We start from the raw sequence: 57671 nt of genomic DNA on the forward strand, positions 1-57671 counted from the left end.
TGGGATATCCTGCAAAAGAAGGTCAAACCCGAGATCATTGAAGCTTCTGACAGTGTGTTCGGAAAGTTTACCATAAAAAAATGATAAGAAATCAATAAGGCTCCTTTCGGAATGTACCGTCAGGAGCTGTTTTTTTATGCCTGACGGAAGAATTTCAAGGGACTGAATATCGCTATTTTACTATGAAAAGCAGAGCAGACTATGTACCTTATGTGAAAAATATGAGTATTATATGAACATTTCGCAATTATTGGGTTGACATTTTATGAAATTTATGTTAAAAATTGAGCATAATATTGTTTGAAGGAGGATTGGAAATGAAAAAAACAATTTCTACAATCTCAGCTGCGGTCTTATCCCTCTCAGCAGCCGCAGCAATGCCGACCTGTGCTGCTGAATCAGACTATCTTCTCCACAGCACATTTGAGGACGGAAAAGACCAGTGGAACGGACGAGGCTCTGCTTCCGTAAAGGTCGTTACAGGTACGTCCCGTTCGGGAGAATCATCACTCTATACCAGCGGCAGAGAAGCAGCATGGAACGGTGCAACTGTTGGTCTCGGTTCGAGCTTTAAGGCAGGGCAGGACTACGCTTTCAGTGCATACGTTATGACAGATGATACTTCATCACCTGTAACATTCTACCTCACTCTCCAGTATAGTGACGGCGGAACTGCAAAATATCCAAAGATAGCAGAGGTGACTGCTGAAAAAGGCAAGTGGGCACACCTTGAGAATGCAAGCTTTACTATCCCTGAAGGGGCAGAGGATATACAGCTTTATGTAGAGACCGACGAAACTACGTGCAACTTCTATGTCGACGAGGTTGTTGGCGCAAAGAGCGGCACTGCTATCGACGAGCCGTCTGCTCCCGTGCAGATGCACAAGGGCGATATAAATTACGACGGCGTTATTAATTCGCTGGATATCGTTCTCGCAAGAAAGGGTCTCATAACCGAGATCACCGACAAGAAGATGCTGAAGGCTGCCGACGCTGACAGCAACGGTGTGTATGAGCTCAATGATGCTCTCCTTATCATGCAGTTCGTTGCAGGAAAGATACAGGAATTCCCAGTGGTTGAGCCTGTTATTGTTCCGGGACAGCTGAAATACACTATGGAGGAACTCACCAAGATAGTTCAGGATTCTCTTGTCAATAACGAGCCTTCAAGCTCGCATCAGGAGAAGGCAGGAGTCAAGTACGGAACTATCAAGAAGGAGAATTATTACTCAAAGAAGGCTAATAAGAACAAGCCTTATAATATACTTCTTCCTGCTGATTATGATCCGAGCAAGAAGTATCCTGTACTCTATGTTCTCCACGGCTTCTTCGAGAACGAGGATCGTATGATAACAAAGGGCAACGGTGTAATGTATACTCGACAGATCGTCGGAAACGCTATTGCCGAAGGCGCAGCTAAGGATATGATAGTTGTTTGTCCGCTGATATTCACAAGTGCAACGATGAACAGTGCTACAGGCTTCGGCGATGCGGGTTCTGTACAGGGCTATAACAACTTCGTTGATGATATCGTAGACAGCCTTATGCCGCATATCGAGGAGAAGTACAGCGTTGCTACAGGCAGAGACAATACCGCTGTAACAGGTTTCTCTATGGGCGGTATGGAATCGCTCCAGATCGGTATGAAGTACGGCGATAAGTTCGGCTACGTAGGCGCTATCTGTCCTGCCCCAGGTGCTTCGGGCGCATGGAAGTGGAACAGCGAGGAGGAGACACCTCACCTCGTAATGATAACAGGCGGTACTCAGGACGATGTTGTCGGACTGAATACTCCTGAGGGCTATCACAACAACTTCAACAAGAACGGCGTACCTCATGTATGGCACGTAGTTCAGGGCGGTCACCACGGTGACGATTCTATCCATTCGGCTCTCTATTCATTTGTAAGAGCCGTATTCCAGGCTACCGAATAATATAATATAATATCAACAGCCGACAAACCATGGGGAAAGGGTGAGTCGGCTGTTTTTTTATAAAAGCGAACGTCCATGACGGTAAGGTGAGCGAGTTAACGAGCGACAGCGTGGCAAGGGTGCAGCGCCACGATGCCTGCTGATTTGACATTTTCGGGCTGGTATATTATAATGTATTCGGAAATAACTGAAAGGAGCTTTTGCGTGGAACGCATAAAGAGAAAAAAGGGAAAGAGCAGGATCGCTTTTCCCGAGGATTACTGCGTTGTGGATATAGAGACTACGGGACTTTCGCCAGAGGAGTGCGAGATAATCGAAATAGCTGCGGTGCGCTACAGGAACGGCGAGAAAACTGCCTTCTTCAATACCCTTATAAGACCCCACAGCGCCATAGCGCCTTTTATTACCGAGCTTACAGGCATCACCAACGATATGGTGAAAGATGCTCCCGAAATAGATACTGCTATTAAGGATTTTTACGATTTTGCAGGGAATGATATGCTCATGGGGTACAATGTCAACTTTGACATCAATTTCCTGTATGACAACCTTCTGCGCTGTCACGGGATCTGCCTGAGCAATGATTTCGTGGACGTTCTGCGCTTTGCACGGAAAGTTCTGACCATGCTGCCCGACCGCCGACAAACTACTGTAGCGGCTTACTACGGCATAGAGATCACAGGAGCTCATCGTGCTGCAAAGGACTGCGAGATATGCAACGCCTGTTATTTGCGTCTGCGCGACGAGATGCGCAGGCAGTCGGAGAACTGAGCTATGGCTGAAAAGAAAATGAGAGAAGCTGTTTTGGAGTTCGCTGAGGAACGCTTCGGCACAAAGCCCGAATATCTCTGGAGCAGGACACCTGACTGCGGAGTCCTGCGCTGCGGAAACAATAAGTGGTATGCCATAATCATGAACGTTGACGGCAGAAAGATCGGACTTCCCGATACGGGAAAGTTGGATATCATCAATGTGAAATGCAGCCACCTGATGACAGGTTCGCTGCTTGCCATGAAGGGGATAGTGCCTGCTTATCACATGAACAAGAACAATTGGGTGTCGGTGCTTCTGGACGGCAGTGTTGATATCGGACAGGTAACAGCTCTCCTTGAAATGAGCCATGAGCTTGTTGACAGGACGAAAAAGAAAGCGAAAAATGCCGCCTCTGAATGAGGCGGCAGTGCTGCCGAAAAGATATTCGGCTCTCAGATGAAAAGGAACAGTTGCATTTTCGGACATTCTGTGTTATAATATTATTCGTACATTAATTTTATTTTTTCCGCTTTTCGACAGGAGGAACTTTATGCTTAATGCTGATCTGAAGGAATTTGAATTTACTTCTGATTTTGATGGACTTGTGATCTCAGCTGTTCTCGCAGTGCCTTCGGGTGATATAAATGGCATCGTGCAGATAGTTCACGGCATGAATGAGCACAAGGAACGCTATTATCCGTTTATGGATTACCTTGCCGAGCAGGGCTTCATTACAGTTATACACGATAACCGCGGTCACGGAAAAAGTATCGTTGAGCCTGATGATCTGGGATTTATGTTCAGAAAGGGCGGCGAGGGCTTTATAAGTGACATAGCACAGCTCAACCAAAGAATCAGGGCAGCATATCCTGAAGTGCCTGTATTTATGCTGGCAAGCGGCTTGGGTGCGGCAGGGGCGAAGTGCTTCCTGAAGGAGAACGATGACAAGCTCAACGGGCTCGTTCTTCTGGGAACGATATGCTACAGTTCGTTTTCGCCTGTGACAAGAGCCATAAACTCTGTTGCGTCCAAGCGCCCGGGAAGCCGTTTCAGGAGCGAGAAGATTTTCAATACCATTGATGATACCTTCGGCAAATTCTTTGAAGATCCCATTAATTCATGGAGATGCAGCGATGCAGACGTTGTCCTTGCGTACAACGAGGACGCTCTCTGTAATTTCAGACCTACCCTTAACGGCTATCAGGAGTTCCTGTGGCTTGTAAAGAGCTCTCAGTCTTCAGGGGGCTGGCAGGTGAAGAATCCTTCACTGCCCATACGCTTTATATCGGGTAAGGACGACCCTGCAATGATCTCGGAGAAGAAGTTCATGAGTATGATGGGCAAGCTCGAAAAGAGCGGCTATGAGAGCATTTCTCACCGACTTTTTGAAGGTATGCGTCATGATGTTCTTGTGGAAAAGAACAGCGTTAATGTATACAAGGATATTGCGAAGACCTTATTTTCGTGGCTTGACCGCTGGAATGAGGAACGCGCCGAGTCAATGACTGTTACGCCAACTGTTGCTGCGGCAGCGGCAGGCGCTCAGCAGGAACAATAATATGACTTACAGGACCGCCGCAGCGACGACGGTCCTTATATCGTAAACATGAAAGGATAAATTATGGATATCAACAAGACACTGGCAAAGGAATTCGGACTTAAACAGGAGCAGGTGGACAATACTGTCGCACTTATTGACGACGATAAGACTATACCTTTTATCGCTCGTTACCGTAAGGAGCTGACAGGTTCTCTCGATGACCAGATACTCCGTGAGCTCTATGACAGGCTCATGTACCTCCGTAACCTGGAAAAGCGCAAGGAGGAGGTAACGAACGCTATCACAGAGCAGGAGAAGATGACTCCCGAGATCGAAGCTGCTATCAGCGCAGCTGTAACTCTCGTGGAGGTCGAGGATATATACCGTCCGTTCAAGCCAAAGCGCCGTACCCGCGCAAGCATTGCCCGTGAGAACGGCCTTGAACCTCTTGCAGTGATGCTCATGGCTCAGGAGAATTCTACAGAGCCTGAGAAGGAAGCAGAAGCCTTCATCGACGAGGAGAAGAAGATCAATAACGCTCAGACAGCTCTTCAGGGAGCTATGGACATAATTGCTGAGGATATCTCCGACGATGCCGATATCAGAAAGAAGCTCCGTGCTCTTGCAGGCGATAAGGGCGAGCTGGTATCCAAGGCAGCAGACCCCGAGGCTGAGAGCGTATATATGAACTACTATGAGTACGCAGAGGCTATCCCGAAGGTGGCAAATCACCGTGTGCTCGCCCTTGACAGAGGTGAGAAGGAGGGCTTCCTCAAGGTGTCCGTTACCCTTGACGAGACTATGGCGACCGATGTCATCTTCGGCAAATATATCAAGGCTAACAATGCCTGCGGTGAGCTCGTAAGAGCAGCTGCCGCAGACAGCTATAAGAGACTTATATTCCCGTCTATCGAGCGCGAGATACGTTCGGAGATGAGCGCAAAGGCTGCTGAGGAGTCAATAAAGGTATTCGCAGCAAATCTCCGTCAGATGCTTCTCCAGCCTCCGCTTAAAAGCAGCGTTATCCTCGGCCTTGACCCTGGTTACGCACACGGCTGTAAGACAGCTGTTATCGACGGCACAGGCAAGGTGCTGGATACAGCTATAATCTATCCTGTAGGCTCTGCGGGAGCAGTTGAGGCTGCAAAGAAGAAGGTCAAGGAGTTTATACAGAAATACAACGTAAACGTTATCTCTATCGGAAACGGTACGGCTTCCCGCGAAACAGAGAGCTTTGCCGCAGAGATAGTCAAGGAAGTGCCGCAGGACGTAAGCTACATGGTAGTAAGCGAGGCAGGAGCTTCCGTATACTCTGCATCTAAGGTGGCTGCTGAGGAATTCCCCGAGTATGACGTTTCCATAAGAGGAGCTATCTCCATTGCCCGCCGTTTGCAGGATCCTCTTGCTGAGCTTGTAAAGATAGATCCGAAGGCTATCGGTGTAGGACAGTATCAGCACGATATGCCGCAGGCACGTATGAGCGAAGCCCTCGGCGGCGTTGTTGAGGACTGCGTTAACTCCGTCGGAGTTGACCTGAATACTGCTTCACATTCGCTCCTTTCGTATATCGCAGGCATCAACGCAACAGTTGCAAAGAATATCGTTACCTACCGTGAGGAAAACGGCAGATTCACAGACCGCAAGGAGCTCCTTAAAGTTCCGAAGCTGGGCAAGAAGGCTTTCGAGCAGTGTGCAGGCTTCCTGAGAGTCCGCGACGGCAAGAACCCTCTCGACAATACCGCTGTTCACCCAGAGAGCTATGAAGCAGCAGCATCACTGCTCAGTGAGTGCGGATTTACTCTTGCGGATATCGCAGGCAGCGGAGCTGATGGCATCACAGAGAAGGCAGGAAGCATCGGTCTGGATAATATAAGCAAGAATCTCGGCATTGGTGTCCCAACACTTACCGACATCATCGGCGAACTCAAAAAGCCTGGACGTGACCTTCGTGACGAGCTCCCCGCACCACTCCTCAGAAGCGGCGACGTTATGGAGATAAAAGACCTGAAGCCCGGTATGGAGCTTGTGGGAACAGTCCGCAATATCATTGATTTCGGATGCTTTGTTGATATCGGTGTCCATGAGGACGGTCTTGTTCATATCTCTCAGATATGCAGCCGCTACATCAAGCACCCTCTTGAAGCAGTAAAGGTGGGCGAGGTAGTAAAGGTAAGAGTTCTTGACGTTGACCTCAAGAGAAACCGTATATCGCTCACAATGCGCCTTAACGATGAAGAAGAGAAGAAGCAGCAGAAGTCCGAGCGCAGACCTAACAACAGAAAGCGTGAGGACCGCAAGCCAAAGGGCTTTGATGCTTCACAGATACGCAACAGCAGTTTCCGTATCAAGCAGAAGTAAGGAGATGGTGGTATGCCATTAAGAACAGAGGAAAGAGAAATAGTGTGCGCAGTCTGCGGAAAAAGCTCCGTGCAGACTGTTATTGCAGAGTTTGATCCGGATACGAGTACTCCCGATCTTGACATGAGACCGAATGGTGAGCACCGTTCATATCTGAAATACTGGGTCAGCGAGTGTCCGCACTGCGGATACTGCAATGCATCTATAGATATACCTGTCCGCTTCACAAGGGGATACCTTGAAAGCGAGAGATATAATACAGCAGGCGGAAGCGGACTTGCTGAAAAGTTCATGAAAATGTCGCTGGTATGCGAGAAGAACAAGGTCTACGAAGAGGCTGTGAAAGCCTGTTTGTACGCCGCGTGGTACTATGACGACGAGAATGACAAGAAAAAGGCAGCTGAGTGCCGCAGAGCTGCTCTCAGGATATATGATCTTCACAGGGCAGAGTTCGCAGCCAATCCCGATATGATACTTCTTGCGGCTGAACTTATGCGAAGAAGCGGCGATTTCGAGCGCGTGATCCGTGAATACAAGGGAAGGCTCCTTCCTTCCATGCTGCTCATCGCACTTGAAAACTTCGAGGTGGCACTTGCCGAAAAGAAGGACAGCGCCTGCCATAGAGCAGATGAAGCACCGAGAGTTGCGAAAAAATAAATACATCTAAAACATATACTTCGGAGGAAAAAATGATGAAGAGAATAGCAGCTTTTATAGTTGCAGCAGCGGCAGCAGGCTGTGTTTTTACAGGCTGTCAGCCAAAAAAGAAGGAGATCAAGAGCGAAAAGATCACTCAGCAGGAAAGCGCTTCATACGAGGACGCTCTGAAGGAATGCTTCAAGGCTATGCAGTATGAAGGCGGCGGAGAGATATTTTATTCATATATGTATCCGAATGAGACCATTGAGGCTATGAAGAAAAACGGCGAGTATGACAAGCTTGTAAAGAGCTTCAACGAATCTCAGAGCGATGTGCTGAAGTCACGAGATGTAAAATATGAGTTCAGCGGAATAAAAACATCAAAGGAACTCAGCGAAAAGCAGGTCGCCGGGGTAAAGAAATATTTAGTGGAGCTAAGTGAACCGTACCTTTCAACACTGACAGAGGACAGACTCGATGTCAAGGAAGGCTATGAGACCACATATGAGTATCTCAAGGATAATAAGACTACTGCCATTGAAACAGTCATAGTCTTTAAGCTGAACGATGAGGGCTGGAAAGTCATTACACAGTGACGGAGGTAAGATATGAAAAGAGAGTCCGGCTATAATACCAAGCAGAAGGAGAACCTTCTGGAATATCTTATAAAGAATAAAGAGAAGCATACCAATGTTCAGGAGATAAGTGCGTATTTATCTGCTGAGGGAACTCCTGTGGGAGTTGCAACTATCTACAGACAGCTGGACAAACTTGTGGATCAGGGGATTGTCCGCAAGTATTCTTTCGATGGCAAGACCTGTGCCTGCTATCAGTATATCGAGGATAATGAGCAGTGCCGCAGCCATTTCCATCTCAAATGTCTTAGCTGCGGCAAACTGATACATCTTGACTGTGAACATCTTGCAGACCTTACCCGTCATATCGAGGGCGAGCACGGCTTCAAGATAGACTTCTCGCAGACAGTCTTCTACGGAGTTTGTTCAGACTGTTCCGCTGAAGACTGAGGAGTTTGTGATGTGCTGCCGCTGTTGGCAGAACCTCTCGGAATGTAAATTTTAACGTCAGTTTCTGGTTTATCGGGCATAATACCACCTCCGCAGGTATTATGCCCGAAATTTTGATTTTGATTCATGATGCTGCAGAATGAAAGGTGAGGGAAGATGAAGGTCGTCAACGTGCTGCTGAGGCTTCTGGCAGCCGATATACTGAGTATGTTCATAAATATGACGCTGGCAGGTTCGAGCAGTACGGCTGTACGCGCGGTATGTGCCGTGTGTACGGCAGGGATACTTGTCACAGTATTGGGTGACCATGCAGTAAAAGCTGCACATACCGATCTGAAAGGCAAACAGGGCAGCGCAGGAATGATACTTGCGGGAGCTTTTGCATCTCTGCCTGCGCTTATAAGCTGGATCATACTGTATGTATCGGCGAACAGCGGCGGATTTGATTATTATCGCTGGCATAAGCTGATAAATGCGACGTTTTTGCAGTATTATAACCTCATTGAGCCAGATGCGCTGTCGTCATCGCTTTCCCTGAACGAGCTGCTGATGATGCTCCCGACAGCGGCAGTTCCCGCGGCAGCAGTGATAATACCGTACCTGCGCACTAAAAGACGCGGTACATTATAGACGGATATACGTTTACCGTTCAAGGATCGTGCCCGAAAATCGGCGTTTTTATGCAATCTGCTGAAAAAATATGGATTGTCTGAGGGAGTAAACTGTTTTGCTTGACATTTTAAGCAAAAACATGATAAAATAAAGCTTGATAAACTATTGTTATGGAGGTTTTTAGATATGGCATTTTGTAGATTCTGCGGAAAGCAGATACCTGAGGGCGGAGTTTGTGATTGTCCTGAAGCACAGAAAAAAGCAGCTGAGGAGATCAGCAATGCACCGCAGAGCGCTGAACAGGCTGTTGAAAGTGTAAAGGAAGCTGCTGCTGAGGTAAAGAACGAAGCAGTACAGGCTGCCGAGACTGTACAGGAAACCGTTAAGGAGACTGCTTCCGAGGTTAAGGAGAACGTTGCTGACAGCGCAAACAAGCCGGTAAGCGGTGCGGATATCGCAAAGAAGGTCGATGGACTCGCAGGAGAGATCTCGGAGAACCTTCCCGGAAATATGAAGAACAGCAAGAATGCTGTATATATCGCAGCCTGCATCGTAGCTGTACTTATCCTTATGCTCCTTATGTGCCTTTTCGGCGGCGGAGCAAAGAGCGCTGTGAAGAAATATGTAAAGGCTGCTTCAAGCAAGAGCGGCGGAAAGACATATTACTCATACACATATCCTAAACAAGTGATAAAGAAGCTCAAGAAAAAGGACAAGTTCGATGATATGGTCGATGATTTCAACGAAAAGGTCGAAGACGCTATAGACGATCTTGAGGATAAGGAAACAATGCCTAAGTTCGCAAAGATCGTTTCAAAGTCAAAGCTCAATGATTCCGAGCTTGACGGAGCTGAGGATTACTTCGAGGGCATATGCGAGATATACGATGTTGATGATGACATTGAGGTATCAAAGGGCTATGAAATGAAGATCAAAACCAAGTGCAAGGACGAAGACGGCGATACAGAGTATCACAAGACAAAGATATGCGTTGTAAAGATCAAGGGTGACGGCTGGAAGATAATCCCGGCTTCAAAGAATTCGCTTGACTGATATGAATGATTAATAGTTTGCATTTTGTCAAGCGTAAATTATAGCAATATTCATATACTAAAATGACGAAAAAAGCTTCTGAAGTGGTAATATTATTACTTCAGAAGCTCTTTTTGTATATAATTTTTTTATTACACAGCATTAAATATTGACTATTTGTCGGAAATGTGTTAAAATTATCTGGTTGCTGTGAAACGAATGACGTAAAAAGATATAATATCTTTTATGTCTAATCCTATTATATCGGAGGATATTATGGCATCAACTATATTGAATCAGACGATCATTATGCTTATCCTGATAGGCGTTGGCGTGGTATGTGCCAAAACAAAGCTTATAAGCGAAGCATCAAACAAGGATCTGTCAAAATTCGTGCTTCAGGTAGTAAATCCAGTAGTTATATTTGTTTCCTATCAGCGTGAATACCGCACAGAGCTTGCAAAGAACCTGCTGCTCACGTTTGTGTTATCTGTGGGAGCAATGGCGGCGCTTGTTCTGCTGTCGTATGTATTCGTAAGGAAAAAGGAAGGAAAAGAGTTTGAGATAGAACGATTTTCCTCTGTATACTCAAACTGCGGATTTATGGGGATACCTCTTGTAAATGCCATTTATCACGAAGAAGGCGTCTTTTATCTTACAGCATTCATAACTGTTTTTAATCTTGTAGTATGGACACATGGAGTAATACTCATCTCAGGACAGAAAGATCTCAGACAGGTGGTCAAGGTGTTCTATTCACCGACTATCATCTCGATCCTTCTTGGACTGATCACTTTCTTTGCACAGGTAAAGCTTCCTGAAACTGCGCTTACAGCACTGGGCTACATCAAGGATATGAATACACCTGTTGCGATGATAGTATCGGGCGTTACTATAGCGGCAACGAATGTTCCAAAGCTGCTGAAAAATATCAGGGTGTACTATGTATGTTTTCTGAAATTGCTTGTTATGCCTCTGATATTGGCAGTACCTTTTTCACTTCTGCACGGAGTGGACGAGATCGTGAGAATGACTATTCTTATTGCCGCTGCTGCACCTCCTGCTGCCATGTGTACCCTTCTCAGTATACGTTACGGTAAGAATTCAATATATTCATCGGAAATATTTACTGCTGGTACTATTTTATCAGTAGGCAGTTTGCCGCTGGTTGTTAAGTTTACGGAATATTTGACAAAAATGTCTTGAAAAGTTTGGCAAAAATGCTGATTTTATAAATTTTTGCGCTAAAATGTTTGAAATTTAATAATATTGTGTTATAATATAATTACATTAATAGAGAATGACTTTACAATAAAACGTCAAAATTATACAGGCAGTTATCAAATGACTCATATTGCAAAACAGTCCACAGGGGATATGTAGATTGTGCAAACGGAATTCGCGTTCGACATCTAATCAAGAAGAAATGGAGTTGTTGTTGTATGGAAAAAAGAGGAATCAGTAAGCTTGATCTGAAAAGAAGAAATCGTATGCAGATACTCAGAGTCATTAGAGAATCTGGCCCTATCTCAAGAGTTGACGTTGCGAGCGCTCTTGAGATCACACGAGCTGCTGTAACGATTATCACAAATGAAATGATCGAGGAAGGAGTTCTCGTTGAGATCGGAGAAGCACCCGTAAACACCGAGAAACTTCAGAAGGGCAGAAGAAAGATACTTATCGACATCAATGTAAATAGCAGATTTGCGCTGGGTGCAACTGTTGACGAAAAGGAAGTAAGCATCGGTCTGACCAACCTCAATTCAGAGGTCCTCGATAAGGCAAGCATGGTGATCGACGACAGAACCACAAGCAAGGATATTATCAACTACATTATAAAGACCAGCAACGAAATGGTCGAGAACAGCGCACTTACAAAGGATAAGATCCTCGGCCTCGGCGTTGGCGTAGTACCTTCAATGTGGGGAAAGCTCAAGATATTCTATAAAGACGGAGTACTTGACTTCACTAACTTTATTGATAAGCTCTCAGGCGGTCTCAATTTCGAGATCCACTGTGGAAATGCTATCGGTCTTATGGCTCTTGCAAGCAATGATTTTAGAACTCAGAACGGCTATCAGACCAATCAGGCATTTATCCACAACGGTAATCAGGTAAATCTCGCTATCATCAATAAAAACGAGCTTTCAGCTGATTACGTATCCTATACGTCCACTATCGAAAGATATATCGTCTGCCCCAACGGTAAGTCTTACGAGGGCTATCCTAACGGTTCTGTCAAGGCTGAGCTTTCAAGAACAGCTATGATGAACGCATTCTGTGAGATATACTCCAAGGACAAGACCCCTGTGCTCTATGAGCTCACAGACGGTGACAAGTCAGCTATCAATACTGACAATGTATTCATGGCTCTTATGAGAGGCGAGGAGCCTGTCAAGAACCTTGTAGACGACCTTATCGCTAAGTACACTGTACTTATCAATAACCTTTCGATAAGCCATTTTGCGAAGAAGATAGTTCTTCACAACTTCAAGCTCAACGAAAAGCAGTTTGACTACTGCAAACGTGAGATGATCCGTCTTGTAAGCGAGGAGATCGCTGACAGAGTAGTGCTCAGCAAGCTTGACGGAAAGAACAATTTCCTTGGCGGCTGTGCTCTTATCATTCAGGATAACTTCTATGTAAGAGGCGGTATGCAGTAAAAACTCAGAAAGCCTGAGAACTTAATGTTCTCAGGCTTTCTCTTTGCGCTTGTTTATGATATGCATGACGATATACATTATTATTAAGGAAAAGATCATTCCCAGCACAGCTCCGCCTGTGTCTATCATCATATCCCTGAATTCGCAGGAGCGTCCCTCAGACATGGTTTGATGCAGCTCATCAGAGAGCGCATAAAGGAAGCCGAACACAACGACGCACAGACTTTTCAGCGAAATGAGCTTCCTTTTGCCTGCCGTCATGGAAGCACAGAATCCAAGTGCGGTATATATCGTGAAATGCGCAAGCTTTCTCACGATAAATGAGGCTGTGTTCCATATCTCATGCTGTCGGTAAAGCGACCTTTTGGAGTAGTCCTTATCAATGATCTTGACTGCAACTTTGGTCATTGAACCGCTGGTTTTAGACGATTCTTCAGCATTTTCAGCCGAAAGAACGAATATCGCCACCATAACAGCTATCGTCAGGACGAGAAAAATCAACTGTAAGGCTGAAATTTTTGAACTTTTATTTTGCATTGTTTTCCCCCTATTCTTACATATTCTATTATACAATTATTGCTCAATTTTGTAAAGAGGAATTTTTTTGGGAAAAATTTCAAAAATATCTTGTAACCTGAGAATAAAAATGATATAATATATTGTGTGTGACTTTATGCCGCATAGCTTTTTACATAGATCAAGATAATTCGGAGGCAATAATGAAGAGTTTTTTAGCAAATGTCTGGACAAAGAGAGTCGTAGCGACACTTAGTCTTGTTTACACATATTTTGTTTTTAAATTTGCTTATTTTTCAATCTTTTACGATATCCACGTACATCAGCGGGCTTCACTGTGTCTGGCAATATCGGGTGTATCGCTTGCAGCCCTCATCATCATGCTGTATACGCGAAAACAAATATTCACACGTATAGCAAGCTTTGTGATACTTCCTGCGATGCTGCCCGTGGTGCTGCTGTACTTCGGCGAGTGGGGAGCTATACTTCCTATTATTATAGTCGGAATAATCATACTGCTGCTATCGGGTGCATCTGAAGGCTTGAAGACCGCGATCGCCACTATTATACTTCTCATGTATATATTCGGTGCGCTGGGATATTTTTTGTTCACGTCCTTCTTTGTAACACCTACAAAGGAGAAGGTAATCGAAACAGGTGTTTCACCGTCGGGAACATACAGATACAGGATCGTCAATACAGAGGACAGTTCAAACGGAAGCACAGCAGTTTATGTTGAGCCGAATACAGCTGATGTCAATTACCAAATGGTATCATTCACCCTCAAGAATATCGAAAGAGTGGTTTACCTTGACAGACCTTCGGACGACGAGGTAACTATCGAGTGGACTACACAGTCACGCAAAGAGATAACAGACTACCTTAACTCAATATCAGATCAGGTAGAGCTTTCTATTACCGATGCTGAGCTTGAACATATCGGCTATACCTATGATAACAAGCTCATGCTCACAACGCTCTCTGCAAGCCGTAAATTTGCTTTGGGTCTTACCGCTTCCGATGTTGACCCTGTTCCGCTGGACAGCCTGAATCAGGAACAGCTCGACTTCTTCGGCATCGGCAAGGAGCCTGACGGAAGATACTATATAAAGGATATCTCTGATCGCATGAGAGAGGCTCTCGGAGACAAGGCAAACAAGAGAGTTTACTTTAAGGATCTTACCGATAAGGAGTGGAAGGTGTATAATTCCGATCACATTGACGCTCCTACGGGTATCACTCTTTTCAATGTCAAGAAGTACCACAATATCAGACTTAACACCCTTACCGACGAGCAGCTTGCTTACCTCGGCGTTTCCGAAAGCGGAGATGTTATGATACTTTCTGCTCTGCGCCACGATAAGCCCGCAGAGGAAGGTGCTGAACCCGGTGAAGATATAATAACAGCTGACAAGAAAATAGTATTCCGCTACTATGTTGCGGAGATAGATGATTATTACGATGTAAATTCAAGACATTTCTCATTTGATCTTCTTAATTGAATATGATATAACGGCGCTGTGGGCAGATCTCTCGTAAGTAGTGGTGCTCACAACGCCTTGCGTTTAATTATATGGTTTGCAAGTCCGCAAAAGAAGCGCAGAATGTAAAAAAATGAGCAAAAAAGGTCTTGCAATACAGACTGATATGAGATATCATGTGTTTAGAGGATCATGATGCAGAGCAGGCACTCTGCAAATATTCATAAAGGAGTTGTAAATTATGGCATATTTAATAGGTGTGGACTGCGGTACAAGTGGTACCAAGACAGTTCTTTTTGATGAAAAGGGAAGCGTTATCGCTTCAAAGACTATCGAATATCCGATGTATCAGCCTAAAAACGGCTATGCTGAGCAGGAGCCTTCAGACTGGGCAAATGCTATGGTAGAGACTATCAAGGCTGTAATGGCTAAGAGCGGTGTTAAGAAGGAAGACGTTAAGGGTATCGGCATCTCGGGACAGATGCACGGACTTGTAATGCTGGATAAGGATAATAATGTGCTTCGCCGTTCTATTATCTGGTGTGACCAGAGAACAGCTGCTGAGGTCGAGGAAATGAACCGTATCGTCGGCAGAGACAAGCTCGTTGAGATAACTGCTAACCCTGCCCTCACAGGCTGGACAGCTGCAAAGATACTCTGGGTAAAGAACAACGAGCCTGAGGTATACTCAAAAGTTGCACATATCCTTCTTCCAAAGGACTATCTCAGACTTATCCTTACAGGTGAGTATGCAACAGAGGTTTCAGATGCTTCAGGTATGCAGCTTCTTGACGTTCCTAACCGCAAGTGGTCTGATGAGCTTCTCAGCGCATTTGAGATCGACAAGAACTGGCTGGGCAAGGTGCATGAGAGCTGTGAGGTAACAGGTACTCTCACAAAGAAGATGGCTGAGACACTCGGTCTCTGCGAGGGAACTATCGTTGTCGGCGGCGCAGGAGACAATGCTGCTGCTGCTGTTGGTACAGGCGTTGTCGAGGACGGCAAGGCTTTCACAACTATCGGTACATCGGGCGTTGTTTTCGCTCATACATCTAATATATCTATCGACAAGAAGGGCAGAGTACACACTTGCTGTGCTGCTGTTCCGAATACATGGCACGTTATGGGCGTTACTCAGGGTGCAGGTCTCTCCCTCAAGTGGTTCAGAGACAATTTCTGCATGGCTGAGAAGGAGACTGCAAAGCTCATGGGTGTCGACGAGTACTACCTCATGGATAAGCAGGCTGAGACAGTTCCTGTAGGAGCAAACAGACTTCTGTATCTCCCGTATCTTATGGGCGAGAGAACTCCGCACCTTGATCCTGACGCAAGAGGAGTATTCTTCGGACTTTCAGCTATACACACAAGAAAGGATATGCTCCGTGCTGTTATGGAAGGCGTTACATATTCACTTCGTGACTGTGTTGAGGTATTCCGCGAGATGAACGTGAACGTAAGCGATATGATGGCTTGCGGCGGCGGCGGATCATCACCGCTGTGGAGAAGTATGCTTGCCGATCTTTACAACTGCAATGTCAAGACAGTTGCATCGAAGGAAGGACCTGCTCTCGGTGTTGCTATTCTGGCAAGTGTCGGTGCAGGCATTTACAGCAGCGTATCCGAGGCTTGCAGCGCTATTATCAAGACTGATAAGGTACAGGCTCCTAAAGCCGAGAACGTTCCTGAGTACGAGAAGTATTATCAGCTCTACAGAGAGATATACCCTGCTCTCAAGGCTCAGTACGCAAAGCTTGCTGTACTCTGATAATTTATCATGATAGAGACTGAAAGACTATTTATCCGTCCGTTTCGCATAAGCGATGCAGAAGATGCTTTTGAATGGCGCTCTGATGCAGAAGTCAACAGATTCATGCCATATCCCTGTGATGAAAGCGTTGAGGCTTTGCGTGAAAGGATAGCGGAATGGATCGGGGAAAAAGACAAATATGCCATCGTGCTGAAGGATGCTGAAAAGGTGATAGGCGATATCACTCTTGAATTCAGCAAGAAAGACTCTGCGTATGAGATAGGATACAATCTTAACCGCAGCTTCTGGCGAAAAGGCTATGCAACGGAAGCAGTCCGCGGACTTATTGGCTGGGCATCAGAAGAACTTGGAGCACATGACTTTACGGCTTTTTATGCCAAAGAAAATGCGGCTTCCGGCAGAGTGCTTGAAAAATGCGGATTTGTTAAGGAGTATACAGGGCAATATTCCCGTGATAACGGAAAAATAGTATTTGAGGCTCTTTTTGTAAGACTTCATATTGAATAAAAACAAAGGCGGACATATGTCCGCCTTTGGAAATTGTGAGGAGGTGAACTGCATGGATAATTCAGTGCTGAAAAAGTTTGCTGCTAAAGCAAGGAGCGTTTTGTTGAAAAACAGCAGTGAAGAATGTGCATATTTCGGATTCATGCGGCTGTGTTCACTCTTTTCTATTGACGTATCAGCAGTTTATGGGATACTATCCGTGCCTGAGAAGCTCCGCAGCGCACTTTTCAGAGAAAAGTGCGGGCAGCTCGAAGAGATATATGGCGGGATATTTTCATTAAAGTCCGAGCTGCCTGTTCCGCCGCAGCTTTTAGCTGACGGCGGAACTGCTGCGGAGCTTCTCAGGCTGCCGCGTGATTTTTTCGGCAGTATATCGGTGTTGGGAAGGCTGCACCAGTATTATAACGAGCCGTACAGAAATGAGATAGCAGTGGGTTTGAAGAACAGCAAGAGGCTAAGTTCCGATAAGATAGCTGCTGCGACGCAGATTTTCACACCTGAGTGGGTGGTAAAGTACATGGTGCAGAATACTCTTACAAGGTATCTGCGTGAGCATAGCTGCGATGTCGGGGACGGTGAGTATATTATCGGTGGGGAGACTGCTGATAGGACAAATCTTTGTCCCGAAGAGATAACGTTTATCGACCCGTGCATGGGCAGCGGAAATATCCTGCTTTACGCCTTTGACGTGTTTATGGAGCTGTATCGGAGCTGCGGATATTCGGATAAGACTGCGGCTGAGAAGGTGCTGTGCTGCAACCTGTATGGTCTGGAGCTTGATGAACGGGTGTGTGCTGTGGCAGAGACAGCACTTCGCTTTAAGGCACAGCAGTACGGTGCAGATGTTTTGCCGCAGGTCTGCGACTTTTCAGGTATAAGCGATACGGCAGGCTCGCTCCTTAAAGCCGAACAGATAGCGGACATCAGCTCAAAAGCAGCAGTTGTCAGAAAGCTCCTCAGCCGAAAATACACTGTTGTCGTGACAAATCCGCCGTACCTTGGCAAACCTGCCATGAACACTGAACTTTCGGCTTTTGTGCGTGAGAACTACAATGATTACAGCGCAGACATCTTTTCAGTGTTTGCCGCGAGATGTATGGATATGCTGGAACAAGGAGGATATCTTGGACTTCTAACACCTGCCACATGGCTGTTTTTACAGTCCTATGAGAAAATGAGACTGCGGATATACAGTGAGTGCTCCGTACAGACTCTCATACACTTCGAGTATTCAGCCTTTGATGATGCAACAGTTCCGCTGTGTGCGTTTACAGCGAACATGGGCAGAAGCTCTTCAAAGGGAACGTATCTGCGCCTTACGGATATAAAGGGCGGTATGGAGCTTCAGCGGCAGAAGGTGCTTGAAGCTGCATTTGACAAGGAAAGTCCGTACAGATATGAAGCAGATGCAGATGTTTTTCGTGATATACCGTCAGCTCCCGCAGCGTACTGGCTTGGGAAGGCTGCTCTTCAGGCGTTTTCGGGGACGAAGCTCGGTGAGGTATTTGCAGTCCGTGAGGGACTGATAACAGGGGATAACGACCGATTCCTGCGGCGCTGGTTTGAAGTTGACCAAAATAAAACAGCTTTCAAATATAGTCCTGACAAAAAGTGGTATCTTCTGAACAAGGGCGGAGAGTTCCGCAGGTGGTACGGCAACCGCGAATTCGTTGTAAACTGGGAGAATGACGGCGAGGAGATAAAAAACTTCCGCGACAATAACGGGAAACTACGTTCACGACCGCAGGGGCTTAATTATAATTTTCACCCGTCGGTAAGCTGGTCGCAGATAACCAACGGTGGATTTTCTGTGCGATATTTCGACGAAAACTTTATGTTCAACGTTGCGGGGACGAGTGTATTCCCAGAGAACGAAAAGCAGCTTCTGATGCTGCTCGGACTGCTGAACAGCTGCGTGGTATCAGAACTTTCCCGTGTCCTTAATCCTACTCTTAACATGAACCCGGGGGATATTGCGAGGCTGCCGCTGCCTGATATTCCTGATGAGTGTACGGAGGCTGAAAAGCTTATACGAGAGAATATACGGTTTTGCCGTGATGACTGGGACAGCTTCGAGACAGCATATGATTTCAGAAGGCACCCACTTATATGATAATTGGCGGAAAGTTCGGAAATATCTTCCTGCGGCTGTTGCTTTTTTTTATATAATGTGATATAATATAATGAAATAGCCTTTGGAAAAGGCTGATTAAACTATAAAGGAGAATAAGTATGGCTATTACTGAAGCAGTTGAAAATTACCTTGAAACTATTCTCATTCTTTCACAGAAACAACCTGACGTTCATGCAATAGACATTTGTTCATATCTGGGCTATTCACGCCCCACAGTTTCCATAATCCTCAAGAAAATGAAGGACGAGGGACTTGTAACCGTTGACGGCGATAATCACATCAGACTTACAGATGTTGGAAAGGACGTTGCAGAGCGCATATATGACCGCCATAAGGTACTCACCGACTTTTTCACATATCTCGGTGTCAGCCGTGATGTTGCGGCAGAAGATGCCTGCAAGGTCGAGCACGATATCTCTGATGAGACATTCGAGCTTTTGAGAAAGTATTATGACAAAATTGCCGAAGAGGCAAAATAACAGCCTTTTCGGAGGATATAATGGGTAAATATGAATCATTCAGGGAGCAGTATCCCGTTTTTGTATACAGGTCTTATAAGATAACCGAAACAGACGACAGTATCGAGATAAGCTATGTTTTCGAGTTCCCCGATCTTGCGAAGTTCGAGCCGGGCTGGACCTTTAAGAAGCCTGCGGGCTTTACAGCAAAGGGAGATCTAACCTTTGAAAGAATGGCTTTTTCTCTTGGCATGGCTGAGGCAGTAAGCTACTGGAAGGCTGCCTGTTCTCCTGAGTTCCGCGTTGAATGCGGAGAGCTTGACGATGAACAGATACAGTGGTGGAAGAAGCTATGGTTCATGGGACTTGGCGAGCTTTTCTTCGTGAACGGTATAAACGCAGACCGTGATACATTTGTGAATATAACTGCAACAGGCAGCTTTGACAGCGCTCTTTCCGAGACAGTTCGTCAGCCAAAGGGCTGCCTTGTTCCTATCGGCGGCGGAAAGGACTCGGCTCTTACGCTGGAGACCCTTGTCAATGCAGGCATGGAGTGCCGCTGCTACTCTATAAATAAGCGACATTCCATAATTGATACGGTCACAACAGCAGGACTTCCCGAGGAGGCGCTGATAATATCTCAGCGTCATTTTGACCGCTCACTGATCGAGCTCAACAATAAAGGCTTCATAAACGGTCATACGCCGTTTTCTTCCATAGTTGCCTTTTCGGCAGAGATCACAGCGTATATCAACGGTCTGAAGTATATCGTCCTCTCCAATGAGTCCAGTGCCAACGAGAGCACTGTTGTGGGGCAGGAGGTCAACCATCAGTACTCCAAGAGCTTCGAGTTCGAGCAGGATTTCCACAGCTATGAGGAGAAGTATCTCCATACAGGACAGTATTATTTCAGCTTCCTGCGTCCGCTGGCCGAGTTCCAGATAGCAAAGATGTTCGTATCACACAGGAAGTACCTTCCCGTGTTCAGAAGCTGCAATCTGGGTAGCAAGGTTTCTCCCGATATATGGTGCGGAGAGTGCCCTAAGTGCCTGTTCGTGAGCCTTATTCTCTCGCCGTTCCTCAGCCTCAGCGAGCTGAATGATATTTTCGGCAGGGATATGCTCAATGAGCCGAATATGAAGGAGTACTTCATCGAGCTTATCGGACAGTCGGAGCACAAGCCCTTTGAGTGCGTCGGAAGTATCGACGAGGTCAATTTAGCCGTGTCACTGGCAATACGCAAGCTTGAACGGAACGGCGAAGAACTGCCGCTGCTGTTTGAGGAATACAAGAATCGCGGACTTTATCACCCTGAGACCATTGACAGTCTCAATGATGAGTGCTGCGGATCATTCAACGAGCAGAATCTGCTGCCCGCCGAATTCAAGAAAATACTGAAAAAGGAAATGGAGCGTCTGCTTTGAACAAGTTCTGTGAATATGTAAAAAACTACACTGAGGGAAAGAAAATATGTATACTCGGCTTCGGAAGAGAAGGAAAGTCCACATACAAGATACTGGAGAAGTATTGCTCGCCAAAGTTTGTAGCTATAGCCGACCTGAATCCTGTAGACCGCGAGGCTAACGGTCTTTCCGAAGATGTGGAGCTTATATGCGGCAAGGACTATCAAGAGTGCCTTGACAGTTTCGATATGGTATTCAAAAGTCCGGGTATCGTTCTCGAAAAGAAGCTCTCGGAACTTAAATGTCAGATAACCTGTGAAACACAGGTGTTCTTCGAGGTGTACCGCGAGCAGATAATCGGTATCACAGGAACTAAGGGCAAGAGCACTGTGACTTCGCTCATATATCATGTGCTGAAGGAGAGCGGAGTTGACTGCCGTATCGCAGGAAATATCGGCATACCTGTGTTTGATATAGCCGAGGGCATGGGCGATGAGACCGTTGTGGTCTGTGAGCTTTCTTGCCACCAGCTTGAGTATATGACAGTTTCTCCGAAATACGCCGTTTTCCTCAATCTCTACGAGGAGCATCTTGACCACTACGGCACAATGGAGAACTACTACAACGCAAAGAAGAACATATATCTGCATCAGCAGCCCTTTGACGTTCTCTGGTGCAATGAAGATTTAAGGACCGATGATATGCCGTCTATTGTCATTACAGTATCCGATACTGACGAGAATGCTGATGTATTTGTATCGAACGGCAAAATAATGGACGCAGACGGCGATTCCTATGTGATACCTGTTGACAGTATAAAGCTTCTGGGAACTCACAACCATTACAATATAGCTATCGCTTACGGTCTTACGAGCATTATGATAGGCGAAGAAGCCTTCACGAAGGCTCTTTGCACATTTGATCCGCTGGCACACCGCCTCGAATATGTGGACACAGTCCGCGGTATACGCTGGTATGACGATTCTATCTCTACAGCCTGCGCGACTGCGATATCCGCGCTGAAGAGCGTACCGAATGTGGGAACTATCCTCATAGGCGGTATGGACAGAGGTATCGACTATCAGCCGCTTGTGGACTTCCTCGCAGACTTTGACGTAAAGGGCATTTGTATGGAAGCATCGGGCAAGCGCGTGTATGATATGATACAGTCAAGCGGCAGCTTCAGCAATAAAGACCGAATTCACTATGCAGACCACCTTGAAGACGCAGTGAAGCTTGCTGCGGAGATAACTCCTGAGGGTAAGAGCTGCGTAATGTCGCCTGCGGCTGCAAGTTACGGAATATTCAAGAATTTTGAGGAGCGCGGCGACGCATTCAAAAAGCTTGTTGCGGAGCTTAAATAAGTGTCTGACGGTTGGGGGACCATTATTATTGTAATAAGGGGAACGAGGTGAGAAATATGAAAGAAAACTTTGAGATCTGTCATTGTATGGGAGTTTCTTACGCTGATGTTGAGGACGCTCTCCATAATAATGAACAGCTCACAGACGTTGTTGCATTGTTTGACAAGGTGCAGGAAGCTACACACTGCTCGACAGGCTGCGGCGGCTGTCACGATGATATAATGAAAGTTATATCAGAAATAATGATGGCATGAATTTGTCAACAGCTATGTAGGGGCGGCATTTTGCCGCCCATTTTTCACATTTAACCCAAATTGTAGGGGCGGATATTATCCGCCCAATTCTTTACATAAAAAATCGGGACTGTATAACTACAAGTCCCGTTTTACTTTATATGCAGTTTTTTATCGTTTGTGCGTCCGAGGATATAATCGGCGGAAACACCGTAAAAATCAGCAAGTGTTACAAGGTGACGGATAGGGAGTTCGCGCTCGCCTGTCTCGTAACGTGAATACTGTGGCTGTGTAGTATTGAGCAGCTTTGCAATATCGCTCTGCTGGAGGTCTTTATCCTCGCGCAGATCTTTCAGCCGTTGTAAATAGTACACAAAAACACCACCCTAAATTATCTTACAAATAAAATTCTATCATAAATCTACATAATTATATTGACATTATATCCGAATGGATATATAATATTCTTGGAGGTGGTTATAAATGTATACATCAGAAGATTATAAACGCGATAAACTTATCGCAGAAACAGGACGTGGATACGAAAAAGGCATGGCTGAACTACGCTGTATTCACTACGAACATGGAAGAATAGGCGAAGCTGACAGACTTCTTCAACAATCGCCATATGCTAATGAAAATACATATTATAACGATACATATACATCATCAAATGGAATTTCGGATAAAATAATTGATTTAGAGCACGATATAAAGAATCAAAAATGGCGTCAAGATATGATAGAATCTCAATTGGCTAAAGGGAATAATCCAGATGAAGAATCATTAAGAAAACTATTAAGAGAAATCAAGAGAAATATAAGGGATTTAGAAGATCAGATTACAAGGCTAAAATTAGGATATTGATTTGAAGGGGCGTATGATATCCGTCCCTACAGGCAACAGCTAAAATTGCGCATAAGCTATTATTGCTAAATTTTTATTAAACTCTTGCAATTCACAGCAAGCTATGATATAATATTAACGATGGGGTCATTGCCCCGTAAATGAATTCTCAGGAGGAATTATATTTATGTTAACTTCAGCTACAGAAATGCTCCAGAAAGCAAGAGCAGGCAAATACGCAGTAGGTCAGTTCAATATCAACAACCTTGAGTGGACAAAGGCTATCCTTCTCACAGCACAGGAGTGCAATTCACCTGTTATCCTCGGTGTTTCAGAGGGCGCAGGCAAGTATATGACAGGTTTCGAGACTGTTGCAGCTATGGTTGCAGCTATGGACAAGTCTCTCGGAATCACAGTTCCTGTTGCACTTCACCTCGATCACGGCTCATATGGTGCTTGCTACAAGTGCATCAAGGCTGGCTTCACTTCAATCATGTTCGACGGTTCACACTTCCCGATCGATGAGAACGTTGCTAAGACAACTGAGCTCGTAAATGCTGCTCACAATCTTGGTCTTTCTATCGAGGCTGAGGTAGGTGCTATCGGCGGTGAAGAAGACGGCGTTATCGGTAAGGGCGAGTGCGCTGATCCTGCTGAGTGTAAGATGATCGCTGATCTCGGCGTTGATTTCCTCGCAGCTGGTATCGGTAACATTCACGGTGTATATCCTGCAAACTGGGAAGGTCTCAGCTTTGAGACTCTTGAGGCTATCAACAAGACTGTTGGTGATATGCCACTCGTACTCCACGGCGGTACAGGTATCCCTGACGATATGATCACAAAGGCTATCTCACTCGGCGTTGCTAAGATCAACGTAAATACAGAGTGCCAGCTCGTATTCGCAGAGGCTACAAGAGGCTATGTTGAGGCTGGTAAGGACAAGCAGGGCAAGGGATTTGACCCAAGAAAGCTTCTCGCTCCTGGTTTTGAGGCTATCAAGGCTAAGGTTAAGGAGAAGATGGAGCTCTTCGGAAGCGTTAACAAGGCTTGAGTATAATATTTCCATAAGAATAAAGCCTGAGAACTCATTGTTCTCAGGCTTTTTTGTATCATATATTCTTGCAGAAGTCGATTATTTCCGATTTTCTGGGTTCTACGTCATTCCTGTATTCTATGGAGCAAAGTCCCAAATGACCGCAGCACTCTATTTCCATATGACCGTAGAAGTACTCGATAGTGCCGATTATTTTTTTACATTCCTTCATATTCGGACCTGTCCGCAGAGCTACAGCGTAGCCCTTTTTGCCGCTGCTGAGCTTGGCGTGGGGCTCATGTGTATTACACCATGGAGTACACCTGTCGATGAACGCCTTGAATTGCGCAGGCACATCTGCCCAGTAGGAGGGCGCAACAGCTACGATAATATCTGCGTTTTCAAACTCGTCTATTATATCGGAAAAGCCATCATTCTGAACACATTTTGCAGTCTTGTGACAGCTCCTGCACCCTTTGCAGAAGCTGAAAGTATAATCGTCAATACAAATGCTTTTGGTGTTGTGTCTGTGTGAAAGCTGTTCTGAAATAATGCGGACTATTTCTGCGGTAGCGCCGTTTCTGACGGGGCTGCAATTAATGATAAGTGCGTTCATAATGAATACCTCCGTTTAATATTAAAACTGAGTATATCATATTATCGTACATAAGTCAATATGTAACGGTGATGCAAATAAAGAAATATAGGCAAATATAGGGAACGCCTTCTCTTGCAAGGCGTTCCCTCTTCAAAAACAGTCCACTGGACTGTTTTTGAATTCACCCTTTGCGATGCGCCTTCGTATAATTTCGCTGTTCTTTAAAAGCTGGGAACAGCGACCAGAGACGCTGTCTCTGGACTCTGCCAAAGGAACGTAGTCCCTTTGGAATCCCATTATTAGTTAAATCCAACTTTTTCGACAAGCTACGGCGGTATTCTTCCGCCTTTTTTAGCTTTTCAGTACAGTCATAGGGTCGATATATTCGCCGTTATGCGTCATCTCGATGTGCAGGTGAGATGCGATCGCGCTTTCTATATCGGCAGTTCCGCCCACTGCACCGATAGTGCTGCCGCTCTCGACTGTATCTCCCTGCTGGACAGCAAGGTCGGAGCCAAGTCCACAATATTTAGTGGTATAGCCGTTTTTGTGGTCGATGGTTAAGGTAACGCCCCAGAGGGGATCGTTTTTCACAGCTGATACCTCTCCGTTTGCAACAGCATACACATCTGCGCCGATCTCAGCAGAGAAATCTGTACCGTTATGGGTCTGCCATGAGCCTGTAGTCTCGTTTTTTACGAGCTCGCCCCCGCTGAAAGGCTGGATAATATTGCTTATATCAGCGAGGGGAGCGGCAGCTTCCTGCATATTTGCATCAGCTGCTACAGGTACAGGTTCCTGAACATCTTCAGCAGCCGTATCATCGGCTTCCACAGGCGGCGCATCGACGGTTATTTCAGCAGCAGGCAGAGTGGCCTGCGTTCTCTCTGTCCTGAACAGTGCAGCAGTAACGGCTGTCGTTATCCTGTAGGCAGGAGTTGTAGCTTTCGGTATGTTGGTAACGTGCTTGTCCACAGCCGTATTGTCGGTTATGGTGGAATGACGGATATCCGTGAGCTTATCGCCCTGATCGTGAGCGAACAGGCAGGCAGCGCCGATCATTACAGCGCTGATGCCAAGTGCGGCATAAAAGCCTTTAGAGCATTTTCCGTAGTTTTTGTCGGTCAGTTCGTTTTTCTTCACACTAACACCTCCGACCATATTATTGACAATTCTGCGGAAAATATACATTTTCAGTGTCATTACTTACCGCGATCACATACAAAAGAAAACGGGACGATATCTTATCGTCCCTGAATGTTATTGTTTTAAAGTAATATTACCTGTTCGTCATCAGTTGTAATTTGGGTCTTGTGATACGTCGGGAGAATATGTGTTGGGGTCGTATGGTACAGCATCTGACGGGAAAGAAGCAGGCTGCTCTGCAAGCGGCTGTTCCCATGGCTGTGCGGGTGTCTCGACAGGAACAGTAACAGGCTCTGTGATTACCTCTGTAGTAGTTGTAGTGGTGGTCGTTGTGGTAGTTGTTGTCGAAGAAGTAGTTGTCAGCTCAGGACGTACTTCATCGGGAAGCTTCTGTTTGATCGGCTTAACGCCGTTGAGACCATAGCACTCCTGATAAGCAATGAGAAGATCGCGGATCATGTACTTAGCGTATTCACCACTTTCGATAACGCCTGCAAATGCGACCTCAGGGTTATTTGCAGGGGCAAATCCTATGAAGAATGAGTTCTGCTCGTTGAGATCGGCACCTGTCTGAGGAGTACCTGTCTTTATGGCAACATCATAGCCGAGGTTACTGAGTGAATAAGTCACGGGAGTATTTTTAGCAGCGTCCATCATACCGCCGATGATATAATCATAGACATCAGGCGAAGTAAGCTCTATCTGGTTTGCGATTATGGGATCAGTCTTCTTTATTAGCTTATCTGTGCCGTAGGAGTAGTAGCTGTCAACGATATAAGGCTGGTATCTTACACCTCTGTTGGCAATAGTATTTGCAACAACAGCCATTTGCAGCGGAGTCATACCGCAGTCCTGGTTACCGATACCTGCCTGGATAACGTAACCGATATACCATTCCTGACCGTGCTCTGCGAAAGTCTCAGGGTTACAGAGATATCCCTGAGCATCACCTGTTTCGATGCCTGTGCAGGCACCGAGACCGTAGAGCTTAGCGTACTTTGTGATATTGTCGATGCCGAGCATACTTGAAAGCTCATAGAAGTAGCAGTTACATGATACCTCGATAGCTCTTCTCATGGTGATATTGTTGTGATAGCCCGTACATTTGTATTGAGTACCATAGTAGTTGTATATCTGATTACATACAAGAGGAGTGCCGCCTGTTACGACTTTTTCATTGAGACCTGCCGTAGCTGTGATAGTCTTGAAAGTTGAACCGGGACGGTACAGACCGTAGGTACAGCGGTTTACAAGAGGAGAGTTCTCAACATTGAGGAAGTAGTCGTAGTGTTCGGAGTAATCCTTCAGGTTATAGGTCGGAGCAGTTGCCATGCCCTTTACAGCGCCTGTTTTAGCGTCCAGAACGCATATAGCACCGCATTTACCTTTGAGTATACGGGGGTTCGGGTTGATGCCGGGGAAGACATTGTTCAGGAAGTTGTCAAGTATGCCCTGTAATCTCAGTTGATAAGCGCCGTTTACGGTGAGCTTGACCGTTTCGCCTGAGGTAGCGTCCGTTATGGTCTTAACATCGCGGACGATCCCGTCCTTTACAGCGATCTGTTCCTCGCCGTTAGTGCCTCTGAGTTCTTTTTCCATAGCATATTCAATACCGCTCTTTCCGAGGATATCATTGTAGCTGTAGCCCTTGGTCTTGAGTTCGTCGTACTCCTCTTTATATATAGGACCCACAGTACCTATCTCGTGGGGGAGTATATCGCCGCGGACTATCTTTCTTTCGGAAGCGTCCACAGCTTCAATGCCGCGGTAGAAATTTCCCAGCTCCTTCAGGTCGATGACAGTTTCCTCATCAACGCCCTCAGCAAGAAGAAGGTCATTGCTGTAGGAAAAGTCCTTGTCGATCATCTGATAGCGCATACCTGCGATGATACGTTTTTCCTCATCGGAATAGGTATCAGCTATCTTGTAGTCTGATATGAGCTTGTCTATGCAGTTTTCAGCGGTAGCATAGACGTTGAGGTTAAGGTCGGATATGAGCTCCTCTGTATCTTCTGAAGTAAAGACGTAAGGCTTGGTGAACGATATAGGGATAGTCTCCTTGAATTTATGACCGTGTTTTTCCAGTGCGCGGTAGATGCCCAGAAGCACCTTGTTTCCCTCCTGGAGATCGGTAGGGAAGAAAGCCATCTGGAGCACTATATCAGTGCGCGCGTCATTTGTAACTATGGTATTGCCGTCGTAGTCTACTATCTCGCCTCGTGTAGCCTTTATGCCCTTGGTATACGTGAGAGTACCGGGTTCATATAGCTGAGGTGTACTGATATCCTTATCGCCGACTACCTGTATCTTCATAAGTCTGAAAGAACTGAGCATAGCCAGAGATACGACGAGCAGGATTATAATTATTGATTTAAGGTTTTCTGCGAATCCTTTCAATACCTTTCCTCCTTGGTTAATGCCGCACTTCTGAAAAGACATACGGCTGTATAATGATGACCGCACGGAAATGTGCGGCCGCTGATATTATCTTCTGTTTTCCGATTGGATATTAGTGTTTATAGCTTCTTCGATCGTAAGGTGTTCCTTAGGCATGAGCAGGCGGTTGACCAGCTTCAGCAGGAGATATACGAAGACTGAGGATATAACAGTATATATCCAGACTTTCAGGGACACTCTTGTGAATATACGTCCCACATTTTCGTATTCCCATATCTGGTAGTAGAACTTATAGTCCAGCCAGCACTGTATGTAGGATACCGCAGCTGTGATGATAAGAAAATTTATGAAGCGGTCTTTCAGGTAGAGCTCGAACAGCAGGGAAGCGGCAATGCAGAAGAAAGTCAGGATCACTGCATTGAAGCCAAAAAGTCTGCCGCAGCATATATCTGTTAGCAGACCGCAGAAAGCACCTGTTACTGCCGAGCCGTAAAGATTGTTCCTGATAGATATGCCAATAGCCAGAGGGACAAAAAGTATCGGTTTATAGAGCGTACCCGATGTCATGATGATGAAGCTCAGGAATATGAGCAGATAGTATACTATCCAGCGCAAGGCAGTCTTGATATGGAGGATATGCTGCTCACGGGTAGTTCTAATCCTCATTTTTCTTATCCTCCTCCTTCTTGCCGCTGAAATCGGTTATAACGATGACAGAGGTAAGACGGCTTACATCGACACATGGCTGTATTTCAGCACATACCGACAGTCCGTTGGAATCGAGACCTATTTCGAGGATAGTACCTATAGGGTAGTCCTTTGGGAAAAGACCGCTTGTGCCTGCGGTTATCATAAGATCGCCGCGCTTGAGCTTGTTCTTCTTTGGGACGTGAATGAGCTTTGTTCTTCCGTTTTCGGACGATAGGACATTACCCTCGATGATACCCTGATCCGCACCCGAGGACGAAGCCACAGCAGCTACGGAGAGATCGGGGGAGAGTATAGTTCTGACGGTGGATACGTGCTTTGATACCTCAACAGTGATACCCACGAGACCCTCAGCGGTAACAACAGGGCAGTTTACGAGGATACCGTCAGCCGAGCCTTTGTCGATAGTGAAGGACTTGAACGGATCGTTTGTGACATATCCCAGTACTTTACAAGGCTGAGAGAGGAGATAGTCTTCATGAACTTCCTTGATGGTAACGAACTTTCTCAGCTCTTCCACCTCTGCCTTGATAGCATCGTATTCTGTCAGCTGAGCATTGAGTTCGCCTATCTGCTTTTTCAGACGTTCGTTTTCTTCATAGTATTGGTCAGCATTCGAGAGTTTATCCACAGTATTCTCCATTTTCATGCTTATCCTGTTGGAAGCGGCACGGAATGGCTTGGTAATGGAATTCAAGAATGAAGCTCCCGAAACGGAATATCCGCCTTTCGTAACAGAATAGATCATTATGCCGATAAGAAAGGCGAGAAAAGCAAGCAGAATTTTAAATCTGGTGCTTTTTAAGAAATCACGCATGGAGCTCCTCCTTAATAGTACTTGACGTTTTCGGTGAGAGCGTCCTGATAATCGCTGATATTTTCAAGTATTTTTCCTGTGCCCTCGGCAACGCAGTCAAGGGGGTATTCTGCGATATATACAGGCATACCTGTTTCACGGTTTATTAGCTTGTCCAGACCGCGGAGAAGAGCGCCGCCTCCTGCGAGGGTTATGCCGTGATCTATGATATCGGCAGAAAGCTCGGGAGGAGTTTCTTCAAGGGTAGACTTTATAGCGTCGATAACTCTTGAAAGAGGCTCAACGAGAGCATCGCGTATCTCGGCAGAAGTAACGGTTATATTCTCAGGGAGACCGTTAAGCAGATTTCTGCCCTTTATTTCCTGAGCTTCTTCCTTTTCGCTCGGGAAGGCAGAGCCGATATCCAGCTTGATATTCTCGGCAGTACGTTCGCCGATAAGAAGATTGTACTTTTTCTTGATATAGTTGATTATAGCCGCATCGAACTCGTCGCCCGCACATCTTACCGAACGGGAAGCAACGATGCCGCCCATAGAGATAACAGCGACTTCGCTTGTGCCTCCGCCGATATCGACGATCATGCTGCCTGCGGGCTCATTGGTCGGTAGACCTGCACCGATAGCGGCAGCCATAGGCTCTTCGATTATGAGAACGTTGTTAGCGCCTGCTTTTTTGCAGGATTCGCGTACAGCGCGGCGTTCAACGGCGGTAACGCCTGAGGGTATGCATATGATAACATTAGCCTTGGTGAAGAAAGTACCCTTCAATGCTTTTCTGATAAATTCCTGAAGCATTGTGGTAGCTATATCGAAGTCGGCGATAACGCCGTCTTTAAGAGGTCTTACGGCAACGATAGAACCCGGGGTACGACCGATGACATCCTTTGCCTCCTTACCGACATAGCGGCATTTATCCGTTCTTGTATTTACGGCAACTACTGAAGGCTCTCTTATTATAATACCTTTTCCCCTCATATATACGAGGGTATTAGCAGTACCGAGGTCAATGCCAATATCTTTTGTAAACATTTTGCAGCTCCTTAAATTATGCAATAATTCTTGATATACTCAAATTATATTATATCACCAACACGAAATATGTACAAGAATTTTCTGCGAGAAATTTCTCTGTCTCTGAATTTTAGTGTAATACGGAAACATTAATGTGGTGAAGTGATAAAAAACTGTCGAAAAGGACAAACAGCGGTCATTTCTTTGCGTCAGGAACGACCTTGGGTGCGGTTTTGATGTAAGCGCAGATGGCGATTATTATTCCGATAACCTGAGCTATGCTTATATTCATTGAGAGTCCGAATGTAAGTGATATTACATCGGTATCCACGAAAGTACCGGGGTTGAAGTTGAATCCGCCTGACCAGCCGAGCCATGCAAAAGCACCTGTAGCTTCATTTGCAAGCAATCCGCCTATGACAAGAGCACATATCAAAAGAAGCAGGAAGTATAATGTCTTTTTCATAATAGTATCTCCTAACTTAGTATATTATATATTCAAATGCCTGATGAACCGAAGCCGCCTGTGCCGCGGTCGGTATCGGAAAGTTCGTCGCTTACCTCAATCTCGGGCATCAATATACGTGTAGGTATCATCTGAGCGATGCGCATACCGTGTTCAACGGTAAAGGGTTCTTTTCCGTGGTTTATGAGCGGAACGAACCATGCGCCTCTGTAATCGCTGTCCACTACTCCGACGCAGTTAGCGAGAGAGACTCCGAATTTTGATGACAGTCCCGAGCGCGGATAGATGAGCAGCGCTATATCGTCGGAATCAGGCTGTGCCGTGATTCCGATGGGGATCATTTTTATCTCTCCTACAGCTAAAGTCACAGGCTCGTCAAGGCAGGCGCAAAGGTCGAGACCCGCACTTCCCGCGGTTGCACGGGAGGGAATAGTTGCTCGTGGATCGAGTTTTTTGAAAGTCAGTTTCATATTCAGATACCTCTGTAGTAAAGTCCGCGGGTGATGTTTCCCTGCGGCTTGCGTCCGCTCAGTACAGCCTGAGTTTCGGCAGCGTCCTCGTCGTGGAGATAGACAGCTCCGAAGACGATATTATGCATTTCGTCAATTCTGTCAAGCATACACAGCTTGTCGGCGTTCATGATCTCGGTGTAGTCCTTTGAGCATACTACAGGAAGATCACGTCCTGTGCGGTCGGTGAGCTTTTTCGTGCATTTTCCGCAGCCGACTTCGTTCTTTATAGGACAATTCCTTGTGAGCATGAGGGGAAGTCTGCCGTAAACAACAGCTCCTATGGGGAGAGATGTGCGTACCTGCGCTATCTGCGGCAGAGTTGCCTCTATTGAAAAGATGCAGTCTTTAAGTCCAAGACTGTGGAGATATTCTGCACTGTATGAGTTGTACACATTCAGCGTAAAGCTGCCGTGAAGCTTCATTCCAAGAGCTCGTCCCAGAGCTATGCTGTCGGGAGTATGGCAATATAGCCTTTTTACTCCTGCCTTCATAAGCTCTCGGAGTTCCTCGGTAAGAGCGGTTTCATCTGTAATGAAACGAGGCGGAGATACTATTATCTTGTTAGTATCCACGCCGCCGAGTATTTCCTCATTGAGCAGCTTTATCGGAGCAATTATGTACTCGGAAAGGTCAGCGGCAGCCGTTATCTGTTCACGGGTGCGGCAGAATGTTCTCAGCGGAAGCTTGTCCGAAAGCGGCTGTTTTTCAGCATTTGAAAGAGCAGGGGAATAGTCGGAAATAGTATATTTCGGTGTAAATTCTGCAATAATGAGTGCGGTAAGCTTCTCTATGACATCACGGCGCAGTTCGTTCAGCTTGCCTGCCGTGACTATCAGTCCCTCGTCTATGTCGGCAGTCAGCTTTCCGAAGCTGAATACAGTATCGCCGAGCTTTGAAAGCTGCTTTGTCAGCGTTTCCTCGTCTGTGGGACGGTTAAGAGCCTTTTCGGGGATATCTCCCTTAGCAGAAGCAGAAATATCACCGCATACAGCGGATATCTCCACAGGCTGTCCGCTTTTTATGACTGCATGGAAATCAGCAGTAAAAGCCTTGCGCTCAAAGCGATAAAGCTCGTGTATCTGCGGGATAAGCTCATGTGCGGAAATAACGTCGTCCTTTTCACGAACTCCGAACATATCGTGCCTTTCTCCGGTAAAATAGCCGTCTGTGAAACCACTGCGCGAAAAGACACCGCGGAGGAGCTTCATATCTGGAGCATTTCCCTCAACAGCTTTTTTCAGCTCATGGACAGCAGAAGCAACATATTCGGGACGCTTCATTCTGCCCTCTATCTTGAATGAGTCAACGCCTATATCCGCAAGTTCCTGTGCTTTTGGAAGCAGTGACAGGTCTTTCAGCGAAAGAGCTGCTTTGCTCTTATTGCCCACGGCTGAAAAAGGGAGGCGGCAGGCTTGTCCGCAGCAGCCTCTGTTTGCAGAGCGTGAACCTATCATTGCCGACATATAGCACTGTCCCGAAACAGACATACACAGCGCACCGTGTACGAATATCTCGGTTTCTATACCCACATTGCAGATACGTGAAATAGTGTCCCTGTCCAGTTCGCGGGCAGGAACTACTCTTGTGCAGCCCAGTTCCTTCAGCAGTTTTGCACCGCTTACGGTATGCACCGACATCTGTGTCGAGCCGTGTATAACAGCATCGGGCACACAGCGGCGAATAAGCTCTATGCAGCCCCAGTCCTGAACTATAAAAGCGTCAATGCCGCATTTGGCGGCATTTTTTATGTATTCACAGAATTCGTCAGTTTCTTCGTCGGATATTATCGTATTTACCGCTAAGTCAAGCTTTGCACCGTATTTATGGCAAAGCTGTGCAGCTGCTTTGATCTCTTCAAGGTCGAAATTGGCTGCGCTGCTTCGTGCGGAAAAACGTTTGCCGCCGATATATACTGCGTCTGCACCTGCTCTCAGTGCGGCACGGAGAGTTTCCATGCTGCCGGCAGGGGCAAGTATCTCAGTTCTTTTCATCAGATGCTGTCACTGAGCTGCTTGAGCTTGACCATATTCTCAAGCTGCACTATCTTTGACTTGAGGACTTCGATCTCCTTCTGAGCGGCATCGCGTTCGATACGTGTCCTGCCTGCCTCGTCCACGTATTCCTTTGTCTGGTCGCGGATATTGTCGAGGCGCTGGTTAGCCTTGTTGAGGTCGTCAAGAAGTGCCAGTGATACCATTATTGAAGCAGCATACGGTGAAGAACCGCTTGCTGCGGTGATCTCATTTATCTTTGTTTCGAGAGCTCTTGCGAGAGCAAATACATAATTAGGGGCTTCTGCGGTCTTTATCTTGTATTCCTTTCCGCAGATGATTACCTTAACTTCATTAAGCATTTTGTATCGTCCTTTCTTTGGCGAATTTTTAACCACTCTACATTATACACTATTTTTCGCAAAAAGGGAAGTGTTTTTTAAAAAATATTTATTTTTAGTAGTTAGTTGTTAGTTATCAGCAGTGAAAGCCCTTAATTTATATGGCGATCCTGATCGGGGCATGCACACTCTGTCGTTTTTCGACATCTCCACACACTGTGGGGCACTCTGCAAAAGGAACATAGTTCCTTTGAAATTCCGTTCATATTGTGCTGTAAGCGAGTTTACGAGCGACAACGCGGCAAGGGTGCAGCGTCACGCTGCTTAATAGTAGCGCTTCAAGCCGATGACCTTGCCGAGAACCTCTACTTCGTCAACGATTATCGGCTCCATAGTATCGTTCTGTGGCTGGAGGCGGTAGTGTCCGCGCTCCTTGTAGAATGTCTTGACAGTAGCCTCCTCACGGTCGATGAAGGCTACGACGATATCGCCGTTTTCTGCGTAGCTGCATCGTTTGACGATGACGATATCACCGTCGAGGATACCTGCGTTTATCATGCTCTCGCCGCGTATCTTCAGTGCAAAGAGCTCCTGAGGATCAACACCCGGAGCTTCAAAGCCGACATAGCCTGTGATGTCCTCAACTGCTGTGATAGGCTGACCTGCTGTGACAGTTCCCATTACGGGGACAGAGGTCGTTCCGCTGTTTGGCAGGCGGAGTGTTCGGTTTAGATTTCCTGTCTTTTCGATAAGTCCTTCGCGGACAAGAGTCTCGATATATCTGTGAGCCGTAGATGTCGATTTAAAGCCCATTGCGTCCATTATCTCACGTACCGACGGTGACATTCCGTCGCTGAGACGGGATTTGATATAGTTGAAAACTTCGATCTCCTTGTCTTTCAGCATATTACTTTTCCTCCGCAAGTTTTTTCAGTATCATTTTAGCTATCTTATAAGCGTCGCCGCAGCCGAGTGTTATCACGAGATCGCCCTCCTGAGCGTGTTCGCATACATAGTTGCATATCTGCTCAAAATTGGCATATTTGCGCTCGTCTGTCCACTCTGCGGATTCGTCCTGCGGGAACCAGATACAGTTCGGTATCTTTTCAGCAAGGTGACGTGTGAAGATGCCGTAGGTATTCTTTTCGCGGCTTCCCATGATATCGGTAAGAACTGCGTGATCGGGGATCTGAAGCACTCTTGCGAAGTCATCGAGCAGGAGCTTTGTGCGTGAGAAGGTGAATGGCTGGAATACTGCCCATACGTGGTTGAAGTTCATCTCCATTGCGGCGTTGAGAGTAGCTTCCAGCTCTGTGGGGTGGTGAGCGTAGTCGTCAACGACGGTGATGCCCTTCTCGAAGCCCAGCTTCTCGAAACGGCGTTTAGCTCCGCGGAAGTCTTCAAGACCCTGCTGTATGAACTTGAAATCAACTCCGACATAACGGGCAGTCGCAACTGCTGCGAGAGAGTTGAGTACATTGTGTATTCCTGCAACATGGAGTGTTACTGTGCCAAGCTTTTCTCCCTTATACATGGCATCATAAGTGGTGAGGAGACCGTTCTCGTGTTTTACGTTCTCGGGATAGTAATCACAGGAACTGTCCTTACCGAATGTGATTATCTCCTTGCCGCTTATGCCTTCAAGGGACTTCATTGAGTTTGCATCTGAGCCGTTGACGATAATGCACTTTGAAGTGTTTTCGTTGAATTTATGGAAGGACTTGATGATATTTTCGAGTGTTCCGAAGTAGTCAAGGTGATCTGCGTCGATATTGAGGATAACGGATATATCAGGGAAGAATTTGAGGAAGTGGTCTTCAAATTCGCAGGATTCGCATACCATGATATCGCTTTTTCCTGCAACACCGCTGCCGCCGATGCAGGGGAGCTTTCCGCCGATATACGCGGAGAGGTCAACACCTGCGGTGAAGAGTATCTGTGTTATCATGGAAGTTGTGGAGGTCTTGCCGTGAGTTCCCGAAACGCAGATAGCGTTGTCGTACCAGCTGGTAACGATGCCGAGGAGGTCTGCGCGTTCAAGAACGGGGACACCGCTTGCTCTTGCTGCCATAAGCTCGGGATTATCAGCCATGATGGCAGCAGTATGCACGATAAGGTCTGCTCCCTCGATATTCTCGGCTCTCTGACCGATGAATACAGGTATGCCCATTGTCCTTACAGCGTCAAGAGTCTCGGTCTCGTTGTTGTCCGAGCCTGTAAGGTAGTAGCCCTGAGAGTGAAGTATCTGGGCGAGGGGGTACATACCCGAACCGCCGATTCCGATAAAATGAATGTGCTTTTTTCCGTTTAAAATATTGATATCCAAAATTATCACCTTTTCTGAATGAGATATTTATGAGATCGGGATAGCTTCCCGAGAATGAACAATGTTTTACAAATGCCTGTACTTAGGCAGAATTAAAAAATGCCAAGCATAAAACCAATGATTGAGTTAAAAGAATTACGCACTCCACAAAAAAATAGCTTGCATTTTTACAAATTATGAGTTATAATAGTTTATAGGTTTATAGGCTGAGAAAGAATAATAATAAAAACAGAAATCTTTTTTCAGCATTCCGACCGGTTTCCTATAGACATTTAAGGAGGAAAAACTATGGAAATTACAGATGTTAAAATCAGAAAGATCATGTCTGAAGGCAGACTCAGAGCAGTCGTTTCCGTAACTGTTGACGATATGCTCGCAGTACATGATATCAAGGTAGTTCAGGGCGATGAGAGACTTTTCGTGGCAATGCCCAGCAGAAAAGACGAGAACGGTGTTTTCCGCGACATAGTTCACCCGATATCTCCTTCTGCAAGAAAGCTTTTTGAGGAGACTATCCTTGATGCTTATGAGAGACAAATGGCTATCCTTGAAACAGAGGCAGCAAATAACTCTGAAGAAGCTGAAGCGATTTGACAATGTATCTTACATAAAGACCTGCCTGATACGGCGGGTCTTTATTCATATTCCGAGGATACGTGCAGCTTTGAGTATGGTAAGCTGTGTTTTTCCGTCGCGTATAGTGCCGTCCATTACCTGCTTTACTGCATCGGCAAGTGATACCCGCTCAACATCGAGAAACTCATCGGGATCGAGGTTCTGTCTGCTGAATGTGAGCCCTTTTGCAAGGTACATATAGGTTATTTCGGTGTTATATGCGGGAGTTGGCAGCATTTCTCCGAGATAGATATACTCCGAGCAGGTATAGCCTGTTTCTTCAAGGAGCTCTCGTCTGCCGCATTCAGCGTGATCTTCCCCCTTTTCGAGCTTTCCTGCGGGAACTTCCCTTGTTACTGTCTGAAAAGGATAGCGGAACTGCTTTACGAGGAATATCTCGTTGTTTTCGGTAACGGGAATAACGCATACACCGCCGTGATGATGCAGAACGTCGCGGACTGCGGTCTTGCCGTTTTCGAGCTCGGCAGTATCGTGGGTTATGGTGAAGATAGGACCTTCATACTTTAAGTCGCTGGATATTGTTTTTTCCTGTAAGTGCATATCAAAGCCTCCATTATATATTTTGGACGGATTTCGTCTTTATAATAAAACCTCCTATGCTTTGCGTGTTACCATAGGAGGTTTTGTTGTGTCTGTAATATCTTGATTTTTATGCCTCTGGTTTATGGCTGAAAGGAATTATCTGGTTTTGAGTGTTATATCCTGATTTCCCACTACAACACGATTGCTGCTGTTAGCAGGTGAAGAAGCGTTGGTCAGAGTGCTCTGTCCTCTTGTACGTACAAATTCATCTACAGCGCTGTTGATAGCCTGCCTGATCGTAATATCAGGGTTTCTTCTGACAGCGTCCATCATGTATCTCAGGAAGTCCTCACCGCCTGCTACACTGCCGCTGAATCCGATAGCGCAGGTCGCACCGAGGTCATATGCGGATTGTATCATGCTCTTTCTTGTATTGTTTTTTGCTGCACTGTTGCAGGTAGCAAAATATACAAGAGAGGTGTGTTTCCATGTTGAGCTTGGGATCACGCTGCCTAAATTCTGAGCGCCGTTCGGAGCTTTTTCAGAATAGAGGTCGTATAAGGTATTGCCGTTTTTGTCATGAACACGTACAAAACCTGTATTTCCGTGTCCGTGTAAAACTATAACGCTTGAATCGTTTGAGTTGTTTTTTACAGTTGAAGTGGAAGGATATGTATACTGGTGAGCATCATAGCCTATACTGCTGAATGAATTCACGATAGCATTTGCGTCGCTCAGATCGCCTGAACTGAGAGTTGTGATCGTGAAATAGGACATTTTTTTCGGAGAAACTCTTTCAAATGCCCAGTTGTCGTTCATTCTTGTATTGCTGTAATCCCATATCTGGATTATCTCGCCGCTGTTCAGCGATGAATTGGTGACTTCAAGCACCTTCCTGCCGCCGCTTGCAGCAGTTCCTATCTGAAATCCTCCGCCAACAGCGTTTGTGATAGTGAATTTCTGTTCAGTATAGCCGCTTGAATAAGAATATATCTGTGCATCGGTTCCGTTTTCATTTGCTTTGTCAGATGATGAAAGGTCAATGGCTGATGAAGGGCAGTGCATAGGCTTGATTGAATAATAACCGTCAGATTCACGTGTTACCTTGAACTGCTGATTCAGACCGCCGTTATATCCGAATTGGATAACTTCGGTGCCGTTGTCTGTTCTTGCCCAGTTTATGTCCATATACTTGTTGCTGTTAAGGTTGCGGATATAGTATACGCCGTCAGCAATGTATCTGCCGCTTTCCGCCTTAGCTGAAAGGCTGCTGAACGCGGTGAAAGATATGCCTGTGATACAAGCTGATAATGCTGTAATGCCTGAGAAGATCTTTTTGATAATATTTTTGTTCATAAGTATTCGATCCCTTCAAAAGATTAAATTGTAAAATGCTGAGATGATAGTAAATACATTCTGTTATAACTACAAAAGAACATATTTTATTATATATGATTCCGATGAAATTGTCAACACAAATGCGAATATATTTTCGATTTTTGCCCGTAATGTGAAAAGTAAGCGAAAAGGTCACTGCGCAGTTGCTTTATCCTCTAATTTATGTTATAATAAAAAGAATGTTACAATCAAAGGAATGAAGGGCGTAAAAATGGAAGTTTATCTTGATAATGCTGCTACCACAAAGCCTTGCGCGGAAGCTGTTGCGGCGGCTGTGGAAGCAATGACCGAAAAATACGGAAATCCGTCGTCGCTCCACCGTGCCGGACTCAATGCGCAGCTCCTTATGGACGGCGCAAGAAAGGCGATAGCCGACAGCATCGGTGCCGACAGCGGCTGCATATATTTCACTTCGGGAGCTACTGAGAGCAATAACCTTGCACTTCGCGGTGTCTCCGCTGCTTACGGCAGAAAGCGCAAAAAGATCGTTATATCTGCCGTTGAACACGCATCTGTGGAGGAGACTGCTGCTGATCTTGAAGGCAAGGGCTTTGAGGTGGCAAGAGTTTCTCCCCGTGAGGACGGGCGCTATTATGCGGCGGATTTCGTAAATGCCTGCGACGAGGACACCTGCCTTATAAGTATGATGTACGTCAACAACGAGACAGGCTATATACTTCCCGTCAAGGAGACATTTTCGGCGGTAAAGCGCAGATTTCCCGATATCATCACACATACCGACTGTGTGCAGGCGTACATGAAGCTGCCTGTGAAAGCGAGTGCGCTGTGTGCTGATCTCATCTCAATGAGCGGTCACAAGATCCACGGCGGCAAAGGTACAGGAGCTCTTTACATCAAAAAGGGCGTGAGAGTTCTTCCCGTTATCACGGGCGGCAAGCAGGAAAAGGGCATACGCTCGGGTACTGAGAGCGTTCCCATGATAGCAGCCTTCGGTGCGGCTGTCAGGAAGCTTGCTCCCACTATATCGGATCGCTATGACAAAGTCAGCGGACTTAAAGCATATCTGCTTGGAAAGCTTGGCGATATGGAGAATGTTACTGTGAATTCTCCCGAGGACGGCTCACCCTATGTGGTGAATATCTCGGCTGTGGGCAAGCGCTCGGAGATAATGCTCCACTTCCTTGAAAGCAAGGAGATATACGTATCCAGCGGCTCAGCTTGTTCAAAGGGACAGCAGAGCGGAGTTCTCGGACAGTTCGGCATACGTGACAAGCGTGCGGACAGCGCCCTGCGTATCAGCATGACTGCGGAAACTACAGAGGCGGAGCTTGATTTGTTCTGCGAGGCTCTCCGCGAGGGCATGGAAAAGGTAAGAGGCTGACTTTTATGGAGTGGATTGGTCTTATAGCTTTTTCAGTAATTGGTACGCTATTATGGATAGCTTGTTACTGTGTGTCGGCGAATGCGAGGGTAAAAAAGCCGAAAAAGAAGGAAAGTCGCCTAAATTATCTATGTGTCGAATTTTTTATATCGTAACATGGATTATCGGACAGGCTTTTTACTGGAATATGTGTTTTGGCTTCCGAGAATTTGCCAAAAGTAAGTAAGAAAATAATGTTATATATATAATAGTATAGGAGAAGAATATGAAAGAACTGATACTTGTAAAATACGGAGAAATGGCACTGAAAGGTCTCAATAAAAAGACCTTTGAGGATATGCTCATAAAGAACATAAAGCGCAGACTGAAGCCCCTCGGCCGCTTTCAGCTGACCAGCGCTCAGTCTACAACATACATCAAGCCCCTTGATGAGGACATCGACCTCAGTGAAGCTGCGGACGTTGTAGGAAAGATATTCGGTATCGCTACCTATTGCCGCGCCTGCGTATGCGAAAAGGACTTCGAGGACATCTGCAATAAGAGTTACGAGTATCTCGACGAGGTACTGAGCTGTGCAAAGACATTCAAGGTCAACGCAAAGCGCTCCGACAAGGCTTTCCCGATGAAGTCGCCTGAGATATGCATGGAGCTGGGCGGCAAGCTGCTGGATAAGTTCCCGCACCTCACTGTTGACGTTAAGAATCCTGAAGTTACGGTAACTGTTGAGATACGCGACGAGAACGCTTTCGTTCACGCAGAGAATATCAAGGGTGCAGGCGGACTCCCCGTAGGAAGCAGCGGTAAGGCTATGCTGCTCCTTTCAGGCGGTATCGACAGTCCTGTTGCAGGCTATATGATGGCAAAGCGCGGTATCCATATCGCCGCTATACATTATGTTAGCCCTCCGTACACTTCAGACCGCGCACAGCTCAAGGTGGAGCAGCTCTGCCAGAAGCTCACAGACTACTGCGGCGGTATCGCTTTCTACTGCGTACCTTTCACGGAACTTCAGGAGGCTATCAAGGACCACTGTCCCGAGGAGTTCTTTACTATTATAATGAGAAGACTTATGATGGAGATTGCTCAGCGCATCGCTGCCAAGGATAACTGCCTTGCTCTTATCACAGGCGAGAGCGTAGGTCAGGTCGCAAGTCAGACTATGGCAGCTATGGTGTGTACCGACGCTGTGTGCCGCATACCTGTTTTTCGCCCCTGTGTAGGCATGGACAAGACCGAGATAATCGAGATAGCCCGCAAGATCGACACGTTCGATACATCTGTCCTTCCTTATGAGGACTGCTGTACAGTTTTCACTCCCCGTCACCCAAAGGTTAGACCTCAGCTGGCTGACATTGAAAAGGCACAGAACAGCTTCGATTTTGAACCGCTTATACAGAAGGCTGTGGAAAATACGGAGATGAAAGTCTTCAATTATGGAGAATGATTTTAAGTTTTTTACAAAATAAACACATCATTTTTGTGAAAAATCTACTAAAGCAAAGGTGAGTATTTGGTGGTAAGCAGTAAATTTTCCGAATGTCAGACCGAAAAACTTGACAAAACAGTCGCAAATGTTGTAAAATTATTAGAACGGAAGGGTCTGACCATTGCTACAGCTGAAAGCTGCACGGGCGGACTGCTTTCGGAGCTTATAACATCAGTATCGGGTGCATCTGCGGTCTTTGAACTCGGGATATGTACTTATTCCGAAAGGATCAAGACTGAGTTTCTGGGAGTTCCCGCCGAGGTCATACAAGAGTTCGGTGTTGTGAGCGAACAGACTGCTATGAGCATGGTCAGAGGACTGAAAAAATGCTCTGGTGCGGACGTGTGTGTTTCTGTTACGGGTATAGCAGGTCCATCGGGCGGAACTGCTGAAAAGCCTGTGGGAACAGTCTATATCGGCTTCGATATCTGCGGAAGGCAGTTTGTCAGACTGCCCGAGCTGTGGAAGCTGGATAATATGAGCAGAGAGCATATCAGAAGATGTGCGGCTGCTTTTGCGTTCGGCATCATTGAAAAAACGCTGATGGAGGCGAATAGTAACTGATGAGCGATAAATTGACGGATACAAGCTCAGAAGCTCAGCGCAGAGCTGAGAAAATAAAAGCGATCAGACGGTCGATACACAGTGAGGCAGAAGTCGCACCTACGACCTATGATAATAAGACAACAGACAGTGAACGCTCTGAGACTATCGCTGACAGGATCAGAAAGGCAAAGGAAAAGAAAAATTCCACTGCCGAGGATATCCTTGTTGAACTGGATCAGGCGATAGCCTTTGAAAAGGCTGAAGCGGCAAGGTTAGTTGCTGAGAAAGCAGCGGCTGACGCGAAGGAAACTGCCAATGCTGTTCCTGATATCTCGGATATCATCAATGAGATCGAGGCTCGCGCACAAGATGAGCTAAGCGAGATCGCTGATGAGATCACCGAGGACTTCTCCGAGGTTTCGGGCAATCCCGAGGGGGAGATACTCGACCTTACCGAGACATCTGAGGAACAGACAGGCGAAGAATTCCCTGAGGTCGCTGAGATCGAAACAGTTATCCCCGACAAGCAGATCTATGAAGCTCCGCAAACCGAGGAGTTGTCTGCTGAAAAGGCTGAGGATACAGTCGTATTCACTCCTGTGAAGCACATACCCGAGGATAGGACACCGTTAAGTGTAAGGACGGAGGAGAATTCTACGGTTCGTGATGCTCTGGAGGCTGAAAGAGCCGAGCTTCCGCTGAATAATGCAGAGGCTGAGGTTCAGGGCGGCACTGTTAAACCGCATAAAAAAAAGAAAAAGAAGAAGAAAAAATCACTTAAGGAGCGCTTTCTCGGCTTGTTCCCTCAGAAGGGCGACAGCGTGGGCGAGTGCATAAGAAAAGTGGTGTTTCTCTGTTCTATCATCGCTATCGTCGTCTGCAGTTACCTGGTAGGAAGCTACTACTATGACCGCTGGGCAAGCAAGCGAAAGACAGAGGAGATCATCGGTATCTACGAGATATACGATAATACTCCGCCCCACGTCGAGGAAGTCAAGGACGAGGGCGATAAGAGAAAAAAGTATTCGGGTATGCTCGACGGCGCCCGTAAACTCTACGATCTCAACCATGATATCGTCGGAGTTATCAATATCCCTGATACACCTATAAATAATCCTGTTTTGCAGGCTGAGGACAATACCAAATATCTGAACAAAAAGTATGACCTCACCGATAATATAGCAGGTGAGATATTCCTCGATTACCGCAATCACTTCGACGAAGTTGGCGAGGACGGATATCTTAAAGTTCCGAATTCGGATAATCTGGTTATCTACGGACATAATATGCTGGACGAGCAGATGTTCGGTAGCCTTAAATATTACGCATGGAGAGAAAAATATTATGGTGAACACCCTATAATCTATCTCAATTCCAACTATGAAAGATACACATATAAAATATTTGCATTTTTCATTCTTGATGCCGAGGACGAGACCGATACAAAGTTTGACTGCTGGAATACTCTGGACTTTGCCAATGAAAGAGAGTTCTATGATTATGTGAACGAGGCTAAGCGCAGATCTATCAGACTAAATAATGTTGACGTTAAGTACGGCGATCCGCTCATCACACTTTTTACTTGCAATACAAGCCTTCCTGATGATGAAAGAGGTCGTCTTATCATAATGGCAAGACAACTCAGAGAGGGTGAGGATCTGCTTGCTGGTACGCAGGACAGCGTTGCGAATACCAATATCAAGTGGCCTACTATTTATTACGAAGAACACCCTAATGAAATGTATGATCCTAATCAGGAGTTCACTCCTTACGGATAATTGGAGGCAAAAGACAAGCGATGAGCAAAAAAGCAAAGATCATTACAGCCTGCGCCGCTTGTGCGGTCGCTTTGGGACTCGGTTCGTATGTGCTCCTTTTCAATAAGAATAAGGAGTATATTTTAGTACCGGACAACACTAAGGAAACAGTCACAGCTGCTACCGAAGCTGCTGTTGAGCTCCCTGATGACTGGGCTGATAAATATGGATATTCTCCGTCAGCCGCAGGAATGACGGCAAGAGCCAAGTCACTGCTGCGTATAAGTAAAGATATTGTCGGCTGGGTGCAGCTCGACAATACCATGATGGATTATCCTGTCGTTCTCGACCCGGGTGAGGTTCAGGAGAACGACCCGTACTACGGTCCTGATTATTATGTTCCCGATGATTATTACCTTAACCACGATATCGACAGAAGTTACCGTATGGAGGGCGCTATATTTGCCGATTACTGCAATTTTATCGGCAGCGATGATACGCAGCTCTCAGATAATCTGGTGCTTTACGGTCATGCTATGTGGGACGGATCTATGATGGGGGATCTAAGAAAATACCGTATAAATCCTGAGTTCTATTACTCAAGTCCCTTTATAAAGTTTAGCTCTAACTACGGGGACTATGATTATGTTATCTTCACATACCTCATTACGCCAGGAAGTTACAATGCTACGGATTTCCACTACTGGCAGATGGAAGATTTAAATACAGAGGAAGATTTCAATTTCTACATCGACTGCTGCAAGCGCAGCCAGATGATAGATACAGGGGTCGATGTGAAGTACGGCGACAAGCTCATGACGCTCTCTACCTGCTATGCGGACGAGGATAATTCCCGCTTCATAGTCGTGGCAAGAAAGCTCAGAGAGGGCGAGGTCGCAGGAGACTTAAAAACGATCCAGCACACAGAAGCTTATAATCAGGCTCATAAAGATAAAGAAGAAGCCTGAAGACGTTTTTGCTGCCAATGTGCAGCGGTGAGCTGACCTTATGTTTTTAAAAGGAGATTGTTATGAAAATGCAGAAAATGCTTAAACGAGCAGCAGCTGCGGCTTCGGGAGTACTCGTACTCTCAAGTGCAACAAGTATGGCTACTGCGGACAGCTCCACGACGGAGGAAACTACTGCCGTGACTGCTTCAGCAGAAGAAAATACTACAGCTGCGGAAACGGAAGCGGCTTCGGCAGGTACTGCTGATAAAGCAGAAAAAGAGCAGAATATACCTGAGGATTGGGTAAAAGCTGATGTAAGTGAGTACGATTCAAGCCTTACGCTTATCAGTTATGAACTTGCTACGCCTGAAATGGCTAAAGTCGGCGAAACAGCTGATCCATATGCAGGCCTTTCCGAGGAGGAGCGCAAAGCCCTTGAGGAAAATATCGCAAAGAAGAAAAATGCCCTCAAAAAGGGTACACCTACTCTTTCAAAAAATGCTGCAAAGAGCAGAAGTAAAGAGCCGACTGCTGTTGAGCTGAAAACTTCAGGCGCTTTTGTGGGTGATATTCCTGATTCACAGCCGGGACCTGAGGTGAATGCTCAGCCGGGACAGTTCGCGTTCGTGACTTACGGTTGGGGACACGGTGTCGGCATGAGCCAGAATGGTGCCAATTTCTACGCTGCTTATGCGGGCTGGACTTATCAGGATATCCTGTTCCACTATTATCCCGGAACATACCTTATGAATACCGGTATGACCGATGAGGAGGAGCTTACTATTGCTCACCAGCCTGCGGGCGATACCCTCAAGGTCGTATCTGAGATCGTAAACCGCGAAGTGGGCGGAAGCTTCTCATACGAAGCTATTAAGGCTCAGGCTGTTGCTGTATATACTTATATAAAGTATAACGGCGACGATTCCAGAGACCTCAGAGGCAAGGCTAATCCACCGCAGATCGTTATTGATGCCTGCGAGGAGGTCCTTGGCGAGGCACTCTACTTCGAGGATAATTATGCTTTGACTGTGTTCTCTGCTTCGAGCGGCGGATGCTCAGCTAATTGCTACGAGGTCTTCTATGCGGATTATCCGTACCTCAGAAGTGTACCGAGCGATTACGATGCTGCATTTGACCCTCACTGGGGAACAGTTACATATATGGACGCGGCAACTGTGAAGAAAAAGCTGGAAGCAGCTTATCATATCACCCTTTCCGATGATCCCGACAACTGGATACAGCCTGTATATTCAGAAGAAACAGGCTATGTCACAGAGGTCTCCATCGACGGACAGACTACCGCAAAGGGCTATCCGTTCTCAATGATGATGGGACTTAAATCATCAAAATTCAATCTTACATATACACATGATTGACAGCGGCTGATTACCGCAAAAAGATAAAGAACAAAAGGAATAAGTCTTTGGATGCATTACGATTTTTCATTGTATGATAGTATCCGAAGACTTATTTCTCCTTTTTGGGTGATGAAAGGTGATGCCGAGAGGTGAAAAAATCCTTAAAAAACTCCAAAAAGGTGAAAAAAGGTGAAAACTCAGAAAAATATTTAACAATTACAAAAACGTTTGTTTCACTTTGTGCTCACAACTGATTAATCTTTAAACAAAATCGACAAAAAACAGTCGATTTATAGGGCTATAGTTGTGAGAAATTACATCTTGCTTTTCTCCCCGATTAATGATAAAATATGTTTAGGGTGAAAAAAGGTGATTGGATGTGAAATTTTCCAAATTAGGGTGATCGGATCCTAAGAGGTTGTACGAAAGTGAGGCGAAGTTCTATGGCAGATCTGTTATGCGGTACCTACTACCCAAGTATAGATCAGAAAGGCCGAATGAGCTTCCCGACTAAGCTTCGTGAGATCCTCGGACCTGAGTTTTTTCTCTGTCAGGGTCACGATGATTCCTATATCGCCGTATATTCGCCGGAAGCATTTCAGGAGTACTGTGATACTCTTAATTCCATACCCGGTAAGCAGGGCAGCGACATCAGACGTAAGCTCCTTGCAGGTGCAGATAAGCAGACACCTGATAAACAGGGTCGTATCTTCATCACCCAGCAGCTCAGAGACCACGCAGGTATAACCGACGAGGTCGTTGTTATTGGTGCAAACCGCAGAGCTGAAATATGGAATAAGTCAAAATGGGAAGAATTCAACAGTAATATCTCTCAGGAGGAGATCAACAATGTTCTTGCAGGTCTCGTCCTCTGATACGGACGCTTCTGTCTTTGATCCCGATATCTATCGGAACTAAGGAGAGTATTTAATAATGGAATTCAGCCATATACCTGTTATGCTTGAGGAATGTATAGAAGGACTTGCCATTCGTCCTGACGGTGTCTACGTTGACGGTACCGCAGGTGGCGCAGGTCATTCCTCTGCTATCGCTGCCAGATTAAACGAAAATGGCAGGCTCATCGCTCTTGACAGAGACCCCGACGCTGTCGCGGTCGCTACCGAAAGGCTGTCAAAGTACAGCAACGCACGAGTGTTCCACAGGAACTATTCGGAGATAAGAGCGGTTCTCGATGAACTTGATATCGACTATGCCGACGGTATCCTCATGGATCTTGGCGTTTCGTCGTTTCAGCTTGATGAGGGAAGCAGAGGCTTCTCGTATCATACCGACGCTCCTCTCGATATGCGTATGAGCAAGGAGGGAATGAGCGCTGCTGATGTAGTCAATACCTATTCCGAGCAGGAGCTCACAAGGATCATATTCGAGTACGGAGAAGAAAAATTCTCCCGCAGGATAGCGTCGAATATCATCAGAGCAAGAGAAATTGCTCCCATAGAGACAACCTTGCAGCTTGCCGATATCATAAGAGAAAGCGTTCCTCAGAAGGCGCGACGTGAAAAAAACCCTTGTAAAAAGACCTTTCAGGCAATCAGAATCGCCGTAAACGGTGAGTTTGAGCACCTTTCAAAAGGACTTGAAGATGCTTTTTACAGCCTGAGGGCAGGCGGACGGCTTGCAGTTATTACCTTTCATTCCCTTGAGGACAGACTCGTTAAACAAAAGTTTGCCGAGTGGTGCAAGGGCTGTATATGTCCACCGGATTTCCCACAATGTGTATGCGGTCGTAAACCGCAGGGAAAACTTGTAAATAGAAAGCCGTTAGAGGCTAAAGAACAGGAACTCGAAAGAAACAACAGAAGCAGAAGCGCTAAGCTCAGAATAATAGAAAGGAGTGCGGAAAGCAATGGCTGAAAACACTGTACGCTATTATAATGACGAAAGCTACGACGATGTCGATACGGACGAGACAACCGCTATCGACGGCAGTTCGCATAAAGGAACTGAGCAGGAGCATGAGATAGAAGTGAGAAGAAATGAAGCGCGAAGCGGTTCAATATTAATGATCGTTTTCATATCTATGCTTGCAGCCGCACTGCTTGGCTCGGTTATTTATTCGCTTGATAAGCGGAATACAATGTATAACAAGGTTTCCGCTATGAATGATAAGCTATCAAGCGCCGCAGCCGAAAATGTAAGACTCCAGTCTGAACTTGACAGTAAAATGTCCGCTAAGAATATAGAAGAATATGCGGAAAATGTGCTTGGAATGGAAAAGATAGATTCAACACAGATAACATACATCAAGATACAGACAGGCGATGTCGTAACAATTCCAAAACAGAAAAAAGGTATGATAGCGAAAATAAAATCCTTTTTTGACAGCTGTGTGGAATATTTCAGAGGGTAGTACCAATATAAATATATTACATGGACTGCCTGTATAATTAACGAACACTATCGGCAAACAAAAAATATATATAAAGCCGAAGTTATATGTAGAACACGGAGATACAGCGGGTGATCGGAATATCGGAATGACGTTCCCCGAGCTTTGGGCGTTAATAAAGCTCGGGAACGGCTTTCCACGCTTGAATAGCGATAAATCCTTCGTCGTATCAAAACAAAAGGACATCCCAAAAAGAAATAAAAGATGTTCAAAGGCGGGGCACATGAAAACCCTGCCTTTTTATTTTATAGAGAATTTCGCGGAGAGGAAGAATTTCGCAGTGATAAATACAAATCCGTCAAAGGCAATGCGATTCAGGACGAAAGTTGTTATGACAGCTGCTTTCAGCGCATTGTTTGCGGCTGTTGCAGGTAACTTTTTTAAGATATCTGTACTTGATAACAAAAAATATCAGGATATGGCAAACGATCAGCACTTTGGTTCGATAAGCCTTTCAGCTCACAGAGGTGCTATATATGACGCTAATGGCGTTACTCTTGCAAAGAGCGCCACTGTGTATAAGGTGTTTGTCGATCCGAAAAACTTCAACGAGAGCCTTGAAAGTATGCAGAAGCTCATCGACAAGCGCAACCTCGACAAGGCGAACGGTACATATACCCCGTCGTATGACGAGGACGGCAACGAAAAAGGCGTTCTGCCTGCATCATCAGATGCGTTCAAGGAAGAAGCTGCCAATTACCTCGCTTCAAAGCTGGGTGTATCTGCCGATAAGGTGAAAAGAGCCTTCGAGCAGGACAGTCAGTACGTCGTCCTTCAGGATAAGGTCGAAAAGCCCATCGCAGATGAGATAGTGGATTACTTCCTCGATGCAGGTATAGTTGCTGTAAACGTCGAGGAGGACACCAAGCGCTACTATCCTCAGAAGGAGCTTGCAGCTTCTGTCATAGGATTTACGACAGACGATGCCAATGTTGCTTATGGTGTTGAGTCATATTATGATAAGTACCTTGCGGGTATTGACGGCAGAACTGTTTCCGCCAAGGATTCAACAGGTAAGGAGCTGCCTTACAGGTACTCGAAGACCTTCGAGCCTAAGGACGGCTCAGATGTATATCTGACTATTGACAGAGAGATACAGTATATCCTCGAAAAACATCTTCAGGAAATGATACAGGATCACGGTATCAAGAACCGTGCTTGTGCTGTACTTATGAACCCTAAAACAGGTGCTGTTCTCGGAATGGCTACCTATCCGAGCTTCGATATCAATGAACCATCAGAGCTTTCAAGTGATATGCTGCTCAAGAAGGTATTCACCGAGAAGGAGATAGACAATCCGACTGAACAGGACATAAAAAAGTATCTTCCCGAAGCTATTGAGCGTCAGCGCCGAAACAAGTGCATAAGCGAGCGTTACGAACCCGGTTCGGTATTCAAGATAATCACAGCTGCTTCTGCTATTGAGGAAAAAGCTATCGACATAGACACATTCTCGTACTGCTGTAACGGTTTTGAGTTGCTCCCGAACGGTAATGATACCCTCAGGATCAACTGTCATGAGCTTGGAGGTCATGGTATAGAGTCATTCCAGAAAGCACTCACCGATTCGTGCAACCCGTCATTCATGGCAATGGGAAATGCCCTCGGCATAAATAAGTTCCACTACTATTTCGATGCTTTCGGCTTTGAAGAGGCTACGGGTATAGACCTTCCTTATGAAGGAAACGGAATACTTCCTCCGCTCAAAGAAACTAACGGCATACCTGCTATGAACCACATAGACCTTGCCGAGGCTTCTTTCGGACAGTGTGAAACTGTTACCCCGATAGAGCTTATAACAGCTTGCAGCGCTGTTATCAACGGCGGATATCTTCTTCAGCCTTATGTTGTCAGCAAGGTGGTCGACAGCGACGGAAATATCGTCCTCAAAAATGAGCGCACAGTAAGACGACAGGTTATTTCAGAAGATACATCGGCTAAGATGCGCAATGCTCTTCACGAAGTCGTTGAAAAGAATCCTAATGGAAATGTCAACCTCAAGGGTTATGCAATAGGCGGCAAATCGGGTACATCTCAGCGACTCAGTGAGCTGAACAACTCTGATTCCGCAAATAACAAGGAAGACGCAAATACAATGGAATACGGTGCGTCATACATCTGCTTTACACCTGCGGATGATCCCGAACTGATACTCCTTGTGCTTGGTGATATGCCTGACAACAGACCTGACCGTTATTACGGAAGCTTCGTTGCAGTTCCTTGTGCGAAGGATATACTCACAGATGTGCTCCAGTACCTGGACAAGAGCCCTGAGTATAACGAGAAGGAGCTTGAAAACCTCGATATAAAGGTGCCTCTCATAAAGGGCGCATCAATAGATGAAGCAAAAAGACAGCTCATGGAAAAGGGTGTGCTTGAAGAGAACATCATTGTTAAGGGCAGCGGAATTGAGGTAATTGAACAGTCGCCGCAGACAGGTAAGTATATCTCCAAGGACGGAATGGTATACTTGTATACAGAGAAGGGCAATACTTCAGAAATGGTATCTGTTCCTGATTTCTCATACTACTCGCCGGCTGCGCTGGATCAGGCGATATATGAATATGAGCTGAATTATCTGGTCAAAACTGCAATAACAGGGCAGGAAGACGCTTACGTCAAGAGCCAGAGCATAGCTCCCGGAACTATGGTGCCAAAGGGTACGACTATTGAATTTGAGTTCCAGCTGCAATTGTTCAACGACTGATATACTTTTAAATATAAAGACAGGAGGCAGACAAAAATGAAATTACGCGATCTTATAGAAAATAACGCCGTTACTGCAATTGGTGATATTGAAATAAGCTCCGTGACCGATGATACGCGCAAGGTGACTGAGGGCAGCCTCTTTGTCTGCGTAAAGGGCGGAAGCTTTGACGGTCATACCGCAGCTGCGGAAATGCTCGAAAAGGGTGCGGCAGCGGTCGTGTGCGAGCGTGACCTCGGACTGGGAGACCGCCAGATAATCACAGACAATTCAAGAAAGCTCTACGGACAGATATGCTCCGCATGGTTCGGACACCCCGAACGCAAACTGAAAATGATAGGCGTTACAGGTACTAACGGTAAGACTACCATTACTAATGTTATAAAGCATATCCTCATGAAGAACGGTCACAAGACAGGTCTTGTGGGAACTATACAGAATGAGATCGGCAATGAGGTCGTCCATACCGATAATACCACACCTATGGCTTACGACTTCATGCAGCTTCTCGCAAAAATGGCTGATGCAGGCTGCGAGTATGTGGTAATGGAGGTATCCTCCTTCGGACTGTGCCAGTACAGGATAGGCGCTTCATATTTCGATATTGCGGTGTTCACTAACCTTACTCAGGATCACCTCGACTATCACAAGGATATGGAGGAATACTATCAGGCAAAGAAGATGCTGTTCGATATCTGTGATACGGCAATTATCAATGCAGATGATGACTACGGCAGAAGACTTTACGGTGAAGTTGACTGTAAAAAGCTCAGCTTCAGCGTCAGGGAAAATGCGGATTTTTATGCAGACGGCATAAAGATAAAGTCAACAGGTTCCAGCTTCTGGTTCTGCAGCGGTGATAAGTCTCACCTTATCAAGGTGAGAATGCCGGGACTGTTCAATGTCTCGAATATAACGGCTGCAATAGCAGCCTGCCTTGAAGCAGGTCTTAGTATCGACAATATTATCCCCGCTGTTGAAGAGTACAACGGCGTGAAGGGAAGATGTGAAGTCATTCCGACAGGCAGAGATTTTACCGTTATCTGTGACTATGCTCATACTCCCGATGCAATTGAGAATATTCTTCGCAGCGTTAAGGAGTATACGGAAAATGACCTGATCTGCCTTTTCGGCTGCGGCGGAAACCGCGATGCTGCAAAGCGCCCGAAAATGGCAAGAGCAGCAGCAAAATATGCCGATAAGCTCATCGTTACCTCGGATAATCCGCGAAATGAAGACCCCGATGCCATTATCAGGGACATTCTTGCGGGTCTTGAAGGACAGCAGGTCAACTATGATGTTGTAACCGACAGAAGAGAAGCTATATATCATGCCTTGAAAATTGCTGAGAAAGGTGATATAATAGTACTTGCGGGCAAGGGACATGAGGATTATCAGATACTTGCCGGCATGGAGCATATCCACTTCGATGAGCGCGAAGTGGTTGCCGATGGTCTTAAATTGCTCGATAAATAAAAAACTGGAGTTGTTATATTAAAATGTCTTTCTGGGTAATTAATCTTGTCACAGCACTTCTTTCATTCGTGATAGCAGGAGTTTCGGGTATATTCCTTGTACCGTTCCTGCATAAGATAAAATTCGGTCAGCCTATCAAGACTGAGGACGGCCCTAAGTGGCACGCCAAAAAACAGGGAACTCCCACAATGGGCGGCTTCATGTTCATAATCTCAACGATCATAACCGCTATTGCAGGATACTGGATATACAGGTGGAAAACAGGGATAGATACCACTGACAGCGAAAGCTTCAAGATGTTCTACCGCCTTCTCAGCTGTATAATATTTGCCGCTTCATTCGGATTCCTCGGATTTATTGATGACTATAAAAAGGTTGCCCAGAAGAAAAATGACGGTCTTACACCGTGGCAGAAAATAGCCATACAGGTAATATGCGGCGGAGGGTTCCTCTTTGCGATAAGATACTTTGGAGATAAGTCAACAAAAATCGACTTAGGTTTCTGGAGTACGCCTTCCCTGGGGATATTCTACTATATCCTTATGATGCTTGTGATAATATACCTTACAAATGCGGTTAATCTCACAGACGGAGTTGATGGTCTGTGCGGTTCGGTAACATTTGTGGCTATGCTGATATTCACAGTATGCTGCTCGATACTCAAACAGAATGAGATGACCTGCTATACCATGGCACTGGCAGGAGGCTGCCTTGGCTTCCTCCTGTGGAACCTCAACCCTGCAAAATGCTTCATGGGCGATACGGGTTCTATGTTCCTCGGCGCTTCTGTTACAGCTATCAGTCTTATTCTTCATAAGCATCTGCTTATGATACTTGTTGCTCTTGTTTACATCATCGAGGCACTCTCCGTTGTTATACAGGTAAGCTACTTCAAGTATACAAAGAAGAAGTACGGAGAGGGCAGACGTATATTCAAGATGACTCCTATCCACCACCATTTTGAAATGAGCGGATTCAGTGAGTACAAAATAGTGATAACTTTTTCGCTCTGCGGCATTATTTTCGGAGTTCTGGGAATAATTACACTGCTGGCATTCTGATGAAGATACATTAAGTCAGACCATAAGGAGGAAAAATGGCTGCAAGCAATACTGAAAATAAAAAGCGTCCTGTATTCAGAAACGTGGTTTCCGGAGGCAGACGCGGAGATATAAGTCTGTCATTCTTTGCTTATGTAATGATACTGCTTGTAGTCGGTATCGTTATGATGTCCTCGGCAAGCTATGCGTGGGCATACAGTGAGCACGGCGGTGACGGACTGTACTATGCTAAGAATCAGGCGAAGAATGCTGTTATCGGCTTCATCGCTATGATTTTTTTCATGAGACTGGATTATCACAATTTCAAGAACCTGAAAATACCTATGCTGAAAAAACTGAATATTGCAAGCCTGTTTTATATCATAGGAGCTGTGCTGCTTATAGCCGTTCTTCTTATCGGTAACGATGAGGGCGGTTCTATGGGAGCTCGCCGCTGGATAGACATAGGCCCGCTCAACCTTCAGCCTTCTGAGGTGGCAAAGCTGGCACTTATCATATTCTTTGCCTACAGCATGGAGCGCGACGGAAAGAAAATGGATACCTTTATGACAGGTGTTGTGAAATATGCCTGCATCATGGGCTTGTATGTGCTGCTCATAGCGCTTGAAAGGCACATTTCAGGTATCATGCTTATCGGCACCATAGCGGTTGCAATGATGCTCTGCGGCGGTGTCAACAGGAAACATTTCATTGCACTGGGCGCAAGTGCGATCGGTCTTGCGATAGCGTATGTCTCGTGGCAGGCGCAGATTCCCGGAAGTTACGTAAGTGTGCGTATAAAGTCATGGGATAATCCGTTCGCTGATAAGCTGGGCGATACATGGCAGACTGCAAACTCACTCATCGCTATTGGTTCGGGCGGACTTTTCGGTCTCGGTCTCGGAAACTCACGTCAGAAGTATCTCTATCTCCCTGAGACAAAGAACGACTTCGTTTTCCCTATAGTTTGCGAGGAGCTTGGCTATGTGGGAGCACTGGCGATAATTATTGTATTCTTCCTTCTCGTTGTGGAAGGTTATTCTATAGCTGTACGCTGCAAGGATCGTTTCGGTATGCTCATCGCTGTTGGTATCACTACACAGATAGGCATACAGACAGTTCTTAACCTTGCCGTTGTCAGCAATCTGATACCTAATACCGGTATCAGTCTGCCGTTTTTCAGCTACGGCGGTACTGCACTTATAATGCAGCTTGCAGAAATGGGCATAATGTTGAATATCTCACAGCACAGGTATTATCCTGATGAAAAGCCCAAGATCCAAAAGAAGAAAAGGCAGAAGCAGATAAATGAAGCTGAGCCAAAAGGAGCATAAGTATGAGAGTACTCATTGCCTGCGGCGGAACAGGCGGACATATCAACCCAGGTCTTGCGATAGCAGATATTATCAAGAAAAAATATCCCGATACAGAGTTCCTTTTTGCAGGAACTCCAAAGGGCATGGAGGCAAAACTTGTGCCGAAAGCAGGATATAAGCTTGAAACTATCAAGGTCGCAGGCTTTCAGAGAAAGATCTCTCTTGAGAATATCGGAAGAAACGCAAAGGCTGTCGCTTATCTTGTCACATCAGGCAGGAGAGCTGCGCAGATTATTGAGAACTTCAAACCCGATATCGCTATCGGTACAGGCGGATATGCAGCAGGTCCCGTTATCAGAAAGGCTGCAAGAATGGGAATACCTACGGCTATCCATGAGCAGAATGCGTACCCCGGCGTAACGAATAAGCTGCTTTCAAAAGAAGTGGACTATGTTATGCTCACGGTTAAGGAAGCGCTGAAATTTATGGACAAGAGCAAGTTCGAGTACAGCGTTACAGGTCTCCCCGTAAGAAGCAATATCAATACTATGAGCCGAGAGGAAGCACGTAAGAAGCTGGGCTTCGATGACAGCTTCACTATACTTTCGTTCGGCGGCAGTCTGGGTGCAGGCTGTATAAACGAGACCATGACCGAGGTCATAAAGTGGCACGTCGGCAAGGGACTCAACATAAATCATATCCACGGCTACGGCGGAATGGGCAAGGATACTTTCCCGCAGGCTATGCAGGAAGCAGGTATACCGCTCAAATCAGACAGACTTCGTATCACCGAGTACATAAATGATATGGACGTTTGTCTTGCAGCAGCAGACCTCGTTATATGCCGTTCGGGAGCTTCAACTCTTGCAGAGCTTGAAGCGGCAGGAAAGGCTTCCATACTTATCCCATCGCCGATCGTTGCAGGAAACCATCAGTACCACAATGCTATGGTGCTTGGAAATGCAGGGGCAGCTGTAGTCATCGAGCAGAAAGATGTTACCAATGATCGCATGATAGCCGAGATTGAAAAGCTCTACGGCGATCAGCCAAAGATAAAGGCAATGTCGGAAAGCGCTGCAAAGCTTCACCTTACCGATACCAACGAAAGAATACTTGCTGTAATTGAAAAGCTGTTGAAAAAAGCAAAATAATATGGATATTTTGTTCTGTAATATCAAGGAGTACTCTTTTTATAATGGAGTGTAGGAAAAAGAAGCAAATATCGGCGAAGAGATAAATAATTTCACTTGTTTAAATGGGACGTATTATGGATATGCAGTAGCCCCCGGAAAGGCGAAGATGTTGAATATAGCAATTCGTTTTTCAAATATCTATAACAGGTATAAGATGGATTCTTATGCAGATGATGTTCTTGTTGTATGGTTTGCACACGGAAAAATTGCAGGCTGGTATAAACACGCAAGAGTTTATGAAAATATTCAGACTCTATCCGAGGATACAGGGAGAGTTTATAGTACATACAATATCGTTTCAAGAGAGGCTGTTCTCATTCCTTTAGAACAGCGCGAGTATTGGGGAGTAAAATGGAGATACGTTTACTATCCGACAGATGACAGAGATAGAATTTTTGTTGAACGAGTTTTGGAGTATATAGATAAACATGAAAGATATCTCAGATTTGTCTCTCAGAAAAGCGAAGAAGAACTGAATAATCTTGACGAGAACAGACTTACAGGCGAAGATGTAGAGCATCTTGGCAAGTACCGCAGAAATCAGGAAGCTTTCAGGCGGCAGCTTATACGAAAATACGACGGAAAATGCTGTATATGTCCATGTGGGATTAATATGACGGAAGTGTTAATGGCGAGCCATATCAAGCCTTGGGCGGACAGTGATTGCAACGAAAAGCTCTCATCGTGTAACGGTCTGCTGCTGTGTCCGAATCACGACAAGCTTTTCGACAAGTTCTTGATTTCTTTTGACGACGACGGAAAGATACTTATTTCTGAGAAGCTGAAAAAGAATTCTCCTCATTTGTTCAATATCTCAAAAAATACACGCATAGAAGTTGATGAATCAATGAAACCGTTCTTAGCATTCCACAGAGCTAAGTTTTTTGATAAAAAATAAATAACATGACTAATTTTAAAAAAAC

55 protein-coding genes and 1 pseudogene (1 of these 56 running past the window's edge) are annotated in these 57671 nt (G+C 45.8%); 40 read left to right on the forward strand and 16 right to left on the reverse strand.

Annotated features, from left to right (window positions below; translation table 11 throughout):
- Positions 1-317 precede the first annotated feature (317 nt).
- The 12 genes from K6G33_RS11975 to K6G33_RS12030 all read left to right on the forward strand — a co-directional run bounded on the left by K6G33_RS11975 (position 318) and on the right by K6G33_RS12030 (position 12556).
- Positions 318-1934 carry a carbohydrate binding domain-containing protein gene (locus tag K6G33_RS11975; protein WP_296779777.1) on the forward strand — a complete coding sequence of 539 codons (1617 nt, stop codon included), beginning with the start codon at positions 318-320 and terminating at the stop codon, positions 1932-1934.
- Between the two features lie 204 nt (positions 1935-2138).
- Entirely contained in the window at positions 2139-2705 is a 567-nt protein-coding gene (locus K6G33_RS11980) for a PolC-type DNA polymerase III (protein WP_296779779.1), read from the forward strand.
- Positions 2706-2708: 3 nt separating this feature from the next.
- The gene (locus K6G33_RS11985; RefSeq protein WP_296779782.1) at positions 2709-3107 is read left to right on the forward strand and encodes an MmcQ/YjbR family DNA-binding protein; all 399 of its coding nucleotides are present in this window, start codon (positions 2709-2711) and stop codon (positions 3105-3107) included.
- Positions 3108-3237: 130 nt separating this feature from the next.
- Positions 3238-4245: an alpha/beta fold hydrolase gene (locus tag K6G33_RS11990; protein ID WP_296779784.1), complete on the forward strand. Its 1008-nt coding sequence runs from the start codon at positions 3238-3240 to the stop codon at positions 4243-4245.
- A gap of 63 nt (positions 4246-4308) precedes the next feature.
- Entirely contained in the window at positions 4309-6585 is a 2277-nt protein-coding gene (locus K6G33_RS11995; protein WP_296779787.1) for a Tex family protein, read from the forward strand.
- 12 nt (positions 6586-6597) lie between these two features.
- Entirely contained in the window at positions 6598-7242 is a 645-nt protein-coding gene (locus K6G33_RS12000; protein WP_296779788.1) for a DUF2225 domain-containing protein, read from the forward strand.
- A gap of 32 nt (positions 7243-7274) precedes the next feature.
- Positions 7275-7820, forward strand: coding sequence for a hypothetical protein (locus K6G33_RS12005; protein ID WP_296779790.1), 546 nt, complete (start codon positions 7275-7277; stop codon positions 7818-7820).
- Positions 7821-7832: 12 nt separating this feature from the next.
- The gene (locus tag K6G33_RS12010; protein WP_296779792.1) at positions 7833-8249 is read left to right on the forward strand and encodes a Fur family transcriptional regulator; all 417 of its coding nucleotides are present in this window, start codon (positions 7833-7835) and stop codon (positions 8247-8249) included.
- Positions 8250-8405: 156 nt separating this feature from the next.
- Positions 8406-8879: a hypothetical protein gene (locus K6G33_RS12015; protein ID WP_296779793.1), complete on the forward strand. Its 474-nt coding sequence runs from the start codon at positions 8406-8408 to the stop codon at positions 8877-8879.
- Positions 8880-9047: 168 nt separating this feature from the next.
- The gene (locus K6G33_RS12020; RefSeq protein ID WP_296779796.1) at positions 9048-9914 is read left to right on the forward strand and encodes a hypothetical protein; all 867 of its coding nucleotides are present in this window, start codon (positions 9048-9050) and stop codon (positions 9912-9914) included.
- Positions 9915-10169: 255 nt separating this feature from the next.
- Complete coding sequence (locus tag K6G33_RS12025) at positions 10170-11099, forward strand: AEC family transporter (protein ID WP_296779797.1); 930 nt, start codon at positions 10170-10172, stop codon at positions 11097-11099.
- A 236-nt stretch (positions 11100-11335) separates the two neighbouring features.
- Positions 11336-12556, forward strand: a complete 1221-nt coding sequence (locus K6G33_RS12030) for a MarR family winged helix-turn-helix transcriptional regulator (protein WP_296779800.1) — start codon at positions 11336-11338, stop codon at positions 12554-12556.
- A gap of 30 nt (positions 12557-12586) precedes the next feature.
- Here the strand turns inward: K6G33_RS12030 and K6G33_RS12035 are convergent, their stop codons facing one another.
- On the reverse strand, positions 12587-13093 hold the full coding sequence (locus K6G33_RS12035) for a VanZ family protein (protein WP_296779802.1): 507 nt from the start codon (positions 13091-13093) through the stop codon (positions 12587-12589).
- A gap of 182 nt (positions 13094-13275) precedes the next feature.
- Here K6G33_RS12035 and K6G33_RS12040 point away from each other — a divergent pair, with 182 nt between their 5' ends.
- The 8 genes from K6G33_RS12040 (at position 13276) to K6G33_RS12075 (ending at position 22441) form a co-directional block, all read left to right on the forward strand.
- The gene (locus K6G33_RS12040) at positions 13276-14574 is read left to right on the forward strand and encodes a hypothetical protein (RefSeq protein WP_296779804.1); all 1299 of its coding nucleotides are present in this window, start codon (positions 13276-13278) and stop codon (positions 14572-14574) included.
- 220 nt (positions 14575-14794) lie between these two features.
- The gene (gene xylB, locus K6G33_RS12045) at positions 14795-16318 is read left to right on the forward strand and encodes a xylulokinase (protein ID WP_173449056.1); all 1524 of its coding nucleotides are present in this window, start codon (positions 14795-14797) and stop codon (positions 16316-16318) included.
- A 9-nt stretch (positions 16319-16327) separates the two neighbouring features.
- A complete protein-coding gene (locus tag K6G33_RS12050; protein ID WP_296779808.1) occupies positions 16328-16828 on the forward strand; it encodes a GNAT family N-acetyltransferase in 501 nt (166 codons plus the stop codon).
- A gap of 52 nt (positions 16829-16880) precedes the next feature.
- Positions 16881-18941: an N-6 DNA methylase gene (locus K6G33_RS12055; protein WP_296779810.1), complete on the forward strand. Its 2061-nt coding sequence runs from the start codon at positions 16881-16883 to the stop codon at positions 18939-18941.
- A 119-nt stretch (positions 18942-19060) separates the two neighbouring features.
- Positions 19061-19441, forward strand: coding sequence for a metal-dependent transcriptional regulator (locus K6G33_RS12060; protein WP_296779812.1), 381 nt, complete (start codon positions 19061-19063; stop codon positions 19439-19441).
- 20 nt (positions 19442-19461) lie between these two features.
- Positions 19462-20844 (forward strand): hypothetical protein, encoded by a 1383-nt coding sequence (locus K6G33_RS12065; RefSeq protein WP_296779815.1) that lies wholly within the window; start codon positions 19462-19464, stop codon positions 20842-20844.
- A complete protein-coding gene (gene murD / locus K6G33_RS12070) occupies positions 20841-22187 on the forward strand; it encodes a UDP-N-acetylmuramoyl-L-alanine--D-glutamate ligase (RefSeq protein ID WP_296779817.1) in 1347 nt (448 codons plus the stop codon). Before K6G33_RS12065 ends, murD begins: the two co-directional genes overlap by 4 nt.
- Positions 22188-22243: 56 nt before the next feature.
- A complete protein-coding gene (locus K6G33_RS12075) occupies positions 22244-22441 on the forward strand; it encodes a (2Fe-2S)-binding protein (RefSeq protein ID WP_296779820.1) in 198 nt (65 codons plus the stop codon).
- 131 nt (positions 22442-22572) lie between these two features.
- Here K6G33_RS12075 and K6G33_RS12080 read toward each other — a convergent pair whose 3' ends face one another.
- Positions 22573-22794: a helix-turn-helix transcriptional regulator gene (locus K6G33_RS12080; RefSeq protein WP_296779823.1), complete on the reverse strand. Its 222-nt coding sequence runs from the start codon at positions 22792-22794 to the stop codon at positions 22573-22575.
- A 109-nt stretch (positions 22795-22903) separates the two neighbouring features.
- Here K6G33_RS12080 and K6G33_RS12085 point away from each other — a divergent pair, with 109 nt between their 5' ends.
- Both K6G33_RS12085 and fba read left to right on the forward strand, forming a co-directional pair.
- Positions 22904-23287 (forward strand): hypothetical protein, encoded by a 384-nt coding sequence (locus K6G33_RS12085; RefSeq protein ID WP_296779825.1) that lies wholly within the window; start codon positions 22904-22906, stop codon positions 23285-23287.
- A 166-nt stretch (positions 23288-23453) separates the two neighbouring features.
- The gene (gene fba, locus K6G33_RS12090; protein ID WP_296779828.1) at positions 23454-24317 is read left to right on the forward strand and encodes a class II fructose-1,6-bisphosphate aldolase; all 864 of its coding nucleotides are present in this window, start codon (positions 23454-23456) and stop codon (positions 24315-24317) included.
- 58 nt (positions 24318-24375) lie between these two features.
- On the opposite strand, the gene K6G33_RS12095 is transcribed toward fba, so the two are convergent.
- The 12 genes from K6G33_RS12095 to murC all read right to left on the reverse strand — a co-directional run bounded on the left by K6G33_RS12095 (position 24376) and on the right by murC (position 36611).
- Positions 24376-24915 (reverse strand): flavodoxin family protein, encoded by a 540-nt coding sequence (locus K6G33_RS12095; RefSeq protein WP_296779830.1) that lies wholly within the window; start codon positions 24913-24915, stop codon positions 24376-24378.
- Positions 24916-25248: 333 nt separating this feature from the next.
- Entirely contained in the window at positions 25249-26040 is a 792-nt protein-coding gene (locus tag K6G33_RS12100) for a M23 family metallopeptidase (protein ID WP_296779832.1), read from the reverse strand.
- A 150-nt stretch (positions 26041-26190) separates the two neighbouring features.
- On the reverse strand, positions 26191-28440 hold the full coding sequence (locus tag K6G33_RS12105; protein ID WP_296779833.1) for a penicillin-binding protein 2: 2250 nt from the start codon (positions 28438-28440) through the stop codon (positions 26191-26193).
- A gap of 87 nt (positions 28441-28527) precedes the next feature.
- Positions 28528-29106 carry a rod shape-determining protein MreD gene (gene mreD / locus K6G33_RS12110; protein ID WP_296779836.1) on the reverse strand — a complete coding sequence of 193 codons (579 nt, stop codon included), beginning with the start codon at positions 29104-29106 and terminating at the stop codon, positions 28528-28530.
- Complete coding sequence (gene mreC, locus K6G33_RS12115; RefSeq protein ID WP_296779838.1) at positions 29096-29965, reverse strand: rod shape-determining protein MreC; 870 nt, start codon at positions 29963-29965, stop codon at positions 29096-29098. Before mreC ends, mreD begins: the two co-directional genes overlap by 11 nt.
- A gap of 11 nt (positions 29966-29976) precedes the next feature.
- On the reverse strand, positions 29977-30993 hold the full coding sequence (locus tag K6G33_RS12120; protein ID WP_173449742.1) for a rod shape-determining protein: 1017 nt from the start codon (positions 30991-30993) through the stop codon (positions 29977-29979).
- A gap of 178 nt (positions 30994-31171) precedes the next feature.
- A complete protein-coding gene (locus K6G33_RS12125; protein ID WP_173449741.1) occupies positions 31172-31441 on the reverse strand; it encodes a DUF4321 domain-containing protein in 270 nt (89 codons plus the stop codon).
- 32 nt (positions 31442-31473) lie between these two features.
- Positions 31474-31911 (reverse strand): dUTP diphosphatase, encoded by a 438-nt coding sequence (gene dut, locus K6G33_RS12130; protein WP_296779842.1) that lies wholly within the window; start codon positions 31909-31911, stop codon positions 31474-31476.
- Positions 31912-31913: 2 nt separating this feature from the next.
- On the reverse strand, positions 31914-33944 hold the full coding sequence (locus K6G33_RS12135) for a U32 family peptidase (RefSeq protein ID WP_296779844.1): 2031 nt from the start codon (positions 33942-33944) through the stop codon (positions 31914-31916).
- On the reverse strand, positions 33944-34306 hold the full coding sequence (locus K6G33_RS12140; RefSeq protein ID WP_173449737.1) for a cell division protein ZapA: 363 nt from the start codon (positions 34304-34306) through the stop codon (positions 33944-33946). The genes K6G33_RS12135 and K6G33_RS12140 overlap by 1 nt, the downstream gene beginning before the upstream one ends.
- A 303-nt stretch (positions 34307-34609) precedes the next feature.
- Positions 34610-35191, reverse strand: a complete 582-nt coding sequence (gene lexA, locus K6G33_RS12145; RefSeq protein WP_296779848.1) for a transcriptional repressor LexA — start codon at positions 35189-35191, stop codon at positions 34610-34612.
- A gap of 1 nt (position 35192) precedes the next feature.
- Positions 35193-36611, reverse strand: a complete 1419-nt coding sequence (gene murC, locus K6G33_RS12150) for a UDP-N-acetylmuramate--L-alanine ligase (protein ID WP_296779851.1) — start codon at positions 36609-36611, stop codon at positions 35193-35195.
- Positions 36612-36899: 288 nt separating this feature from the next.
- On the opposite strand from murC, the gene spoVG reads away from it, so the two are divergent.
- Positions 36900-37205, forward strand: coding sequence for a septation regulator SpoVG (gene spoVG / locus K6G33_RS12155; protein ID WP_173449733.1), 306 nt, complete (start codon positions 36900-36902; stop codon positions 37203-37205).
- A gap of 45 nt (positions 37206-37250) precedes the next feature.
- On the opposite strand, the gene K6G33_RS12160 is transcribed toward spoVG, so the two are convergent.
- Together K6G33_RS12160 and K6G33_RS12165 are read right to left on the reverse strand one after the other, a co-directional pair.
- Entirely contained in the window at positions 37251-37787 is a 537-nt protein-coding gene (locus K6G33_RS12160; RefSeq protein ID WP_296779855.1) for an NUDIX domain-containing protein, read from the reverse strand.
- Positions 37788-37925: 138 nt separating this feature from the next.
- A complete protein-coding gene (locus K6G33_RS12165; protein ID WP_296779858.1) occupies positions 37926-39125 on the reverse strand; it encodes an RICIN domain-containing protein in 1200 nt (399 codons plus the stop codon).
- A gap of 253 nt (positions 39126-39378) precedes the next feature.
- On the opposite strand from K6G33_RS12165, the gene K6G33_RS12170 reads away from it, so the two are divergent.
- The 17 genes and pseudogenes from K6G33_RS12170 to K6G33_RS12250 form a co-directional block, all read left to right on the forward strand.
- Positions 39379-40509, forward strand: a complete 1131-nt coding sequence (locus K6G33_RS12170) for a cysteine desulfurase family protein (RefSeq protein ID WP_296779861.1) — start codon at positions 39379-39381, stop codon at positions 40507-40509.
- Positions 40510-40774: 265 nt separating this feature from the next.
- A complete protein-coding gene (gene thiI, locus K6G33_RS12175; RefSeq protein ID WP_296779863.1) occupies positions 40775-41953 on the forward strand; it encodes a tRNA uracil 4-sulfurtransferase ThiI in 1179 nt (392 codons plus the stop codon).
- Between the two features lie 69 nt (positions 41954-42022).
- The gene (locus K6G33_RS12180) at positions 42023-42559 is read left to right on the forward strand and encodes a CinA family protein (protein WP_296779866.1); all 537 of its coding nucleotides are present in this window, start codon (positions 42023-42025) and stop codon (positions 42557-42559) included.
- Positions 42559-44319 (forward strand): class B sortase, encoded by a 1761-nt coding sequence (gene srtB, locus K6G33_RS12185; protein ID WP_296779868.1) that lies wholly within the window; start codon positions 42559-42561, stop codon positions 44317-44319. The genes K6G33_RS12180 and srtB overlap by 1 nt, the downstream gene beginning before the upstream one ends.
- Positions 44320-44339: 20 nt before the next feature.
- Positions 44340-45266, forward strand: a complete 927-nt coding sequence (locus K6G33_RS12190; protein WP_296779871.1) for a class B sortase — start codon at positions 44340-44342, stop codon at positions 45264-45266.
- A 617-nt stretch (positions 45267-45883) separates the two neighbouring features.
- Positions 45884-45988 (forward strand): annotated as a pseudogene (locus K6G33_RS12195) (stage II sporulation protein D); the annotation flags it as partial.
- 18 nt (positions 45989-46006) lie between these two features.
- Positions 46007-46624 carry a SpoIID/LytB domain-containing protein gene (locus K6G33_RS12200; RefSeq protein WP_296779999.1) on the forward strand — a complete coding sequence of 206 codons (618 nt, stop codon included), beginning with the start codon at positions 46007-46009 and terminating at the stop codon, positions 46622-46624.
- Between the two features lie 425 nt (positions 46625-47049).
- Positions 47050-47481 (forward strand): division/cell wall cluster transcriptional repressor MraZ, encoded by a 432-nt coding sequence (locus K6G33_RS12205; protein WP_173450554.1) that lies wholly within the window; start codon positions 47050-47052, stop codon positions 47479-47481.
- A 58-nt stretch (positions 47482-47539) separates the two neighbouring features.
- Positions 47540-48481 carry a 16S rRNA (cytosine(1402)-N(4))-methyltransferase RsmH gene (gene rsmH / locus K6G33_RS12210; protein WP_296779875.1) on the forward strand — a complete coding sequence of 314 codons (942 nt, stop codon included), beginning with the start codon at positions 47540-47542 and terminating at the stop codon, positions 48479-48481.
- Positions 48474-48977, forward strand: a complete 504-nt coding sequence (locus tag K6G33_RS12215; RefSeq protein ID WP_296779877.1) for a hypothetical protein — start codon at positions 48474-48476, stop codon at positions 48975-48977. The genes rsmH and K6G33_RS12215 overlap by 8 nt, the downstream gene beginning before the upstream one ends.
- Positions 48978-49296: 319 nt before the next feature.
- Entirely contained in the window at positions 49297-51723 is a 2427-nt protein-coding gene (locus K6G33_RS12220; protein ID WP_296779880.1) for a penicillin-binding transpeptidase domain-containing protein, read from the forward strand.
- A gap of 36 nt (positions 51724-51759) precedes the next feature.
- On the forward strand, positions 51760-53199 hold the full coding sequence (locus tag K6G33_RS12225; protein ID WP_296779882.1) for a UDP-N-acetylmuramoyl-L-alanyl-D-glutamate--2,6-diaminopimelate ligase: 1440 nt from the start codon (positions 51760-51762) through the stop codon (positions 53197-53199).
- A gap of 23 nt (positions 53200-53222) precedes the next feature.
- Entirely contained in the window at positions 53223-54260 is a 1038-nt protein-coding gene (gene mraY, locus K6G33_RS12230) for a phospho-N-acetylmuramoyl-pentapeptide-transferase (protein ID WP_296779885.1), read from the forward strand.
- Between the two features lie 35 nt (positions 54261-54295).
- A complete protein-coding gene (locus K6G33_RS12235; protein WP_296779887.1) occupies positions 54296-55573 on the forward strand; it encodes an FtsW/RodA/SpoVE family cell cycle protein in 1278 nt (425 codons plus the stop codon).
- Between the two features lie 2 nt (positions 55574-55575).
- Positions 55576-56706, forward strand: coding sequence for an undecaprenyldiphospho-muramoylpentapeptide beta-N-acetylglucosaminyltransferase (murG, locus tag K6G33_RS12240; protein ID WP_296779889.1), 1131 nt, complete (start codon positions 55576-55578; stop codon positions 56704-56706).
- A gap of 148 nt (positions 56707-56854) precedes the next feature.
- The gene (locus K6G33_RS12245; RefSeq protein WP_296779890.1) at positions 56855-57646 is read left to right on the forward strand and encodes an HNH endonuclease; all 792 of its coding nucleotides are present in this window, start codon (positions 56855-56857) and stop codon (positions 57644-57646) included.
- A gap of 5 nt (positions 57647-57651) precedes the next feature.
- Positions 57652-57671, forward strand: the 5' end (the start) of a protein-coding gene (locus K6G33_RS12250; RefSeq protein WP_296779892.1) for an alpha/beta hydrolase. 874 nt of this gene lie beyond the right edge of the window; 20 of the gene's 894 nt are visible here — the first part of the coding sequence; its start codon is at positions 57652-57654; the stop codon falls past the right edge of the window.

It is taken from the genome of Ruminococcus sp., from assembly GCF_024691275.1.
Taxonomy (GTDB): domain Bacteria; phylum Bacillota; class Clostridia; order Oscillospirales; family Ruminococcaceae; genus Ruminococcus.

Coding starts and splice junctions, on each gene's coding strand:
- K6G33_RS11975 (WP_296779777.1), top strand. CDS start 318: ATGAAAAAAACAATTTCTACAATCTCAGCTGCGGTCTTATCCCTCTCA.
- mreD (WP_296779836.1), bottom strand. CDS start 29,106: ATGAGGATTAGAACTACCCGTGAGCAGCATATCCTCCATATCAAGACT.
- lexA (WP_296779848.1), bottom strand. CDS start 35,191: ATGCTGAAAGACAAGGAGATCGAAGTTTTCAACTATATCAAATCCCGT.
- K6G33_RS12050 (WP_296779808.1), top strand. CDS start 16,328: ATGATAGAGACTGAAAGACTATTTATCCGTCCGTTTCGCATAAGCGAT.
- K6G33_RS12170 (WP_296779861.1), top strand. CDS start 39,379: ATGGAAGTTTATCTTGATAATGCTGCTACCACAAAGCCTTGCGCGGAA.
- K6G33_RS12060 (WP_296779812.1), top strand. CDS start 19,061: ATGGCTATTACTGAAGCAGTTGAAAATTACCTTGAAACTATTCTCATT.
- mreC (WP_296779838.1), bottom strand. CDS start 29,965: ATGCGTGATTTCTTAAAAAGCACCAGATTTAAAATTCTGCTTGCTTTT.
- thiI (WP_296779863.1), top strand. CDS start 40,775: ATGAAAGAACTGATACTTGTAAAATACGGAGAAATGGCACTGAAAGGT.
- K6G33_RS12040 (WP_296779804.1), top strand. CDS start 13,276: ATGAAGAGTTTTTTAGCAAATGTCTGGACAAAGAGAGTCGTAGCGACA.
- K6G33_RS12140 (WP_173449737.1), bottom strand. CDS start 34,306: ATGCTTAATGAAGTTAAGGTAATCATCTGCGGAAAGGAATACAAGATA.
- K6G33_RS12205 (WP_173450554.1), top strand. CDS start 47,050: ATGGCAGATCTGTTATGCGGTACCTACTACCCAAGTATAGATCAGAAA.
- K6G33_RS11990 (WP_296779784.1), top strand. CDS start 3,238: ATGCTTAATGCTGATCTGAAGGAATTTGAATTTACTTCTGATTTTGAT.
- K6G33_RS12215 (WP_296779877.1), top strand. CDS start 48,474: ATGGCTGAAAACACTGTACGCTATTATAATGACGAAAGCTACGACGAT.
- dut (WP_296779842.1), bottom strand. CDS start 31,911: ATGAAACTGACTTTCAAAAAACTCGATCCACGAGCAACTATTCCCTCC.
- K6G33_RS12125 (WP_173449741.1), bottom strand. CDS start 31,441: ATGAAAAAGACATTATACTTCCTGCTTCTTTTGATATGTGCTCTTGTC.
- K6G33_RS12095 (WP_296779830.1), bottom strand. CDS start 24,915: ATGAACGCACTTATCATTAATTGCAGCCCCGTCAGAAACGGCGCTACC.
- K6G33_RS12035 (WP_296779802.1), bottom strand. CDS start 13,093: ATGCAAAATAAAAGTTCAAAAATTTCAGCCTTACAGTTGATTTTTCTC.
- K6G33_RS12005 (WP_296779790.1), top strand. CDS start 7,275: ATGATGAAGAGAATAGCAGCTTTTATAGTTGCAGCAGCGGCAGCAGGC.
- K6G33_RS12085 (WP_296779825.1), top strand. CDS start 22,904: ATGTATACATCAGAAGATTATAAACGCGATAAACTTATCGCAGAAACA.
- K6G33_RS12015 (WP_296779793.1), top strand. CDS start 8,406: ATGAAGGTCGTCAACGTGCTGCTGAGGCTTCTGGCAGCCGATATACTG.
- K6G33_RS12190 (WP_296779871.1), top strand. CDS start 44,340: ATGAGCAAAAAAGCAAAGATCATTACAGCCTGCGCCGCTTGTGCGGTC.
- srtB (WP_296779868.1), top strand. CDS start 42,559: ATGAGCGATAAATTGACGGATACAAGCTCAGAAGCTCAGCGCAGAGCT.
- K6G33_RS12120 (WP_173449742.1), bottom strand. CDS start 30,993: ATGTTTACAAAAGATATTGGCATTGACCTCGGTACTGCTAATACCCTC.
- K6G33_RS11985 (WP_296779782.1), top strand. CDS start 2,709: ATGGCTGAAAAGAAAATGAGAGAAGCTGTTTTGGAGTTCGCTGAGGAA.
- K6G33_RS12200 (WP_296779999.1), top strand. CDS start 46,007: ATGACCGATGAGGAGGAGCTTACTATTGCTCACCAGCCTGCGGGCGAT.
- K6G33_RS12245 (WP_296779890.1), top strand. CDS start 56,855: ATGTTGAATATAGCAATTCGTTTTTCAAATATCTATAACAGGTATAAG.
- K6G33_RS12075 (WP_296779820.1), top strand. CDS start 22,244: ATGAAAGAAAACTTTGAGATCTGTCATTGTATGGGAGTTTCTTACGCT.
- rsmH (WP_296779875.1), top strand. CDS start 47,540: ATGGAATTCAGCCATATACCTGTTATGCTTGAGGAATGTATAGAAGGA.
- K6G33_RS11995 (WP_296779787.1), top strand. CDS start 4,309: ATGGATATCAACAAGACACTGGCAAAGGAATTCGGACTTAAACAGGAG.
- fba (WP_296779828.1), top strand. CDS start 23,454: ATGTTAACTTCAGCTACAGAAATGCTCCAGAAAGCAAGAGCAGGCAAA.
- K6G33_RS12020 (WP_296779796.1), top strand. CDS start 9,048: ATGGCATTTTGTAGATTCTGCGGAAAGCAGATACCTGAGGGCGGAGTT.
- K6G33_RS12000 (WP_296779788.1), top strand. CDS start 6,598: ATGCCATTAAGAACAGAGGAAAGAGAAATAGTGTGCGCAGTCTGCGGA.
- murG (WP_296779889.1), top strand. CDS start 55,576: ATGAGAGTACTCATTGCCTGCGGCGGAACAGGCGGACATATCAACCCA.
- mraY (WP_296779885.1), top strand. CDS start 53,223: ATGTCTTTCTGGGTAATTAATCTTGTCACAGCACTTCTTTCATTCGTG.
- K6G33_RS12135 (WP_296779844.1), bottom strand. CDS start 33,944: ATGAAAAGAACTGAGATACTTGCCCCTGCCGGCAGCATGGAAACTCTC.
- K6G33_RS12025 (WP_296779797.1), top strand. CDS start 10,170: ATGGCATCAACTATATTGAATCAGACGATCATTATGCTTATCCTGATA.
- K6G33_RS12235 (WP_296779887.1), top strand. CDS start 54,296: ATGGCTGCAAGCAATACTGAAAATAAAAAGCGTCCTGTATTCAGAAAC.
- xylB (WP_173449056.1), top strand. CDS start 14,795: ATGGCATATTTAATAGGTGTGGACTGCGGTACAAGTGGTACCAAGACA.
- K6G33_RS12065 (WP_296779815.1), top strand. CDS start 19,462: ATGGGTAAATATGAATCATTCAGGGAGCAGTATCCCGTTTTTGTATAC.
- K6G33_RS12160 (WP_296779855.1), bottom strand. CDS start 37,787: ATGCACTTACAGGAAAAAACAATATCCAGCGACTTAAAGTATGAAGGT.
- K6G33_RS12055 (WP_296779810.1), top strand. CDS start 16,881: ATGGATAATTCAGTGCTGAAAAAGTTTGCTGCTAAAGCAAGGAGCGTT.
- K6G33_RS12225 (WP_296779882.1), top strand. CDS start 51,760: ATGAAATTACGCGATCTTATAGAAAATAACGCCGTTACTGCAATTGGT.
- K6G33_RS12030 (WP_296779800.1), top strand. CDS start 11,336: ATGGAAAAAAGAGGAATCAGTAAGCTTGATCTGAAAAGAAGAAATCGT.
- spoVG (WP_173449733.1), top strand. CDS start 36,900: ATGGAAATTACAGATGTTAAAATCAGAAAGATCATGTCTGAAGGCAGA.
- K6G33_RS12165 (WP_296779858.1), bottom strand. CDS start 39,125: ATGAACAAAAATATTATCAAAAAGATCTTCTCAGGCATTACAGCATTA.
- K6G33_RS12010 (WP_296779792.1), top strand. CDS start 7,833: ATGAAAAGAGAGTCCGGCTATAATACCAAGCAGAAGGAGAACCTTCTG.